78 protein-coding genes are annotated in these 50,537 nt (G+C 30.6%); 11 read left to right on the top strand and 67 right to left on the bottom strand.

Features of this window, described 5'->3' with window-relative positions; genetic code table 11:
* Nucleotides 1-86: 86 nt before the first annotated feature.
* From V7Q02_RS09740 to V7Q02_RS09480, 53 genes are all read right to left on the bottom strand, one after another.
* Complete coding sequence (locus V7Q02_RS09740) at nucleotides 87-350, bottom strand: hypothetical protein (protein WP_333860820.1); 264 nt, start codon at nucleotides 348-350, stop codon at nucleotides 87-89.
* A 105-nt stretch (nucleotides 351-455) separates the two neighbouring features.
* Nucleotides 456-1,355 carry an N-acetylmuramoyl-L-alanine amidase gene (locus tag V7Q02_RS09735; protein WP_333860819.1) on the bottom strand — a complete coding sequence of 300 codons (900 nt, stop codon included), beginning with the start codon at nucleotides 1,353-1,355 and terminating at the stop codon, nucleotides 456-458.
* Between the two features lie 57 nt (nucleotides 1,356-1,412).
* Entirely contained in the window at nucleotides 1,413-1,790 is a 378-nt protein-coding gene (locus V7Q02_RS09730) for a phage holin family protein (RefSeq protein WP_333860823.1), read from the bottom strand.
* 101 nt (nucleotides 1,791-1,891) lie between these two features.
* A complete protein-coding gene (locus tag V7Q02_RS09725) occupies nucleotides 1,892-2,047 on the bottom strand; it encodes a hypothetical protein (RefSeq protein WP_333860818.1) in 156 nt (51 codons plus the stop codon).
* Between the two features lie 245 nt (nucleotides 2,048-2,292).
* Nucleotides 2,293-2,499, bottom strand: a complete 207-nt coding sequence (locus tag V7Q02_RS09720) for a hypothetical protein (protein WP_333860817.1) — start codon at nucleotides 2,497-2,499, stop codon at nucleotides 2,293-2,295.
* A gap of 93 nt (nucleotides 2,500-2,592) precedes the next feature.
* A complete protein-coding gene (locus V7Q02_RS09715) occupies nucleotides 2,593-2,769 on the bottom strand; it encodes a hypothetical protein (protein ID WP_333860816.1) in 177 nt (58 codons plus the stop codon).
* A 162-nt stretch (nucleotides 2,770-2,931) separates the two neighbouring features.
* Nucleotides 2,932-3,240: a hypothetical protein gene (locus V7Q02_RS09710; RefSeq protein ID WP_333860815.1), complete on the bottom strand. Its 309-nt coding sequence runs from the start codon at nucleotides 3,238-3,240 to the stop codon at nucleotides 2,932-2,934.
* Nucleotides 3,241-3,334: 94 nt separating this feature from the next.
* Nucleotides 3,335-3,802, bottom strand: a complete 468-nt coding sequence (locus V7Q02_RS09705) for a putative ABC transporter permease (protein ID WP_333860814.1) — start codon at nucleotides 3,800-3,802, stop codon at nucleotides 3,335-3,337.
* Nucleotides 3,769-4,389, bottom strand: a complete 621-nt coding sequence (locus tag V7Q02_RS09700; protein WP_333860813.1) for a DUF4376 domain-containing protein — start codon at nucleotides 4,387-4,389, stop codon at nucleotides 3,769-3,771. Before V7Q02_RS09700 ends, V7Q02_RS09705 begins: the two co-directional genes overlap by 34 nt.
* Nucleotides 4,390-4,399: 10 nt before the next feature.
* Complete coding sequence (locus tag V7Q02_RS09695) at nucleotides 4,400-5,005, bottom strand: hypothetical protein (protein WP_333860812.1); 606 nt, start codon at nucleotides 5,003-5,005, stop codon at nucleotides 4,400-4,402.
* A complete protein-coding gene (locus tag V7Q02_RS09690) occupies nucleotides 5,005-5,322 on the bottom strand; it encodes a hypothetical protein (protein ID WP_333860811.1) in 318 nt (105 codons plus the stop codon). The genes V7Q02_RS09695 and V7Q02_RS09690 overlap by 1 nt, the downstream gene beginning before the upstream one ends.
* Nucleotides 5,315-5,995, bottom strand: coding sequence for a phage tail protein (locus V7Q02_RS09685; RefSeq protein ID WP_333860810.1), 681 nt, complete (start codon nucleotides 5,993-5,995; stop codon nucleotides 5,315-5,317). Before V7Q02_RS09685 ends, V7Q02_RS09690 begins: the two co-directional genes overlap by 8 nt.
* Nucleotides 5,996-6,000: 5 nt before the next feature.
* Nucleotides 6,001-6,624 carry a putative phage tail protein gene (locus V7Q02_RS09680; RefSeq protein ID WP_333860809.1) on the bottom strand — a complete coding sequence of 208 codons (624 nt, stop codon included), beginning with the start codon at nucleotides 6,622-6,624 and terminating at the stop codon, nucleotides 6,001-6,003.
* Nucleotides 6,621-7,745 carry a baseplate J/gp47 family protein gene (locus V7Q02_RS09675; protein ID WP_333860808.1) on the bottom strand — a complete coding sequence of 375 codons (1,125 nt, stop codon included), beginning with the start codon at nucleotides 7,743-7,745 and terminating at the stop codon, nucleotides 6,621-6,623. The genes V7Q02_RS09680 and V7Q02_RS09675 overlap by 4 nt, the downstream gene beginning before the upstream one ends.
* Nucleotides 7,738-8,187: a DUF2634 domain-containing protein gene (locus V7Q02_RS09670; RefSeq protein WP_333860807.1), complete on the bottom strand. Its 450-nt coding sequence runs from the start codon at nucleotides 8,185-8,187 to the stop codon at nucleotides 7,738-7,740. Before V7Q02_RS09670 ends, V7Q02_RS09675 begins: the two co-directional genes overlap by 8 nt.
* 1 nt (nucleotide 8,188) lies before the next feature.
* Complete coding sequence (locus V7Q02_RS09665) at nucleotides 8,189-8,509, bottom strand: DUF2577 family protein (protein WP_333860806.1); 321 nt, start codon at nucleotides 8,507-8,509, stop codon at nucleotides 8,189-8,191.
* Nucleotides 8,510-8,519: 10 nt separating this feature from the next.
* The gene (locus tag V7Q02_RS09660; RefSeq protein ID WP_442882163.1) at nucleotides 8,520-9,839 is read right to left on the bottom strand and encodes a C40 family peptidase; all 1,320 of its coding nucleotides are present in this window, start codon (nucleotides 9,837-9,839) and stop codon (nucleotides 8,520-8,522) included.
* 77 nt (nucleotides 9,840-9,916) lie between these two features.
* Entirely contained in the window at nucleotides 9,917-10,435 is a 519-nt protein-coding gene (locus V7Q02_RS09655) for a hypothetical protein (protein WP_333860804.1), read from the bottom strand.
* Between the two features lie 11 nt (nucleotides 10,436-10,446).
* Nucleotides 10,447-13,200 (bottom strand): transglycosylase SLT domain-containing protein, encoded by a 2,754-nt coding sequence (locus tag V7Q02_RS09650; RefSeq protein WP_333860803.1) that lies wholly within the window; start codon nucleotides 13,198-13,200, stop codon nucleotides 10,447-10,449.
* Nucleotides 13,201-13,416: 216 nt separating this feature from the next.
* Complete coding sequence (locus V7Q02_RS09645) at nucleotides 13,417-13,812, bottom strand: hypothetical protein (RefSeq protein WP_333860802.1); 396 nt, start codon at nucleotides 13,810-13,812, stop codon at nucleotides 13,417-13,419.
* A 28-nt stretch (nucleotides 13,813-13,840) separates the two neighbouring features.
* Nucleotides 13,841-14,278 carry a phage tail tube protein gene (locus V7Q02_RS09640; RefSeq protein ID WP_333860801.1) on the bottom strand — a complete coding sequence of 146 codons (438 nt, stop codon included), beginning with the start codon at nucleotides 14,276-14,278 and terminating at the stop codon, nucleotides 13,841-13,843.
* A 29-nt stretch (nucleotides 14,279-14,307) separates the two neighbouring features.
* A complete protein-coding gene (locus tag V7Q02_RS09635) occupies nucleotides 14,308-15,402 on the bottom strand; it encodes a phage tail sheath C-terminal domain-containing protein (protein WP_333860800.1) in 1,095 nt (364 codons plus the stop codon).
* Between the two features lie 18 nt (nucleotides 15,403-15,420).
* The gene (locus V7Q02_RS09630; RefSeq protein ID WP_333860799.1) at nucleotides 15,421-15,864 is read right to left on the bottom strand and encodes a phage tail terminator family protein; all 444 of its coding nucleotides are present in this window, start codon (nucleotides 15,862-15,864) and stop codon (nucleotides 15,421-15,423) included.
* Nucleotides 15,865-15,868: 4 nt separating this feature from the next.
* Nucleotides 15,869-16,300, bottom strand: coding sequence for an HK97 gp10 family phage protein (locus V7Q02_RS09625; protein ID WP_333860798.1), 432 nt, complete (start codon nucleotides 16,298-16,300; stop codon nucleotides 15,869-15,871).
* A gap of 20 nt (nucleotides 16,301-16,320) precedes the next feature.
* Nucleotides 16,321-16,677: a head-tail adaptor protein gene (locus tag V7Q02_RS09620; RefSeq protein ID WP_333860797.1), complete on the bottom strand. Its 357-nt coding sequence runs from the start codon at nucleotides 16,675-16,677 to the stop codon at nucleotides 16,321-16,323.
* A gap of 2 nt (nucleotides 16,678-16,679) precedes the next feature.
* Nucleotides 16,680-16,970, bottom strand: coding sequence for a head-tail connector protein (locus V7Q02_RS09615; RefSeq protein ID WP_333860796.1), 291 nt, complete (start codon nucleotides 16,968-16,970; stop codon nucleotides 16,680-16,682).
* 45 nt (nucleotides 16,971-17,015) lie between these two features.
* On the bottom strand, nucleotides 17,016-18,257 hold the full coding sequence (locus V7Q02_RS09610; protein WP_333860795.1) for a phage major capsid protein: 1,242 nt from the start codon (nucleotides 18,255-18,257) through the stop codon (nucleotides 17,016-17,018).
* Nucleotides 18,250-18,450 (bottom strand): hypothetical protein, encoded by a 201-nt coding sequence (locus tag V7Q02_RS09605; RefSeq protein ID WP_333860794.1) that lies wholly within the window; start codon nucleotides 18,448-18,450, stop codon nucleotides 18,250-18,252. The genes V7Q02_RS09610 and V7Q02_RS09605 overlap by 8 nt, the downstream gene beginning before the upstream one ends.
* A 29-nt stretch (nucleotides 18,451-18,479) precedes the next feature.
* On the bottom strand, nucleotides 18,480-19,385 hold the full coding sequence (locus V7Q02_RS09600; RefSeq protein WP_333860793.1) for a head maturation protease, ClpP-related: 906 nt from the start codon (nucleotides 19,383-19,385) through the stop codon (nucleotides 18,480-18,482).
* Nucleotides 19,378-20,655 (bottom strand): phage portal protein, encoded by a 1,278-nt coding sequence (locus tag V7Q02_RS09595; RefSeq protein ID WP_333860792.1) that lies wholly within the window; start codon nucleotides 20,653-20,655, stop codon nucleotides 19,378-19,380. Before V7Q02_RS09595 ends, V7Q02_RS09600 begins: the two co-directional genes overlap by 8 nt.
* A complete protein-coding gene (locus V7Q02_RS09590; protein WP_333860791.1) occupies nucleotides 20,652-20,831 on the bottom strand; it encodes a hypothetical protein in 180 nt (59 codons plus the stop codon). Before V7Q02_RS09590 ends, V7Q02_RS09595 begins: the two co-directional genes overlap by 4 nt.
* Nucleotides 20,832-20,835: 4 nt before the next feature.
* A complete protein-coding gene (locus V7Q02_RS09585) occupies nucleotides 20,836-22,596 on the bottom strand; it encodes a terminase large subunit (protein ID WP_333860790.1) in 1,761 nt (586 codons plus the stop codon).
* A complete protein-coding gene (locus V7Q02_RS09580; protein ID WP_333860789.1) occupies nucleotides 22,589-23,095 on the bottom strand; it encodes a phage terminase small subunit P27 family in 507 nt (168 codons plus the stop codon). Before V7Q02_RS09580 ends, V7Q02_RS09585 begins: the two co-directional genes overlap by 8 nt.
* Before the next feature lie 194 nt (nucleotides 23,096-23,289).
* On the bottom strand, nucleotides 23,290-23,571 hold the full coding sequence (locus V7Q02_RS09575; protein WP_333860788.1) for a hypothetical protein: 282 nt from the start codon (nucleotides 23,569-23,571) through the stop codon (nucleotides 23,290-23,292).
* A 334-nt stretch (nucleotides 23,572-23,905) separates the two neighbouring features.
* Nucleotides 23,906-24,481, bottom strand: a complete 576-nt coding sequence (locus tag V7Q02_RS09570) for a tyrosine-type recombinase/integrase (RefSeq protein ID WP_333860787.1) — start codon at nucleotides 24,479-24,481, stop codon at nucleotides 23,906-23,908.
* A gap of 153 nt (nucleotides 24,482-24,634) precedes the next feature.
* On the bottom strand, nucleotides 24,635-25,162 hold the full coding sequence (locus V7Q02_RS09565) for a flavodoxin domain-containing protein (RefSeq protein WP_333860786.1): 528 nt from the start codon (nucleotides 25,160-25,162) through the stop codon (nucleotides 24,635-24,637).
* Between the two features lie 262 nt (nucleotides 25,163-25,424).
* Nucleotides 25,425-25,748: a hypothetical protein gene (locus tag V7Q02_RS09560; RefSeq protein ID WP_333860785.1), complete on the bottom strand. Its 324-nt coding sequence runs from the start codon at nucleotides 25,746-25,748 to the stop codon at nucleotides 25,425-25,427.
* 39 nt (nucleotides 25,749-25,787) lie between these two features.
* Nucleotides 25,788-26,231, bottom strand: a complete 444-nt coding sequence (locus V7Q02_RS09555; RefSeq protein ID WP_333860822.1) for a helix-turn-helix transcriptional regulator — start codon at nucleotides 26,229-26,231, stop codon at nucleotides 25,788-25,790.
* A 103-nt stretch (nucleotides 26,232-26,334) separates the two neighbouring features.
* Nucleotides 26,335-26,709 carry a hypothetical protein gene (locus V7Q02_RS09550; RefSeq protein WP_333860784.1) on the bottom strand — a complete coding sequence of 125 codons (375 nt, stop codon included), beginning with the start codon at nucleotides 26,707-26,709 and terminating at the stop codon, nucleotides 26,335-26,337.
* 71 nt (nucleotides 26,710-26,780) lie between these two features.
* Nucleotides 26,781-26,948, bottom strand: a complete 168-nt coding sequence (locus V7Q02_RS09545; RefSeq protein ID WP_333860783.1) for a hypothetical protein — start codon at nucleotides 26,946-26,948, stop codon at nucleotides 26,781-26,783.
* The gene (locus V7Q02_RS09540; RefSeq protein ID WP_333860782.1) at nucleotides 26,935-27,183 is read right to left on the bottom strand and encodes a helix-turn-helix domain-containing protein; all 249 of its coding nucleotides are present in this window, start codon (nucleotides 27,181-27,183) and stop codon (nucleotides 26,935-26,937) included. The genes V7Q02_RS09545 and V7Q02_RS09540 overlap by 14 nt, the downstream gene beginning before the upstream one ends.
* A 544-nt stretch (nucleotides 27,184-27,727) precedes the next feature.
* On the bottom strand, nucleotides 27,728-28,417 hold the full coding sequence (locus V7Q02_RS09535) for an MBL fold metallo-hydrolase (protein ID WP_333860781.1): 690 nt from the start codon (nucleotides 28,415-28,417) through the stop codon (nucleotides 27,728-27,730).
* Nucleotides 28,395-28,607, bottom strand: a complete 213-nt coding sequence (locus V7Q02_RS09530; RefSeq protein ID WP_333860780.1) for a hypothetical protein — start codon at nucleotides 28,605-28,607, stop codon at nucleotides 28,395-28,397. The genes V7Q02_RS09535 and V7Q02_RS09530 overlap by 23 nt, the downstream gene beginning before the upstream one ends.
* A gap of 2 nt (nucleotides 28,608-28,609) precedes the next feature.
* On the bottom strand, nucleotides 28,610-29,020 hold the full coding sequence (locus V7Q02_RS09525) for a YopX family protein (protein ID WP_333860779.1): 411 nt from the start codon (nucleotides 29,018-29,020) through the stop codon (nucleotides 28,610-28,612).
* A gap of 364 nt (nucleotides 29,021-29,384) precedes the next feature.
* Nucleotides 29,385-30,278 (bottom strand): alpha/beta fold hydrolase, encoded by an 894-nt coding sequence (locus V7Q02_RS09520; RefSeq protein ID WP_333860778.1) that lies wholly within the window; start codon nucleotides 30,276-30,278, stop codon nucleotides 29,385-29,387.
* A gap of 145 nt (nucleotides 30,279-30,423) precedes the next feature.
* Entirely contained in the window at nucleotides 30,424-31,005 is a 582-nt protein-coding gene (locus V7Q02_RS09515; protein WP_333860777.1) for an L-2-amino-thiazoline-4-carboxylic acid hydrolase, read from the bottom strand.
* Nucleotides 31,006-31,381: 376 nt separating this feature from the next.
* Complete coding sequence (locus V7Q02_RS09510; RefSeq protein WP_333860776.1) at nucleotides 31,382-32,095, bottom strand: flavodoxin family protein; 714 nt, start codon at nucleotides 32,093-32,095, stop codon at nucleotides 31,382-31,384.
* Nucleotides 32,096-32,307: 212 nt separating this feature from the next.
* A complete protein-coding gene (locus V7Q02_RS09505; protein ID WP_333860775.1) occupies nucleotides 32,308-32,871 on the bottom strand; it encodes a hypothetical protein in 564 nt (187 codons plus the stop codon).
* A gap of 14 nt (nucleotides 32,872-32,885) precedes the next feature.
* A complete protein-coding gene (locus V7Q02_RS09500; protein WP_333860774.1) occupies nucleotides 32,886-33,086 on the bottom strand; it encodes a hypothetical protein in 201 nt (66 codons plus the stop codon).
* 18 nt (nucleotides 33,087-33,104) lie between these two features.
* On the bottom strand, nucleotides 33,105-33,506 hold the full coding sequence (locus V7Q02_RS09495) for a single-stranded DNA-binding protein (RefSeq protein WP_333860773.1): 402 nt from the start codon (nucleotides 33,504-33,506) through the stop codon (nucleotides 33,105-33,107).
* A 15-nt stretch (nucleotides 33,507-33,521) separates the two neighbouring features.
* The gene (locus tag V7Q02_RS09490) at nucleotides 33,522-33,722 is read right to left on the bottom strand and encodes a hypothetical protein (protein WP_333860772.1); all 201 of its coding nucleotides are present in this window, start codon (nucleotides 33,720-33,722) and stop codon (nucleotides 33,522-33,524) included.
* On the bottom strand, nucleotides 33,715-35,094 hold the full coding sequence (gene dnaB, locus V7Q02_RS09485) for a replicative DNA helicase (RefSeq protein WP_333860771.1): 1,380 nt from the start codon (nucleotides 35,092-35,094) through the stop codon (nucleotides 33,715-33,717). The genes V7Q02_RS09490 and dnaB overlap by 8 nt, the downstream gene beginning before the upstream one ends.
* A gap of 12 nt (nucleotides 35,095-35,106) precedes the next feature.
* Nucleotides 35,107-35,355, bottom strand: a complete 249-nt coding sequence (locus V7Q02_RS09480; protein ID WP_333860770.1) for a hypothetical protein — start codon at nucleotides 35,353-35,355, stop codon at nucleotides 35,107-35,109.
* 73 nt (nucleotides 35,356-35,428) lie between these two features.
* On the opposite strand from V7Q02_RS09480, the gene V7Q02_RS09475 reads away from it, so the two are divergent.
* Nucleotides 35,429-35,626, top strand: coding sequence for a hypothetical protein (locus V7Q02_RS09475; RefSeq protein ID WP_333860769.1), 198 nt, complete (start codon nucleotides 35,429-35,431; stop codon nucleotides 35,624-35,626).
* 5 nt (nucleotides 35,627-35,631) lie between these two features.
* On the opposite strand, the gene V7Q02_RS09470 is transcribed toward V7Q02_RS09475, so the two are convergent.
* The 6 genes from V7Q02_RS09470 to V7Q02_RS09445 all read right to left on the bottom strand — a co-directional run bounded on the left by V7Q02_RS09470 (nucleotide 35,632) and on the right by V7Q02_RS09445 (nucleotide 37,944).
* Nucleotides 35,632-35,823: a hypothetical protein gene (locus tag V7Q02_RS09470; protein ID WP_333860768.1), complete on the bottom strand. Its 192-nt coding sequence runs from the start codon at nucleotides 35,821-35,823 to the stop codon at nucleotides 35,632-35,634.
* Nucleotides 35,824-35,836: 13 nt separating this feature from the next.
* Entirely contained in the window at nucleotides 35,837-36,586 is a 750-nt protein-coding gene (locus V7Q02_RS09465; RefSeq protein WP_333860767.1) for a helix-turn-helix domain-containing protein, read from the bottom strand.
* Between the two features lie 130 nt (nucleotides 36,587-36,716).
* Nucleotides 36,717-36,887: a hypothetical protein gene (locus tag V7Q02_RS09460; protein ID WP_333860766.1), complete on the bottom strand. Its 171-nt coding sequence runs from the start codon at nucleotides 36,885-36,887 to the stop codon at nucleotides 36,717-36,719.
* A gap of 63 nt (nucleotides 36,888-36,950) precedes the next feature.
* Nucleotides 36,951-37,109: a hypothetical protein gene (locus tag V7Q02_RS09455; RefSeq protein ID WP_333860765.1), complete on the bottom strand. Its 159-nt coding sequence runs from the start codon at nucleotides 37,107-37,109 to the stop codon at nucleotides 36,951-36,953.
* A gap of 144 nt (nucleotides 37,110-37,253) precedes the next feature.
* The gene (locus V7Q02_RS09450; protein ID WP_333860764.1) at nucleotides 37,254-37,412 is read right to left on the bottom strand and encodes a hypothetical protein; all 159 of its coding nucleotides are present in this window, start codon (nucleotides 37,410-37,412) and stop codon (nucleotides 37,254-37,256) included.
* A gap of 85 nt (nucleotides 37,413-37,497) precedes the next feature.
* On the bottom strand, nucleotides 37,498-37,944 hold the full coding sequence (locus tag V7Q02_RS09445; protein WP_333860763.1) for a helix-turn-helix domain-containing protein: 447 nt from the start codon (nucleotides 37,942-37,944) through the stop codon (nucleotides 37,498-37,500).
* A gap of 114 nt (nucleotides 37,945-38,058) precedes the next feature.
* Here V7Q02_RS09445 and V7Q02_RS09440 point away from each other — a divergent pair, with 114 nt between their 5' ends.
* Nucleotides 38,059-38,433, top strand: a complete 375-nt coding sequence (locus V7Q02_RS09440) for a DUF2513 domain-containing protein (RefSeq protein ID WP_333860762.1) — start codon at nucleotides 38,059-38,061, stop codon at nucleotides 38,431-38,433.
* Here V7Q02_RS09440 and V7Q02_RS09435 read toward each other — a convergent pair.
* A complete protein-coding gene (locus tag V7Q02_RS09435) occupies nucleotides 38,413-38,646 on the bottom strand; it encodes a hypothetical protein (protein WP_333860761.1) in 234 nt (77 codons plus the stop codon). The genes V7Q02_RS09440 and V7Q02_RS09435 overlap by 21 nt on opposite strands.
* Complete coding sequence (locus V7Q02_RS09430; protein ID WP_333860760.1) at nucleotides 38,646-38,864, bottom strand: helix-turn-helix transcriptional regulator; 219 nt, start codon at nucleotides 38,862-38,864, stop codon at nucleotides 38,646-38,648. Before V7Q02_RS09430 ends, V7Q02_RS09435 begins: the two co-directional genes overlap by 1 nt.
* 165 nt (nucleotides 38,865-39,029) lie before the next feature.
* Between V7Q02_RS09430 and V7Q02_RS09425 the strand changes: the two genes are divergently transcribed.
* Genes V7Q02_RS09425 through V7Q02_RS09415 form a run of 3 tightly spaced genes read left to right on the top strand, consistent with a single transcriptional unit; the run spans nucleotide 39,030 to nucleotide 39,987 of the window.
* Entirely contained in the window at nucleotides 39,030-39,335 is a 306-nt protein-coding gene (locus tag V7Q02_RS09425; RefSeq protein WP_333860759.1) for a helix-turn-helix domain-containing protein, read from the top strand.
* Nucleotides 39,336-39,353: 18 nt separating this feature from the next.
* Nucleotides 39,354-39,632 (top strand): hypothetical protein, encoded by a 279-nt coding sequence (locus V7Q02_RS09420; RefSeq protein ID WP_333860758.1) that lies wholly within the window; start codon nucleotides 39,354-39,356, stop codon nucleotides 39,630-39,632.
* Between the two features lie 31 nt (nucleotides 39,633-39,663).
* Complete coding sequence (locus tag V7Q02_RS09415) at nucleotides 39,664-39,987, top strand: hypothetical protein (RefSeq protein ID WP_333860757.1); 324 nt, start codon at nucleotides 39,664-39,666, stop codon at nucleotides 39,985-39,987.
* 48 nt (nucleotides 39,988-40,035) lie between these two features.
* Here the strand turns inward: V7Q02_RS09415 and V7Q02_RS09410 are convergent, their stop codons facing one another.
* Nucleotides 40,036-40,251 carry a helix-turn-helix transcriptional regulator gene (locus V7Q02_RS09410; protein WP_333860756.1) on the bottom strand — a complete coding sequence of 72 codons (216 nt, stop codon included), beginning with the start codon at nucleotides 40,249-40,251 and terminating at the stop codon, nucleotides 40,036-40,038.
* Between the two features lie 172 nt (nucleotides 40,252-40,423).
* Here V7Q02_RS09410 and V7Q02_RS09405 point away from each other — a divergent pair, with 172 nt between their 5' ends.
* The 4 genes from V7Q02_RS09405 to V7Q02_RS09390 all read left to right on the top strand — a co-directional run bounded on the left by V7Q02_RS09405 (nucleotide 40,424) and on the right by V7Q02_RS09390 (nucleotide 42,621).
* On the top strand, nucleotides 40,424-40,804 hold the full coding sequence (locus V7Q02_RS09405) for a helix-turn-helix domain-containing protein (protein ID WP_333860755.1): 381 nt from the start codon (nucleotides 40,424-40,426) through the stop codon (nucleotides 40,802-40,804).
* Nucleotides 40,805-40,829: 25 nt separating this feature from the next.
* Nucleotides 40,830-41,288, top strand: a complete 459-nt coding sequence (locus V7Q02_RS09400) for an ImmA/IrrE family metallo-endopeptidase (protein WP_333860754.1) — start codon at nucleotides 40,830-40,832, stop codon at nucleotides 41,286-41,288.
* Nucleotides 41,289-41,332: 44 nt separating this feature from the next.
* Entirely contained in the window at nucleotides 41,333-42,253 is a 921-nt protein-coding gene (locus V7Q02_RS09395; protein WP_333860753.1) for a BRCT domain-containing protein, read from the top strand.
* A 110-nt stretch (nucleotides 42,254-42,363) separates the two neighbouring features.
* Nucleotides 42,364-42,621, top strand: coding sequence for a hypothetical protein (locus V7Q02_RS09390; protein ID WP_333860821.1), 258 nt, complete (start codon nucleotides 42,364-42,366; stop codon nucleotides 42,619-42,621).
* 169 nt (nucleotides 42,622-42,790) lie between these two features.
* On the opposite strand, the gene V7Q02_RS09385 is transcribed toward V7Q02_RS09390, so the two are convergent.
* From V7Q02_RS09385 to V7Q02_RS09365, 5 genes are read right to left on the bottom strand one after another with little or no spacing between them, the layout of a single operon-like run.
* Nucleotides 42,791-44,356, bottom strand: coding sequence for a KAP family P-loop NTPase fold protein (locus V7Q02_RS09385; protein WP_333860752.1), 1,566 nt, complete (start codon nucleotides 44,354-44,356; stop codon nucleotides 42,791-42,793).
* Nucleotides 44,357-44,380: 24 nt separating this feature from the next.
* A complete protein-coding gene (locus tag V7Q02_RS09380) occupies nucleotides 44,381-46,402 on the bottom strand; it encodes a hypothetical protein (protein WP_333860751.1) in 2,022 nt (673 codons plus the stop codon).
* On the bottom strand, nucleotides 46,395-46,877 hold the full coding sequence (locus V7Q02_RS09375) for a hypothetical protein (RefSeq protein WP_333860750.1): 483 nt from the start codon (nucleotides 46,875-46,877) through the stop codon (nucleotides 46,395-46,397). Before V7Q02_RS09375 ends, V7Q02_RS09380 begins: the two co-directional genes overlap by 8 nt.
* Nucleotides 46,878-46,881: 4 nt before the next feature.
* The gene (locus V7Q02_RS09370) at nucleotides 46,882-47,808 is read right to left on the bottom strand and encodes a hypothetical protein (protein WP_333860749.1); all 927 of its coding nucleotides are present in this window, start codon (nucleotides 47,806-47,808) and stop codon (nucleotides 46,882-46,884) included.
* Nucleotides 47,809-47,824: 16 nt separating this feature from the next.
* Nucleotides 47,825-48,049 carry a hypothetical protein gene (locus tag V7Q02_RS09365; protein WP_333860748.1) on the bottom strand — a complete coding sequence of 75 codons (225 nt, stop codon included), beginning with the start codon at nucleotides 48,047-48,049 and terminating at the stop codon, nucleotides 47,825-47,827.
* Nucleotides 48,050-48,580: 531 nt separating this feature from the next.
* Between V7Q02_RS09365 and V7Q02_RS09360 the strand changes: the two genes are divergently transcribed.
* Together V7Q02_RS09360 and V7Q02_RS09355 are read left to right on the top strand one after the other, a co-directional pair.
* Entirely contained in the window at nucleotides 48,581-48,760 is a 180-nt protein-coding gene (locus tag V7Q02_RS09360) for a hypothetical protein (protein WP_333860747.1), read from the top strand.
* 163 nt (nucleotides 48,761-48,923) lie between these two features.
* Nucleotides 48,924-50,462 carry a recombinase family protein gene (locus V7Q02_RS09355; protein ID WP_333860746.1) on the top strand — a complete coding sequence of 513 codons (1,539 nt, stop codon included), beginning with the start codon at nucleotides 48,924-48,926 and terminating at the stop codon, nucleotides 50,460-50,462.
* The last annotated feature ends 75 nt before the right edge of the window (nucleotides 50,463-50,537 follow it).

Below are 50,537 nucleotides of genomic sequence, written 5' to 3'. Positions count from 1 at the left end.
ACTCCCATGCTTAATATTTGTTCTTTCATTTTCTCATTCCTCCATAATTTTTATAATTTAAAAAGAGAGCCTTTCAGCTCTCTTTTCTATTCCCCTACTTTTTCATAGGTCTTTTTAAATATATCAGGTTTACATGGATAAAATTCTCCATCTACCCCTTTTATTATATAATCGCCCACACTGGCGGCCATTACACCTTCTAGTGTAGCAATCATTATTACCGGTTTATCTGGATTTTCATAACTTACTTCAATCTCTCCCATAAAATTACTTAATTTATCTAATTGCTCTGGTGTATCAAGAAACTGTATTGCCTCTATTGTTACAGGTTTCTTTCTATACTTAGCCATTGTTTATCATTCCTCCATTAGTTTCTTATATAGTAAATATGCAAGTTTTTCATTTATAAACAATAAAATTTAAAAATTATTTTAAAAAGAGAGCTTTTCAGTTCCCTAGTTATTCAAAAATATACTCCATGTCTCCGGCTTTAGTATTCCATCCGTTGGCCTTTCCCACTTCTTTTGGAGTTCAGTTACAGCTTGAAAAGTTGCTTCGTCATATAGCATATCCGTGTAGGAACCTTTCTTTAAATAGCCCCACATTTCTAGTTTCTGCTGTAACCATAGTACTATATGGGACTTGTGGCCCTTCTTAATTATATTTCCAATACTCTTCAGGTTGTCCAAGGTTTCCTGATAGATATTACCGTCAGCATACTTCAGTTTTGCGTTGTAATCCAAATTCATATAATATTGAAGTGATGCTATTTGTGCTTTTAATTTTGTATTCTTTACGTCAGTAATTAAATCAGAGCTTGTACTATTTACAATTTTACCTGTTAGCCCTTGAACTATGGCAGATGCTATTTTCTCACTTCCTAATGAATTATATAAATCCGAATCACTTTTAGTATCTACAAAACAAACTTCTATCAGTATGGCTGGAGGTTTGCTGTGTTTTATTACATACAAATTGCTTCCATCCTTTACCCCTCTATTGGTAAATCCTAACCCTATAAGAGCATTTAATACTTTGGCTGCCAGTGCCTTTCCTACTGTACTCATAGCAAACACTTCCGAACCTTTGCCCCCACCTGCATTAAGATGAATACTTATCAAGTAGTCAGCACCAGAAGCCGCATCACATCTTTTCTGTAAACTATTTAAGACACTAGATGCACTAGAAGGCCTTACATTATAAGCTGTATGACCTAGAGATTGGAGTTTCGATATAACTTTAGTTGCTATATCCAATGCACAATCCTGCTCAACTAAATATCCTACAGCTCCTCCATCTCCTCCCAAGCTTCTATTTACATTTCCATGCCCTGGATCTATTGCGAACTTACTCATAAAATCAATTCCTTTCTTTAATTTAATATATTTAGCATCTTAATTTTTGACACTATTTTATTTATTTTTTAATTGTTCCAGTGCGTTTTTTAACTTCTTAGGTACCGGAACGCCTAATTTAACTGCATTTTCTAATATGCTTATACCTTCCATTGCCACATAAAAATATATGGCCATAGTTCTAAAAATCCACTGCTGCCCTAGAAGCCTGTCTAAAAGTACTGCCAATATTAAAATTAAAAGTATGGTAAATTTCTTTTTAAGCCCCTTGAATCCTCTGGAACTATTTAAACGGTCTTCTTTATATCCACACATAAGCCCTGTAATATAATCCAAAACCATACAGGACACCAATACTTTTATCCCCATTTCCCACCCACCAAAACACCATGTAAACAATGCTCCCAGTGTAGAACTTGTAAACCCTATGGCCACTGATTTCCCTGTAAATTCTTTGAAATAATTTATTATATAGTCCACATCACACCTCCTTGTAAGTATTTTTAAGCATTGAAAAAGAGCCTTCTACAGCTCTTTTATATTGTTATATTACCTATCGCTAAGTCTAATTTTTGTAAAAACATTTCTTCTGTTTTAGTTAGATTGTCTTTATCTAATAATTCTTTTCCCAGTTGAAGGCAACTTTCTAAGAAGTCATCCATTATTTTCTTATTCTCCATTGTCAAATTCATATATTTTTCACCTCTTCGTTGCTTTAATATTTGTCTAGCTAAGATTTTCGAGATACAAAAAAGACTTAAATTAATAAGCCTTTACGTCGCAAAATTTTTCGTTTAACATATATATCCATCAATACCTACAAGTATTGATTTATCTGGGTTTATAGATACTAATAGATATGGGTATTCCTATTGCGACATAATTCAGGGCATAGAAAAAGACACTCTTGAGTGCCTTAAAGTTTATATTCCTTTTTTTAAATTGAAGGATCATTCCAAAAAATTTGATGTTCATCAAAATCATTACATACATCAGCAGAAGCCTTACATTTAGGATTACTGCATATGTAGGTATCATATTCAACGTCATCCTCTGTACTATTTGATCCTATATGCTTCATAAATTGCCCACAATATTTACATTTTAATTTATGATTGTCCATTGCATCAAACTCATTATACATACATCAACCCACCTCCCAAATATCTTACATAATTATTAATTGCCTACTATATATCATTATTTTATACCAGGAAGGTGTTTTGTTCAAATTGCATTAAAACTTCTTTTCACTTTTTAATTTTTCAATAGCCTTTTCCTCTTCAATGAATTCCTTCATTTTCGCAGCAACAAATGGAGAAATCATAACACCTTTACGTTCTCCATACTTTTTAAATTCTTCTAATACATCCGGTGGAAGTGTAATATTAATCCTTACCGCCTTCTTTCCCAATATAATCACCTCTTAGAAATGATTATATATTTTAAATTTAGCTTTGTCACTTTTATACTTATTTATACACATATATACATACTAATAAGTATAAATAAGTACGCATTATTTTTCTATTGTGTAATAAAAAAGAACCTACCTAAGTAAATCCTTTTTTACATTTTATTTCACATAAACATATGTTTTACTTTGTATTTCTTTACCATTCTTACTAACAGTTATTTTATTTCTATAAGGTTCTTCATCATTTCCAAATGAACGATAATTATCTTCTGTTTCAATTTCTAAAGTTATTATATATCCATCATTCTCTTTTTGTGCCTTATAACAAATATATGGTTCGTTTATTTCTTCGTTTTTATGATTTAAATTAACATTTTTAAATCCGTACTTATGGCCAAAATCTGATATAGGTATTTTTTTAGATTCACATTCATGTATCTTAGATACTATCTCATTATAAATATCCATTATACCATCCCCCTAAATTATATACTTATTAAATAATTATACATCTTTAACAAATACTTTCAACACTCTTTTACTATTTTTAAATTTCAATAATTTAATTTTCTGTTACTAAATCTTTATAATTTTTTAATAATCCTTCTGGTTTCTTTTCTCCAAATAATTTATATCTAAGAAAATCATCTACATAAATACATGCTGGAACTAGCAAAAACCATAGAAAAGCATAAGGTAAACAAACCTGCCCAAATAAATTAAAAGGTTCTGTGGAATAATCCCATATATCTAAACCTAACCATACATTAAGTATCATTCCACTTGTAAACTCTAATATAAGAATTATTAAAGTGCCTATAACACACTCTTGCCACATTTTACGATCATAAAATTTTGGATGCTCATTCAACCTACCTATAAAGAAAGCAGCTAATCCACCAACTACCAACATGCTTATATGTGTCCACCCACGCCAAAATCCTTCTAATACCATGTATAAAGCACCCATTATAAAAATTAAAAGCAAGTCCTTTTTTAAGTAGTTGTTGTTGGAATTACTGTATCCCATGTTATTTTTTGTACCTCCTCTATAGAATTTAAACTATTAATATATATTTTTAAATCTTCATATTTATTTGTATTTTTTTCTATATGTCTTTTTAAATCTAATCCTAAATCCAACATATTTTTAGGTTGCCATTCTGTGCATTTATCAGCTTCTTTATTCTTATAATAGTTTATAGGTTCTGTAGTTAAATTTGATAACCTCAATTGTGCTATTGTTACAAGTCCATTTATTCTACTTTGGTCTGTTAATTCGCAAGAATAATCCTCTATAGTTGTTCTATCAAATGCTGTTGATTGAAAAGTATTTATTATAGCATTTTGACATGCTGTATTCATTTCATTTATTTTATTTTGTTTTATTTCATCTAATGTTAATACTGGTTTTGATGGTGTTTTCTCATTATTATAATCTACCTCAGTAATTATAATAACACCCATTGGCAGAGTTGAAATATCTTCATTTGTTGCAAATACCCCGTAAGTATCTTTATATATTTGACTTCCTGCTACAAATTGACTTATGTCTAACCCTTTATAATCAGGTTGACCAAATTGATTTAATAGATTGTTTATTTTTATATATACCATATTTTACCTCCTATATTGATAATACATTTGTAAGTAAATTATTATTACTATTTGTGAATGTGTAAAAACTTGTGTTATCGCAAAATATTGATTGTCCAACTGCTAACCCTACTACACCATTTTTACATGGAATAAATGCTAATAATGAACTATAGTAAGTATTTATATATTGTTTTATTATAGTCCCAGTAAAATTTCTTATATTAGTAACTGGCCCATTTATATATGAATATATTTGTTGCATTGCTTCATTAATAGTTATATTATTTATTGTATTTCCTTCTGAATAAGAATTTAATATAATTGTTCCATTATGGTCTGTAATAACAGCATAATTACTATTAACCCAACATATATATGATGGTGTCACTGTCGTTGGAATATAAGCACTTGATACAGGGTAGCTTACTGTTTTAATTACTGTTCCACTTGGATTTATTACTTCTGCAACACCAGTTACCGTATCATAAACCCATAATCCTTCGGAGGTAAAACCAATCGGTCTATAAATAGTATTAATATTTTTTAGATAATTACTAAAATCTTGCTTCCCAGATGTATTACTACCAAACAACTTAGAGTTACTCAATAATTCATTACTTAATAATCCTTGCATTATGAAGTCACCTCATTTACACCCCAAATATAATAATCCATATCAGAAGTAACTGCACCAGTAAGTTTAATAGTTTTCCCTGTTGTTATTGCTATATTTAAATCACTTCTAATAAGTGTATCTTTAGTTGGTATAGCCTTTGTAGGGATTAATCTCTTATCATCTATTTTCATTGTAACGTTTTGGTCTGTAGCGTTAGCATTGCTTATCCAAAACCCTTTCATAATAAAAGTAGTATTTGCTGCTACTGTAACTATAGTAGTTTCAGTAGTTGCCAAAGTCCCACTATACACCTGGTCACTATATGTTTTAGCCATTATATCTGCACCCCCTAACATTTAAAAATTGCATATCTGACATTGCTGTATTTATATTACTGAATTGTGTCGCATTTTCTGCCTTATGCGACTCAAAATCATCAGCTAAAGTAGTTAAATTATCCTGCTTTGCTACCCCTCCAGTTACCCCTATTTGTGAATTTGCTATTGCCCCTATATCACTTGCATTTTTAGGTATACTATCCTTTACGGTTTCTAAATCCTCTTTGGTTGCAAGTGTCACAGTAGGGTCTATCTTTAGCGTTACAGCAGCAGTATTAACTACTTCCAATATAGTCCTTATTCTTAAATCCTTAGAACTTCCCTCTGAAACAACGGGTTTATATGTTTCTGGATATTTACCAACTGCCAAAAGATTACCTTCATCATCAGCTATACCACATTCTCTTATCATGAATCCTCCCACATTTGCAGGTATAACTGTCTCTAGCACTATCCAGTTGGAATTATCGGTGTCCACTATTATATTACCTATGTTTCCACTCCACACTTCATGTACCAATGCTGTCTGCGTTTCTGTAGGATTATAATAATTGCCCCCACTATCTCCCAATTTCAATGTAGTAAATTTAACCTTTGTCCCTAAAGCACTTGCATTTGCTATTTGTGCTTTACCTATATTAGTTAAAATTGTATAAAAACTTTCTGCCATGTTTATCATCCTTCCTTTGGATATACTGTAATATTTTCAATTCCTGTATTACTTCCCATAGCAATATTAATTTCCCCAGTACTTTCAATCACCTTTGGACTCCATGGATAAACCGTTATTGTCTCCCCAGTTACTAAATAACTGGCAATATTAGCTAACCCTTGTTTTGAATCAACCGATATATCGTAATCTAAATGTGCTGGTTTAATTTCTTCTAAAGCTTTTTCTAGGCCGCTTAAATCTCTGGGAATTATTAAATTACCTGTAAATATTATTTGAATTCTACCATTTTTAAATTTTACATCTGTATATCCATCATTTCTCCAACTATTTACAATAGATTTTAATAAATTAAGATCACATTTATTATTACTTTTCCATCTAGCTTCAAGTTGTGACCTTCTATCCTCTATGGCCGTATTAGGGTTAGTCTTAAAATCTAATAACTTCTCTAATATCGCTATTGTATCTAAATCCATAGTGTCGAACCAATAATTATTATACATTTGCAGAAGCATACTTATTATTCCATCTAAACTCAATCCTGCACTATTAAATATTTCAATGATCCATTCATCATTTCTATAAATTTGGTGCAAGTTGTTTATTAAATCGTCTTTCATACTCATAACAGTGTCACCGTCCCTACCACTGGGACTTCAGTCAGCAGAGCTGTCAAATTTAATATTATGTTCTCTTGCCCATTATTTACTTCTAAAGTATTACTTTCATAATCGGATATACCTGGGGTTTGCAAAAGTATATTGCCCTCTCTTGCAAAAGAAATATAATTATTATCAGTATTTAGTGCTACACTAGAAAAATAAGTACATAAGCCCTCTTTTATACTTTCTATAATTTCTTCATCTGTGTAATTACTACTTGTTTTTATTACTTTAACTTTCATATCTATTGTTTTTGCTACTGCACTTTCTACTGTACAATATACCCCAATCTGTGCTTCCCCTGTTCCTATTCCCCATGTACTCCATACACCTGTATTAGAATCATAAGTGCCTTTAGGGTCTATATACTCTTGCACATCTTGTACTATATCTTCCGATGCAGGTTGGTTATTACTATCAACTATTATAACTTTTACTGTATTATCCCCATTCCAAAGAGGATAACAAATAGCATTACCAACACCTGGCCTACTTTTTGCCCACGCAATATAACTATTTTTATTACTACCTGTCACTGGTTTTCGTAATGCATCATAATATCGTGTTCTTAAAGAATCATCACTTTCAGAATCATAACCATCATATCCCTTTTCATTATTCGTTACACCAGATATGCCTGCTAACGTTATAGGCATTTGAGTAATTGCACCTGCTGGGACATTACCTGTAACTCCTGCCAAAACTGCTTGTGCCAATATTGTATCTGCACCATTTATAGTCTTGTTTTCCAAAGACTTAAATTGTATACCTGCAGAAGTGGCAAATAAATCTCCAGTATTTATAAACCCAATTCCAGTAACTGTAAGTATTGCTTTGGCATATGTTGCTGATTTTCTCACTATACCTTTCCTCTGCAGCACATATTTTGTTAACTCATCACCTGTAAGGTTATTTACATCCAATTTATTAAATAGTTTTTCTAAAACCAAGTAAATGTCTGATTCAGCAATAGCAAAACTCCTAGTTAACTCATAAATCAGATAGCCTGCCTTTTTTTCATAGACATCTGAAATAGTAGCAAGTAAATCAGCTTGAACATTATTAACTGTTTTATTTTCAAACACTTGTACTCACCTCTAATTCACTATCATCTATTAATTTAACCGTTAATTTTACTATCACCTTATTTTTTATTTGTTCTATATTAAAATCTTCTACGCTTTTTACATATCTATGCTTTTCAATTCCTTCTGTAATTTCTCTTTCCAACTCCGCTTTTTTATAAGCGTTTAACTTTCCTCCTATTAAATCATCTATATTTACGTAGAAATCAGTATTTTTATAAACATTATATTTATCTTTACGTGTAGCTAAGAGCAACAATATCCACTGTTCTACTTTCTCAGTATCATCTGTAATTTCAACTAACTTCCCATCCACTGTAACAAATTTATTTTTCTTAAAATCAAATTTAAAGCATCTGCCCAGTTTAGTAACATTGGTAGATGCTTTATTATCAATATTATTTACTTGTTCTAATAGATCTTCTGTTAACGTTGGAAACATATTATATCACCTTATCTATTACAAAAAATTTTTGATTGGATTCTGTGGCTACAATTGCAACTCTTTCTCCATTTTTAAGTCCCTCATGAGTAATGGTTCCACTAACCATGCCATCAGGGGATGATAGTATAAATGGTAATTGATATTCTGTAACATTTTCACATATATACAAATCTTTATCAGTTATAAAAGCTTTTCCTCCATATATAGAAATCTTTAGAGGATTGGTTTCTATTACAGTCCCCTCTAATATCCCTATATACTCTATATTTTCATTATTTTTAAACATTTTTGCCAGTTCTACATGCCAATTATTACTCACTATTTATCACCTAACTTTCACCCGTTACCCTAACAACTGCATTACAATTATCTTTATAATAGCCTGAAAATTGAGATATTTTTACAACATCTCCCGTTGTTGGACTGTGTATAAACTGATCATTTCCAATATATATTCCGACATGCTCAGAACCATAGAAAAAGACTAAATCACAGGGCTGGATATCTTCCATATCTACTTTGGTTCCCTCATTAACCATGTCATATGTATAAGCTGTCAGATTATATCTAAAATTCTTAAATACATATGCTACAAATCCACTGCAGTCAAAGCCATCTGGGGTTTTGCCTCCCCAGACATATGGAACTCCTAAAAACTTTTTAGCATATTCTATAATTTCATCCCTTTTACTACTTTCACTGCTGGAACTATCCCCAATGTTTTGTGCCTCTGAATATTCCACAGGATCTTTAAATGAAGCACTTGAAAAATCTATGGTTACATTAATTTTGTGTGCATTATTAGCCAACGTATGCTGTGCTGATTTAACCTTATAATATCCATCCACCCCATATTTAGAAATAGTAATGGGTATCATCCTTTTTGCCCTTATATCTTCACAATTTTCTATGTCTAGCAATGTAACAGTCAATTCTCTTTTTGTAGCATTATAACTATCTAAATATTTATCTGCAACATTTTGTGCCTGGCTTATATTCCCCTTGTCTATACTTAGAACTTTACTAAGCACTCCAAATACACCTATACTATTTTTATCCTGTGCATTGGCATAAGAATTTTTATCGCTTTCCTCACTGGTTATTACATATACGTTGTTAACCATATCTTCCATACTTCTGGTAATAGAAAAATCATTGCTGACTTTATACTCACAAGTTACTTTTAAATTGCTCACTCTGTCTATCCAAAGTACATTTCCACGCATCTCTTTAACGATTTCTTCTCCCAGTTCTTTTGTACATTGATCTAAAATATCGTCTATAATTTCAGAAACTTTTTTACCTTTATATAATTTACTAATACTTGTATTTAAAGTTGTACATGCCCCTCCTATTCCATATTTGCCAAGTAAACTATATATAGCTTGCTTGGCACTACTACCATTAAATTGTATTATATCTTCCTCATTTTTATTTAAATAAAATGCATAATCCTGTGCTGTATAACTGCTTGTTTTATCTTTGTTAATCTTTTGTGTTACCAATCCAGCAAAAACTACTTTATCAGATTTTTTCAACACTAAATGACTGCGTCCTTCGGCCAAATCTAAAATACTATCAAAGGTCAGCGTTACAGCTAATGTATCACTATCATTTGTCCAACTAAGGTTATTGCATTTAGGTAATATATCTACTGGTGTAGTGTTAGTTGCACCAGTATCTCCTATTATATAAGTGCTGTATAAATACCAGATAGCATATCACCTTACTTCTTTAAAATATCTTTCAATTTTTCAAGCATTGAAGCCGACTCTATAACTGTTTTCTTTACATTATTAATAACAGATTGTGGAGTCATATCTCTATATTCCTTTAATTCTATTTTGTACTTTAAGTCTCCAAATTCATCATTTGGAATTTGAGAATAATTTTCTACACTTACCGCCCAATCTAAAATTATGGGACTTATATTGTTTCCATTATCACCCCGTATAAGTACACACCTTAAAGGAACTTTTTTAGTCATTGCATTTTCCCACAGATTTATTATCTTATATGGATTCAACTGACTCTTAGCCCAGTTGTATTTTTTAGGATACTCTGGAAGCCAACAATCTATAGAAAAGGTTGTTAAACCTTTATTACCTATAATATTGTATATACCATCTGAATAAGTTTCAAATTCTTCATTTTTTGCACTCTTTGAAAGTTCAGGCATTGTAGATGGTAGACACGACAGCTGATAAATTTCCTCTCTGGCTAAATCACTAAAATAAATATCCAAATTATCACCTTCTACATATTTTCATATGCTAATTTAACTTTATTCGCAACTATATCACCTATTTCATTTGCATATTCTTCATTCCCTAATACATTTCCCTGTATTAGTACATATACCTTCAAGTCTCCTTTACCCCCAAACAGCTTCTTTGTATCAGTGGCATTTATAACCTTTTCTCCACCCTGGTAGTTCCTATAGTGTCTGCCAAATACAATTTCTGCTCCATATTCACTTGTTTCCCTTACTCCTTTACCAGCAAAACTTGTACCTGTTGCATACCCCATATAGCTCCCGCCACTTGTAAATAAAGGTGTATTGTAAACACTGCCATATCTTTTTTTTATATACATTATAGCTGCCGCAATATTGTGTATTGGATTTTTTATATCATTCAAATTTTTAAATTGATATTCTCTGAATGTAGAAGGCAGCATTTGCATTAATCCTGTTGCGTACTCATTCCCCACGGGAATATTATTAACCAAATTAGGATCACCTGTGCCTAATTTCCCAGGATCTCCAGACTCATAACTTGCTAATTTTAGCATCCCATTTAACCAGCTGCCATCAGTCCCAGTTATATTTAATGCTTGCCTTATCCAATCCGTTATATTGCCAGTAACCTCACTTCCAGTGCCGCTTATATTATTTACCCATTTATTTACAAATCCAGTAATTCCACCAGTCCAGCTACTTATCCAATTCTTTATATCTGTACCCTTCATGCCTTTTATTAGCCCTTTAACTAAATAACTACCTATATTCATAAACACTACACTCGGAGATTTTATTCCAAAAAACTCTTTTACTTTCTTTACAATGGACTCCGCTAGTTGTTTTGCTCCTTCTACTGCGTCATTTATGGTATTTACAATACCATTTTTTAGATTATGAACCATTTCTATGCCCCAGTTTAGAGCCTTATTAGGTAAATTTACAAAGAAACTGATAAAACTATTGAATTTTTCTGCAATCCACTCTCCTATACCAGAGATAATACTCCATGCACCATTTTTAAACCATTCAAAAGTATTCACTGCACTATTCCAAAATCGTCCTGGTAATCCTTCAAACCATAAAACAGTTTGATTGAAACTAAAAGCAATATCAGCACCTATTTTCTTAAACCAGGCAGATATTTGCCCCCAGTGCTGATAAATCAACAAAGGAATTCCAATAACCGGAGCTATAAATGTCAAAATAACAGGTCCCCATTTGAAAAAGAAAGATTTAAGCCAATTAAACAGTCCAGCAAAAAATGTTTTTATGGGAGCCCAATTTTTTACTATTAAATAAGCTCCCCCGGCAATTAAAGCAACTACTCCTATAAATATTAAAGCCTGTGGCGGTAGTTTAAATATTGTTTTAAATATTGCCCCAACCTTGGTAAGTCCAGTTAACCCTTGGGTTGCATTTTTTACTTTCTGTATGGTGCTAAGAAGTTTAATTATTTCTGTTGTTCCCTTTAATGCAGCCAAACCTCCTATTATTCCAGAAAACACTGCTTTTGTTGCATCTGGATGTGCAGAAGCTATATTAATTACACTAGTAATACTATCTATAACAACCTTTAAAGCATAGCTGGTATCATTTATAAGTTTTGTATTTTTACCACCAAACATATTTTTAAAAAAATCTGTAATTCCCATGTTTTTAGAAAATTTTGTTATACTATTCCACAAACCTTCTAAATTGGGTTTTATATTATTTATTATTTTTCCTATGCTTGTAAATCCATTTACTATTATATCTCCAAAACGACCTATACCACCATTTGTAAAACTGCCCATCATTGTTGTTAAAAATGGTAAAACTTTTACGCCTATTGTTTTTCCCAATTCTTGTAATTGTCCTTGTGCAACTCTCATCTGGTTAGCAAAACTATCTTTAGTCTTGTAGAAATCCCCATCCACATCTTTTAAAAGTTGTCTTAATAGACCTAACCGTGCCTGTACTTTTTCCGCCTGTGTTAAATCTACACTGCTCCCATCACTTTCAGATTCCGTTGGTTGAGTCCCTTTTATTACTTTTTGTAATGCCTCAGCTTTTTGTCTGGCTTCCAAAGATGTTTGACCATACTTTTTAATGGCCTGGTTATATTTTGCCTGTGCCACTTCTACATCTAAAGCAGTTTTACTAGCTTCTTTCATTTTACTAGTTCCTGTACCAATTCCATTAGCCATAGCATAGGCTTGTACTGCTGTGTCCGATATATCATATCCTAAAGCCTTCATAGGTTCGCTTTCGCCAGATATTGCAGCCCTTATCTTTTCAAAAGATTCGTCCAGAGATAAATTTCTAAATGATGCCAGATCTCCAACATATCCAGATAAAGTTTCAGACCATTTAACCAAATCCTGCCCAGATTGCCCTGCACTTTTTAACATAGCTCCAAATGTAGATGCAAAATTCTTGGCCTGCAGCTCATTTTCTCCGTATTTCTCCAATGCAGTTTTAGACCATTGGTTTATTTGTTTGTTCATATCACCAAATGTCGTGTCAACTACATTTTGAACTTCTGTCAAATCGCTAGCAAGTTCAATGCTTTTTTTGCCCATTTCTACAAGTCCAATTCCACCAGCTAACATAGATGCCTTACCTAATATTCCCTCAAAACTGCTTACAGCTTTTTCTCTAAACTTAACTACACTATTTTGTGCATGTAGAACTTCGTTTTGAAAACTTCTGGTATTTCTATTTACATTTAATATAGTGTTGCTAAAATTATCTTTAAGTGTAAGAATGCTGGCTATTATTCTTCCCAAATTCTCACCAACTTTCTTTTTAAAAAAAGAGAGAATAAACTTATTTTTTATCCTCTCCAAACATTGCTTTCAATTTTTCATTTTCATCTTTATAAAAACGCTCCATTGATTTAAAATACATTATCTTATCCATTTCTGTGGCATTTACTAGATCCTCTAACCTTTGTCCTTTAGTAATTAAAAAAGCTATACATTGCAGCCATGGATCTTTATCAATTACTTTTTTACGGTTTCAGTTACCTTCTTAGGGCTTCTAGCTTCAGATATGGCTTCTCCTACATTCATAATATCTATGTCATAAAACAGAAAATCTATTATATCATAAGGCTCTACTATCCCATATGCTTTATGCAATTCTTTATCATGCAGCATTTTACAAGTGTCATAACATAATTTCTTATACATCTGTTTGACACCTTTACTATTCCTTGTTTCCATCTCATCACTATATTCCAAAAGTTCATCAAAGGTTGGAATTTCAAAAACTAATTCCCCTTCTATCTTTTCCACATATATACTTTTATTAAATCTCTTATTGTCATTTTTTTGTAACTTTTTATTTATCAAGTCCTGCAAAGTCACTTTTACTTGCTTTTTATTTGTATCTACCATAATAATTTTCTCCCTCAATTAATATTTTTTATTGTATTTCTACTTTAGGTATTCTATCTAGATATTCAAAATCAGTAGCTGTATATGGGAATTCCTGTTCTACAGTACCAGAAGCCTCTAAATTAAATAAGTTCAATTCGCTTATATCCACCCCATAAAGGGCTATTCTTTCTACTCCGCCCCCTGGTGCAGCTTGTTTAACTATAATTTTACTGTCAAGTTCCTCATTTGCCTTTATTGCATCTGCCACTTTTCCGGCTAAATAAGTATCTACTTTCTTTACCGTTATGCTCCCCTCAATCTTATAGCCTTTCGACCTTCTATATGTCTTAGAGTCACCTACAAATTTTTCTTCCTCTGTTTCCTTAGTCAACTTCCCTGAAGCTTTTGTGCAAGTTGCCAAAGGATCAGTATCTATCCAAATAGTCGCATCATTTGAACTTATCACCAAATTACCTTTATTCAATATAACATCACCTCACTTCACAATTTAATCTAAGCCATTTTTATGTTAAAGGATAAATCCGTCATGCTCTGTAATATTTTTATATTTCCTGCTAAGAACAATTGTCTCTTATACGCCATGGATTTTACCTTCGCCTCATTCCAGTCTTTAGCATCAGGGTTTATCGCTATCCATGCATCTTTTTGTGCTACAGTATCTATATAACTTGTATTATCATAATTACTGTCTAAAATTTCAGAATCAGAATTTGCTAAATTTTTAAAGTATACATTAACTGAACTAATGAATAACATTTGATTATCGGTTTTATTCCTGTATTTACCTATAAATTCATTTTTATAGGTTTTTCGTATGTCATCCAGAATCAAATCTTGGGTTTCTATTATTTCTATATATTTAAAATCTTCTGTTTTATCTGTTTCCAGTGTAGTTAAACTATTTATTCCTGCTCCAATTCTTACTTTACCTTCATCGTTTTTCAACATAAATTTTCCTGCTTGCAAGGCTGTATTTATATCAGCATCTGACATGGCGGTTACACTTGTTAAATTAGTCATTTCAAGCCACGTACTGCCTTTTACTACATTACAGCCAGCCAGAAATCCTAAAAGGCTGCTTATAAATTTATCTCCTGTCTGCTGACCCCTGCCATCACTAAATATAACCTTATCTGTACCCAAATTAACCACAGCCTCACTATCTGGTGCCTCACTGGGATTATAAACTACGCCTTTTATAGTTTTCTTTAATATCCTTTGCTGCTTAATCCATGTTGACAATTCTCCTTGTTCCTCTGGAGTTCCCTCTGCAATACCTATCCAGCCTGTACTATATCCAGAAGCCACAGCTAAAGCATCTGCTAATGTAGCAGTTGTGTCTATTCTTATTACAGTGACTTTATTAGGCAACCCCACCATTGTATCTTTTATATATTGCAAGTTACTCGGCATATATTTTTCAACATCTGCAGTAACATCTGTAATAATGGAATAATCTCTTGTATTAAATGTTTTATCTGTATCATCTTTTAAAATTAATAAAACATTACCCCTTTCACTTCTTTCCACAAAGCTAGAAGCTAATTGTTTGAATGTTATATCAATATTTGGCAACTGTACGCTCATATTGAATTTCCTCACTTTTTAATTTGTTTTAATATTTACACATAACTCTTCCATCATTTCATATTCCGATGTGTCTTCTATTTCTTGTAAATAATAAAGCTCTAATTTAAGTTGTAATACCCCATCAACCACAACAAACTCTAAAGGATTGTCTGTTACCAAATAGATATAAAAATCTTCAGTAACAGACAATCCTTTTAAAAATAAGTTATTAAGTTTTTCTTGAACATCCAATAATTCAATTCGATTATTATTAGGGTCTGTAGGGAAATAATAAATCCTTACAGTTAAGTTGTTCTGTTTGCATATACTATTAAGCTGTATACTGTCATTCTGTTCCAAATCCACATAAAAACTAGGTCTTATAATCTTCTCCCTGATATTTTTATTGGCAATTTTAACAGTAAAATTTGTTTCGAGGAGTTTATTAATGGCATTTATTACATCTTTTATTGTTACCATTCACTCATAGCCCCTTCTCTCTTATCATTTCATCTATAAATGTTTCGCAATTGTCATAGTATTTACTCTTAAATCCCTCTTGTGCTTTTCCAAATGGATGAAAGCCGGGCACAAAACCTTTTCCGACTTCATTACCATTTTTATCTATTTGCAAATGTCCATATTCTAACAAATGTGCATGTGGACTAGAATTTATTGCCCTACACGCCATACTCCCATTATATTTATAAACTTTTCCACTCTTAAAACCGCTATAGTAGTTACCCGTTTCCTCTAATATGCCCAATTCTTTTGCCTTATTCTTTGTAGCTGTTTTAAGCTGATTGGCATTTTTTTTTAAAAACTTTTTACTTTCTTTAGGCAACGTTTCCTGCGCTAAATCTAACATATCTCTGATAAACTCATCCAAACCAGTTAAATTAAATCCATCTGACACAAATATCCCTCCATTTTTCTTTACTCATATTTCACTTTGCATAAGATTTCCCAAAATTCATTATTCTTATAATCCTTTTGGAAATATTCAATATCATATCTTAAACCGTCATTATCCATAAAATACATATCTATAGATAGGTTTTTTATGCTAAGTTTTCTACATCTAATTTTATGTGTTACTTCTGCATACTCTGTATCATTTTGACCTTTACTTATACTTCCTGTAACACTTGTGGGAATTACCTGACAAAATACAGATTTAATTTTATTGTACGTATATTCTATTTCTCTAAGTTCATTTTCACTTTCTGTTTTTCCATAGAGGTCTAATTTATTTCTTAAATCACCTGCATTCAATTCATCACCAACTTCCAATATTAATACGAAGTATCTAAATCACAATATTTAAGTTGTGCAATAAGTGCCTGTAATCCATATTCAAGTTTCTTTGAAATACTACCTATCAAAACTGGCCCTCTATTTTCATACCACTCGTTTATTAGCATTTTTATCGCCAACTTGGCTATCTCATCATTTTCATTTAAAATACATCCAGCATTAATAAGGTATTTTTCGGCCGCATCTAGCAAAGATTGTATATCTTCATCTTCATCCTCATAATCAACTCTAAGATACTTTTTAGCTTCACCTAAATTTAATATACTCATATTAATTATCCCTCCTTAAAAGCAAAAGAGAGAATAATCCCTCTATTACCCTGCACTAACTTCACCTTTCTTAACTAAGACAAACCCATTAGGGTCAAGTATTTTACCATCTGCTACAAGAATACCTTTGTCCACTATCTCGTTTTTATCATGGTCTGTATATCTAACCATTGTAAGTTGCATGTTTGAGTTTATAGCATAGTTATTCATATTGCCATATATTGCAACAACGTCTCCTACTGCTGCATCATCATAATTTGCTATTATGTCATCCTCAACCTCAACAACTGGCTTTCCTCCAAACCTTTCCTGTGGTCCTTCTGTTATACCGTAATTAACCCTACCTATAGGCTGCCCATTCTTGTCTACCATTCCATCAACATATCCTTCAAATGTACCTGAAGCCATATAGAATGAAGCACCACCCTTATAAGATAGTGGCATTTTGGCAAATACTTTCTTTTTCCATGCACTCCAATCTATAAATTCATCAGGTGTAAGAGTGACAATCTGTTCTGCAGGAATTCTATCATCTACTGTAATTCCTTTTGGCTGTCCTGACCCTGTTCCTTTTATAATTGCTATATCAAGAGCTTTTACAAATGCTTCAGCAAGTAAACTTACAAGAGTGCTTTCAAACATCTGCAAAGTTACTGTTTCAGCTAATAATGATGTTGATATTTTACATTCCAATCCATAATAATTAAAAGTAACATTAGCGTTAATCTGAATCTTCTGTCTATCTGAAGGAGTAGTCTCTCCAATCCATGATGCCGTTGGCTTGAGGGTAAGTATAGGTACTTGTACCCCGCCCTTGATTGCTAGTTTCCTTACGGCTGCATATATCTGGCCATAACTTTGTACCTTCTGGATTACCTCCTGAAGAATCGTAGTTGGTATAACCGCGGATGCATCTCCTGTTGTAGTTACGGCATCTGCATTTTTTATAATAGGTTTTGTGAATTCATTCTGTAGTATAGATGCCACTTCTCCATTTACGCAAAAATTCTTAAATGCCTCCCTATACTCCAAACTTGATAGAGTATCTTCAAATCCTGTCTTTTTCTTGGGTATATTCAAAGGTTCAGTCACCTGTTTTCCTTCATCATTAAATTGTTTTCCTACATCTAAAGCTTTCTGTGTTTCAATTTTAGCCTTTATATTGTCAATTTCCTTAGTGGAATTATTAAGTTCTTCTGCGGTCACGTCATCTTTGTTTATCAAAGCTTGTGCCTTATCCTGTGCTGCTCTCAATTTATCATAGAGTTCTCTTAGTTCCTTACTCATTTACTATCATCCCTTTCATTTTCATGGTTTTATCTAAAATCAAAATTGACTCTATCGGTATTTTCCCTTTTACTTGGCTAGATATTTTTTCTTTCAAATCAGAAATTTGTTCTTTCTCTAGTTCAAAGTTAACTTCAATTACCAGAATATCTTTATTTTTATTAAACTTAATCATATTATATTGGCTACACATTATAACTCCTTTCTACAAAATAAAAAGCCCTAAAGTTTACACTTTAAAGCTAACTTTGCTTTTAACTGCTTAATTTTTTCATCATATTCTGGTTCTACTTTAGGTTCTGATTGTTTTACTAATGAATTTTCCAGCTTATCAAGTCTATCAGTGATTTTATCAAATTTTCCATTAATCTTTTCTAATATATTCTTTATACCTTCAGGAACTTCATTACCACTTTCAGGATTTTGTTTATTTTTCATTTTCTCAATTTCCATAAGCTTTTTCATGGAACTATTGGCACAATTTTGAATGGATAGCCTATTGAAGCAAAAGTTCATAGCCTTATTTTGAGGTTCACCATCATCTTTTTTATCTGCATATAACATTTCATCTGCAAAACCATTCTTTATGGCGGTATTTACATCCATCCAAGTTTCATCATCCATCATTTCACTTATTTTATTTCTAGATCTACCAGACTTTAATTGGTATGCGTTAACAATAGATTCTTTCACAGAATCAAGTACATCTGCCTGTTTTCTCATATCACTTGCGTATCCATATATTGAACTTAACGGGTTGTGTATCATAAGGATTGCAACTGGTGACATCATTACCTTGTCTCCTGCCATTGCTATAACACTTGCTGCTGACATTGCTTTACCATCAATTTTAGTAGTTATTTTACCGTTATGATTTTTCAGAGCATTATAAATACCTGCTGCAGCAAATACCTCTCCACCATAACTGTCAATCCAAACCGTTATATCTTTACCATCATATTGTTTCAGTTCATCTCTAAAAACATTGGGGCTTGCACAATCAAATCCTAGCCACTCATATATCCAGACATCATCATCACTTACTATGTCACCCTGTATTCTAAGCTCGACTTCTTCATTTTGGCTATCATCTGTTTTGTTAGTTATAAACTTCCAAAACTTACTCATTGTTATCACCACCTTTATTGTATTGTTTGCCTACCATAGTAAGAGGAATATAATTTCCGTTTACTATCAGTTGGTCTCCACCTTCCTTTGGAGAATCTTCTTCTAATTTTCTGCACTCATTAGGAGTCTTAATCCCATTTTGTATAGCAGTTGCATAGGTTTCTATTCTACTTTTTGTATCCCCTCTAAGCATTACATCAGCACTAAACTTCGAATAAAACCCTTGTTTTATCTCTGACGTTGTAAAAATCTTATAAGTAGATTCCTGCTCATACATTGTGAGTATAGCCATCATAGTATCACTATAGAATTCTCTATTTGCTTCACTTGTACTGGAGTAAGAACTTTTTACAAGTTCATTTAACTGGTGCAGTTTAATTCCAAAGGCTGCACTGATTTGTTGTGCACTGTATTTTGTATTTTCTAAAAACTGTGCATCAGTTAACTTTAATGCAAGGGGTTGGAATGTATATCCAATAGGCAACAAACTTACCCTATTGACATTTTTAAGTCCATTAGACATTTGCTCAAATTTATTTCTAAATGTATTTTCAGCTTCTTGACTTAAATCCCCTATATAATTTATAATTCCTGCAGTTTGCATACCATTTTGTATACTATTTTTAAGAAATTCAACAGCCGAACCACTGGTATTTATAGCACCTTGCAATATTTGTATAGGACTAATACCCACTATTCCATCAGTTGTAAGGCTCTTAAAATGCATCAGATCATAACTTTGCAGCTTATGTCTCACCCCTGCATTATCTGTATAAACATACCAAATGGTATTTTTAGAACTTAAAAGCCCTGCATTATCCACCCATATTTCCATTTTAGTAGGATCTAATGGATAAAAACCTTGTATTTTACCTATATCTCTTCCATGTTCTATAAAATCAATCCATACATAGGAATTCCCATATATATTTCTAAGGGTTTCAACACACTTCCAAAAATCAGATGCACTCATATAAGGATTAGGTCTTAATTTCAAAAGAGGATATAAATAATGTTCGGTAGCTTTATTTATACCATTACTGTCCTGATATATCTTACATGGAAGCTTTCCCATTGTTTCAGAGAGTATTTTAATACAGGTATAAGTTATTACCTCATTTAAAGCATTCTTTCCACTTAAATTTAAATCTCCTGGAGCAATCCCTAAATACTGTATAAACTGTTTCATGTCAATAGGTATCTGCATACCATCACCACTTAACACTGTCTGGTTTCTTATCCTGTTTCTATATGCATTTCTAAAAATCATTTATTCACTTCCTTCGGATATTTTGCAAAATATATCCCAAGACTCAATAACACAATTCCCAGGGCATAAATCCCAATAATTTTAGACACTAAAAAAGTGGCTCCAATTATTGTTAATAAACCACTTATTATTAAAATATCTTCTATATAATTTTTAATTAGCTTTATTATTTTCATTGCATCAACCCCATAACTTATTTAGCGTATCCTCTGTAGTATATTTTGTAACATTCAACTTATATTCTCTTAATTCAGCCAGATACATTTCATGGGCAAATATTGCACTTGCTGGAGGGTCTATTCTTTTAAACTTACCCTTTTTCTTAAGTTTTATTTCTCCAAAGCTATTTGTATCCACCTCACAATTATCCAAAGACCATGTAAAGAGTTTATTTCCATCATGTACAATTTGCTGTACCTTGATTAAATCTCTAAAACTCACAGTAGCATTATCAAGCTTTGCACAACTCTGTGGTACTTTGACACACTCCCAACCACGCTTTTCCATTTCTGCTACAAAGAAATTGGCATAATGCTGGTCATATCCAAGCTTTCCACGTTTCAAATCATATTTTTGAACCATATCCTCAATGTGGTTGACCATTTCCATATAATCTATAATCAGGCCATCATTTGCGGTAGTTTTAGTAAGCCATCCTTTTTCAATCCATGAGTTATATGGTACATTATCGGTTTTAGATTTTTCTTTGACCACCATTTCCGGTATATAAGAGTGACTAAATACTGCATACTTTAGTACATCTTTATTATTTTTTTCATCAAACTCACTGAATTGAAATTCAAATGAATCGGATGTTAAATCACCAGTTTTAGATAAATCTGCTCCAATATTCACTCTGCAACCTCTAAAGTCTTCAAAGGATATTTCTCTTTGACATTTTTTCCAGTATTCAATATCAATGTATTTATCTTCACCAGCTGAAACATAGATATTACAATTTTTAGTAAGAAAATCAACCTTCTTACTTTCATCACTTGAATTTTTAGCAAGCACCATAAGCTCCCTTATACTTTCAATACCTTCTTTATATGTTGCCGCCACCGGATTAGCTTTAATCCAGTTAGTTTCATCATATGGCTCATCTTCTTTTTCAAGTTCACATATCATGACATAATATCTATCATTATCTATGGTTCCATCAAGTATACTACAGCAATCTTTATATTCATAGTAACAAGGTGTTTCCTCATAATCCACCCCTGCAGTAGTTATAATAACAAGTAATGGCTCCTGCCTTGAAATCATACCTGATTTCATAACATCATACATCTTGCTATCCGGGTGTGCATGGTATTCATCTATTATTGCCATCTGTGGGTTTTTACCATCTCCAGTTTTTCCAGCCTTTTGAGAAAGATGTTTTATAAAACTACTACTTTTTTTATGTCTAATTTCTCTCTGGACTATTTTAAATCTTTTCTTAAGTGCTTTAGAGAGCATTAAATCAACTTCATCAAATACAATTTTAGCCTGTTCTCTTTCCACCCCTAAAGTATAGATTTCTGCAGCATTATGTCCTTTAGCCCCACATTCATATGCAGCCATGCCAGCTTCAAGCTGACTCTTACTATTTTTTCTGCCCACCTGAATAAAAGCAAATCTAAATCTTCTATAGCCAGTATCTTTACATTTCCACGCTTCAATATTACATACGTTGAATTTTTGCCAGCTGTTCAAAACAATAGGTTTACCTTCAAGTACTCCCTTACTATGTTTACAATGTGAATACCACTTTATAATCCTTTGTGCCTCCCATTCATCCCAATAATAGCTCCAGGTATCAGTTTCCATTTTCTTGAGGTCATTTAAAAATCTTTGACAAGCTTGTTTATGCCTTTTACAGGCCAGTATTTTTCCAGTCAATATATCATTAGAATAGTCAATAAGTTCCTCAAGAACTGTATTGTATTTTTTAGACATCAGGAAAATCCTCATTTAGATTTTCTTCATCATCATCCAGTTCAGGAGTATTGGCCTGAATAATTTTAAGCCTTGCCGCCGGAGACAATCCAAAGTCACTTGAATACTTTTTAAAAATCTCAGCATATCTGATTTGTGTTTTTACAAGTGGATTTTCTTTTTGAGTAATTCCTGAATTATTGATCTCATCAACCCTGAGCATTTCTGTATGAAGTGCAATAGTACATCTAATATATTTATCCATGGAATCTGCAGTTATTGCCAGTCCATAAATATCTACATTTACAAGTATGTCAATTGCTTTAAGCTCCTTAACAATATCTTTAAAAATTTTCTTTCCTACTTTCCCAAGCCATGTTGGAGGGCGAATTTTATTACTCTGCAATTTCTCAAGTATCTTTTCCTGTTCCTGTCTTTTTTCAATTTCATCCTTAGTTAAATGACTTCTATTTCCATTTTCTAAGATAGCCTTTACAGACATATTTTTTCTTCCAGGCATTTTAAATTACCTCCAAAATTTTATTTCTGCATAGATTCTAATAGTGCTTGCACTTTCATGTGAATCTAAAATTCCAAGCCTTAAAAACTTCAAAAAACGAGAATTATTTATATGGAGGGGGGCATGCGGTCTTACAACAATGGTTTAAAATTTTTTTCATCCCCCTACCACAAATAAATATGCAATTTCAATTATTAAAACTTGCATTTATTAATTATCTCCTTCAATAATTCTTGAGTCCCTTTCTTGTTTTTATTATACATAGCACCTATCTTGTTATGACTTGCATCACTTACTGGAAATATATTGCTAACAGTAAGTCTTAAGCTCCAATCTTCTTTTAACTCTATTATGTGATGTCCTGTTGAAGCAGGAACAATTTTATTTTCTATAAAGTAAGCAAACAGATCTAATCCTTTATAATGTTTTATCACATAATCTCTAAGGGCTATCCATTCCTTTGAATGATAAAACAAAGTATATTGTTTATCTCTTTTATGTCTTATCTTAATATCATATCTTCTATTATTATCAGTCCTAAGTTGTTCATGTAGTTTCCTATGTTCCTCACAATACTTTTCATTACCTGGAATAATCTTATGACAATCACTAAAATTACATATCTTTTTAGGCGTTATATCACCCCCGAGTTTTACTCACAGTTTTACTTAATATATAGTGTGTTAAACTTATTTAACCTTTGTATTTAGTGCCTCTATGCCTTATATTTAGAGGGCTTATAAAGCATCCATATCATACAGCAATTTTATGAGTTTAACCTATACTCACTATGTCAAATACAAGCTGTATTTAAACACCAAAGTTCATATCATCTAAAGCTTTATCCAATGCCTGTTGTTCTACTCCTATGTATCTAAGAGTAATAAATTGGCTGCTATGATTAAATAATCTTTGAAGTAGAGCTATATCCTTTGTCTTCTTATAATACAAATAACCAAAGGTCTTCCTTAGGCTATGGCACCCTAAATCCTCTATACCAAGCATACCACCTATCTCTATTATTATTTGATAAGCTCTTTGCCTTGTTATGGGTTTGTTACCATGTTCCCCATGTTGTCTTGACTTAATTAAATACTCATAGGCTTCTTTACCTTTGCAATAATTCTTCAAACAATCTCTAACTTCTGGATTCAATTTGATACGTTTGAACTTATTTGTCTTACCTTCACGCAATACTAAATACTTTTTAATATTACCTTTCTTATCCTGTATATCTCCAATTTTAAGTTTAAGTATATCTGATATTCTTAAACCTGTATGAAATCCAAGCTCAAGCATAACATAATCTCTTTCGTTATTTTGTTTCGCATATCTTAATATTTGCTGCACCTTATTTATATTTTTTATAGGTTCAACTACATTCATACCACCACCTCATATTCTTAAAATAAAAAAGCCTTAATCCTTTTTTAATTCATCCAGGATAAGACTTTTTATTTTGCCATAACTTTAATACTTATGAAACTTTTCCTTTATTTTTTCTAGTGAAAAATATCTGTTTTATTTACCTAATATATTTTACGAATTAATATAAGTTATTATTTTATATATATTCTTCTTATCTGTAAAATCTATTGGCTTATCATATATAGCAAGCATACCTATTTCATCAGCTGACAACTCTTTTTGCTTTTTACTTTTTATTTTCCATTTCAATAGTGTCATAAGAAATTTATCAAAAGGATTTAGTTTTTTATAATTAAAGCCTCCTCTTAAATAAAAGAATTTGATATATTTTTGCTCATCTACTGTAAAGTTTTTATTTATAATTTGATTTATATCATTATCTCTTGAAGGTGATGCTCCTGTTGCAAAAACCACTAACCTTTTATCTTTAAGTTTGTTAATGTTCTTTTTAATTAGTTTTACTCCAATAATACCTACAGCATATAAACTTCCACCATAAACTACAGTATCATATTTATTCAACATATTAATATTAACCTTTGATGCATCAAAAATGTCTGCTGATAACTCTTCTGCAATCCACTCAGCATATTTCTTTGTAAAACCTGTTTTAGACTTATATATTACTATTGTTTTCATTGTTCACCTCTTTATATACAATGCACACTAAATTACTGTTCTGTCACAACTTCTTATAATTTCACAACAATTTATAAATAAATGATACCATTATATATCATAGACTACTATCTCTTAGCGTAGATTAATTATAAAATATTTATTCATTTTATGTATTATAACGGGTTTCATGGTAAATATTATCAAAAATTCACTCTCCTCTCATAATTGAAGCAATGCTTTTTACTAATTGTTTTGTGAATATAGGGTAATAGATATTAGTTTACTTTACCTGCCTTATAGCTCCCTTATGCCTTTTATAAAAAGAAGTTTCCATAAGTTCTTTATAATCAATAAAATTACCTGATTTAAATTCTTTTAATTTATCTGTATAGTTCTTATCCATAGATATCCTAACCAAATTTTCAACAAAATAAGGATTCTTAGGAAGTCTTTTTTCTAAAGCCAAATCTATAAGCATCCTTGCAACTCCTATATTTTTCACATGCGTATGGCCTTCTTTAAATATCTTTTCAGTATTTATAATTATGAAATCTCTACATACTGGAATTACTATAAAATTTTCTTTCTTATAAATCTCATTCAATTTAATCACTTCCTTTGCAACAAAATGAGCACCAGTAACTTAAAACCAGTGCTCTAAAAGGGGATGTTCTATTTTATTAATTTCTTTTTCATTTGCCAATCTCCTTGGAGTATCCCATGTTGTTACAGGGGCAACGTCTTTATTTATTACTATATCTCCATTAGGATTCGTCTTATATATAGATCTATTCTTTTTTATAAATGCACTATCGCCTATATATTTATTTGCCTCATAGTTAATAGCTTTTAAGGCTTCTCGCCTATATGCCAAAGCAGTTCTATGTTCACATCTTAAATGATTAAAATTTCTCTGAATACATTTTTTAACAGTGTCTTTTTTAACATTTAGCTTTCTAGCAATCTCAGCGTCTGTTAGACCCTCTAAATATAAGCTTTTAACCTTTTCTTTATTTAATGCCATTAAATTACCATCCTCTAAAAAAATGTATAGTTCACCCAAACCATAAAAGGGGACATCCTTCATTTCTATCAAATTCCATATATTCTTCTATATTAAATATTATAATCCATATATTCTAATATGGAGTGCCATTAAAGGGACATTAAAGGGACAAAAAAGTGCCATTTTATAATCCTAATCCTATACTCATTTTTTTTAATGCTATCTTTTTAATCCTTTTACACTGTCTTTCTGATTTATAAACTTTATAAGTAAATTCATAATAGTATAATCCATCTATACATTTATACGTTACAATCTCTCTTTCAACTTTATTTAATGCAGCTAAAGCTCTATCTATCTGCTCTATTTTTCTTTGCATATTTTTTATTCTGCTATTTAACAAATCTAATGTAATTTTTTTCGAATCATCCATTTCAGAGATATCATTATTCAAAACTTTTTGTTCCTCTTTTAAGCTCTCAATACCTGCTTTCGTGCTTTTATAATTAAATAGCCATCTTTCAGCTTCCATTGCCTTATCAAATTCGCTATTATCCATATCCATACCTCCAAACAAAAATGAAAAGGGCACCATTCCATCTGGAATAGTACCTCCTTAGTAGGTCAGTCCTATACTTTCTCTTTATATTTATTCATTAAATTAATGCTTAAATCTCCATTTGTATGTTTTATGTTTATTTCAAAAAAATTCAAATCTCCAGCTTTTTCAGCCGAATCTATTAAATTATCTACCACAACATTTATTTTGTCTTTTAATTTTTTCTTACTTATTCCCATTCTTACTACTCAACTCCTCTATGACTTTATATAAAGTAGGTTTGCTAATGTCAAACATTTTACATAATTCTTTTATAGAAGTTTTTCTTTGCTGATATAAGCTATAAATGGCACCTTTTTTAGTTGCATCTAACTTAGGCCTCCTACCGCCCTTTCTACCTCTAGCCCTAGCAGCAACCAATCCCTCTTTTGTTCTTTGTGAAATTAAATCTCCGTTTCTTAATTTATCCAACAATTTATTTAATTCAGGTCTATCTGCTTTTGTACCTGTAATTTTTTCTTGTACTATTTCCTCTACACCTGCTGCAATTATTTTTTATAATTATAGTGTAAACTAAATGCTCCATTCTGTATATTTATTTACTTAGTTTTATTTACCATATTAATTTACCTCACAAATGACTTAAACATACAAGTATTTATTTTTTTTAATTTAAGTAAATTAAATAGTCGTTTTATTTACCTTTTTGAGATGGTAGATTTACCACTCCCTCTTTCTCGAACTAAATATACTATTTTATCCAATTCTTTCACCCTTTTCCCTATCAATAACCTAATCTTATTAACTGTTCCATCCACTCACCTTCTTTAAATTCCCAGCATATTAATTAAAATTCTGCACATCATATTTTTATAAGGTTATATCAATATATTAGATTAATAATATCTAACCTTATGTGTAAACTAGATACTATGCTTATATATTGTATATTTCTCTTTATACCGGGGATGGATAATCCCCGGTGTTTAGGTTTGCCTGAAAATTTTGAAATTACACCTCAATTTATCTCAACAACATTAAACCCCTCATCTTTTGCTTTTTTAATTAAATCCTTACAATCAAGATGCATACAATATATTTTATTTCTTTTATGCTTTGGAATAGTTTCACATAATACCCTTAATGACGTATGAACATTCCCTTCGTAATCTGCCAAACAGGTATCTTGATAAAATTCATCAATTTTATATTCGTTAATAACATTTGAAACATTTTTACAATCGCCACTATACCAAATCAATTTATCTTTTATATATAGTAAATAACCAAAACAATTCAATGTTTCTATATGTTCTACTTTTATTGGTATAATATTACCAAATTCACTAAAGGTATTTGTATCAACATCTACATAATTGGATTTATAGTCCTGACCTTGCATATGTCCTTGTATTTTCAACAAATCATACAAATCACTATTAGGAAAATACACATTGCATACTATTTGCCTCATATAGTATGCATAATAAATCAGACTACTTAAACTACCTACATGGTCTGAATCAAGATGAGTGATTAACACATGTACCTCTTTAATATCATCTAATAGGTTTTTACTAACTATTCTTTCAAAAATGTTTTCCCCACAATCCAGTAATATTAATTTGGTATCTTCTCTTATATAAGCCGAATTATTCCCTTCTTTTATATTAAATACCGAACCTCTACCTAAAAAATTTAATATCATAATCTTTACACCCCTCATGCTTATTTTGCCTTTTTTTTAACTCCTCATACCCTTTTCTATATTCCTCATAACTTTTGTTACGTTTCTTCTTAAAATTATTTGCAATTATGAAGAAAACCACTATCCCAACTATGCTCAACAAAACCCATGCTCCCAAAAACACATAACCTAATCTTATTAAATCAGTCATCTTTATTCCTCCAATAACTCTGGATTTTCGTATATGTTTCCTATAACCTCTAGGCCTTTTACTGTCCCGATATTAAAACAAGGATATGATGTTAAACTTTTGTCTAAAGGTTCAAAAATGTAACTTCCTATATCATTATTCCATTTAACAGCAAAATACTTGTCTTTAAATCTCTTTCTTTGCTCTTTTACGATATCACCCTCGTACACCTCTTTACCGTTCTTATCTTTGAGTCCGGTAAATTGTCCAATGCTTTCTGAATATACTTCGTATTTCTCAATGGAGGAATCCTTAACATCGATTTTGCCTGTACGTATATAGTGTAAATTAACTCCTGGAACAATCCATATATAGCCATACATCCATTTTTTGCATAATATCGAAAATCCTCTAAACTTAATCTCTCTTTTCATCTACTCACCTTCTTTAAATTTCCAGTATAATAAATCTAACTTTGGACATACTGTTTACTAGGGCAATTTCAATTATTATATTTTATTCTCCATGTTAGTTTTTACTTTCCGATAATTACTTCTTATGTTATACCAGGGATTTAAATATCCCTGGTACTTGGTTTTATTACAAAGTCTTTGAATTACGACGTAAAAAACACTGTAAAATTCAAATTTGAATAATACAGTGTTTTAATAAATCGTTCATCTTTTCAGTTGTTACGTTAAAAAAGAAGAATGTGAAATAACTTAACTACAAATTGAAATTCGCAATAATATCAATCTATTTTCTGTGCACATAATAAACATAGTTGCATCTATCCCATCAACATGAACGAGACATGTTGTTTACTTGACTAGCAATAGCTTCGACTATGCATTTCCATGTTCCCTTAGGCATATCATGTCCCATTCCTTCAATCAAAAGTAATTTAGCATTAGGTATTGTGCGTGCTGTATCTTCTCCTGCTTCAACAGGAAACAATGTGTCTTCGGTTCCATGAATTACCAGTGTTGGAATTGTCAATAATGAAAGGTGTTGCCTCCTATCCCCATTAGCAACCAACGCTGCATTTTGGCGTACAGCTCCTTGTGGATAATAAGAACGATCATAGCTTTCTTCACAATACCGCCTTGCACGTTCTTCTTCAAAAGGGAATCCCTTACTCCAAACATTATTCCACATACGTAAAGTATAATCGATATATGCATCCCGTTCAGTTGGAGGTGTTGCTGTAACAATCGCCAATGTTTCTGGTGATATTTGTGGATTATTTGGATTACCTGTAGATGACATAATAGAAATTAAACTACATATACGCGAAGGGTGCCTATAGGCAAAAACCTGAGCAATCATGCCTCCCATAGAAGCACCACAGATGTGAGCCTTCTTTATATCCAACGCATCTAACAAGCCAGCCACATCATCAGCCATATCTTCCAATGTATATGGTGTCTTAATTGGTTTTCCCTCTTGTGCTGCCTGGTATATTCTTTCCATATCAGGAATACCAGCCGCATCGAATTTTGTAGACAATCCCACATCGCGGTTGTCAAAGCGTATAACTTGTAAATTTTCCTTTGCAAGCATTTCACAAAAATCTAGTTCCCAAAAATTTAGCTGAGCACCATTTCCTGCAATAAGTACTATTGTAGGATTTGTCTTCTTTCCAAAAATTTCATATTCGATTTGTATTTCATTTGCCTTTACCTGTGCCATAACATATATCCCCCCTTAATACTTCTATATTGATACCGTCTAAATAAGCAATTATTAATTCACAATATCTTACCATTATTCAAATATCTTAGATTTACGATTGATAAACTATATAAGAAAAATACGTATTAATTAGTCTACAGACTTATACTTCGTTTCTTTTCTTTTTATTTAAAAAGCAAAAATCACAACATTTATTCCCTGTACCCAACGTTCCTGTTCGAATAAACTTTACTTTTTTCATTGAACCATAAATTACATGGTCTACATCACAAAAAATTTTGCAAAGTTCAGGAGAATCATTCTCTACACACGCATCATACCAGAGACATTTTGTTATGTTATATTCTACTGATGTGCTGTCATTTTTCATCACTTCCGTTACCCAATTATCACTCTTATTAACTGTACTAGCCATTATCTTTCTAAACATATAAAAGTATCCAGGTATGAATTCAAGCATTGAATACTGTTTATTCAATTTCGGTCCTACAATAGTAAGCATGTACTTTTCAAGCGTATCATACGCTTTTTTCTGTTCACCTAATTCCTCTTGTAATACCTTATATAATGAAATCTTTGGAAGAATTGTTTTGGTCAATGTTATCATCTGATTATTACTTTTTCCTGTCGTCAACTCAAGTATTGTCTGTAATTTTCTCTGTTGTAAATCATAAATTTTATTGCCTAAACTCTGACCAAATTCTTTTATCAAAAATTGTTGCATAATAATTCCTTCTCCTCTTTAACAATTATTAAATAATCACTATTTCGCCTTAATTTACTACTTTGACTTTAATAGTAGTAATTATATCATAATTTGCATGATAAAAGATGATTATTCTTCCAATAAATGTGAAGAAATTCTACTTTTTAACACCGTATTATTCGATTCTCAAAGAACATTATTCGTATTTTTATTTTCAATAGTTTCGTCGCATTATTTTTGTTTTACCACATAAAAATACCGTAAAATTCTAGTTTTTGAATAATACGGTACCCTTATGAATTCTCATTTTAATTCCTGTATAACCGGTACAAGTTGATATAAATCATGAAGCAAATCTGGCAATCCAAGTTAACATTTCCCAACTATTTTAAACCTATTTTTTCAACATATTATTAACATATTTCTTTGCTTCTTCAATGTAAATTTCATCAGGAATAAACTTCCGTTCCAATAATTTCTTTGTCTCCTCCGATAATCTCATATCAGTAATAATTTCTTTTCCGGCCCTTTCCAGAGCTTGCAAATAGTTAGAAACTACAAGACGTACTTCTTCTATTTGGGTATTCAAGAGAGCACCTTGCGAAGCATATATTTCAGCAATCACTTCAGTGTTCATATTGCGTGCAACCCTTTTAATCCAGTGGGATATTACTTGAAAATGAGATCTTTCTGGATAACCACAGTTGGATATCATAATTAATTTAGGTGATAAGCTTGTTGTTAAATGCCGGCACTCCCCATTTTTATCTTTCTCCCAATAAGGACTAATTGTCACCATTAATCGGTCCATAAAGGCTTTTAACCTACTGGATATATTATCAACATAAATTGGAGTAGCCAATATACAAATATCTAATCCTTCCATAAGAGATAGTATTTCAGTCATATCATCTTTAATTACGCATTCTCCTAAACCATTGAACCAACATACCTTGCAAGCCTTACAATACTTAATCTCCTTTTCAGCTAAAAAAATGTTTAAGGTTTCTGCACCTGCTGCTTGAGCTCCTTTAAAAAATGCACTTACCATTTTGTCAGTATTACCAAATTTACCTTTATGACTTCCATTGATAGCTACAATTTTCATTTTAAATACCTCCCCTACCTTATAGTCCACAAGCAATTATATCAAAAATTTCTATTATTTTGCAGTCTTATAATTCAGGAAGATATATGGTATAATATTTATACAAAATAATTAGTATCATTTCAAAATACCGTATTATTCAATTTTCAAAGAGCTCTCTTGTTTTTTATTTAAGTCACATTAATTTCACTTCACGTGCTTCATATTTAAGTTCACCTAATTAGGTTGGCACTTAAGTATTTTTTCTTTTCCTCATGCCATAGTAAATCAATTGGGCTTTTACAATCCTTGCAATAAACTTCCTTCAAATCCCCCATTACATAGAAGTACGCTGAAGTTCCGCAATTAGGACATGAATACTGTGCAGGTTTTAAATCCGTTATAGGTAATAAAGACTGACAGTTTTTACAACTCAAATTTCTATTAACATATAAAAGTTTTCCATCCCTAACATGCATTAAAGGTGTTGCTATGTTCCCACATTCAGGACACTTTACCATAACTAATGTACGTGGAATGTTTTCATTGCTAGTATTCTGGATGGATTCTTTCTTATGTGTTTCAGTGTTTTCTGTTATATGCTCTAAAGCTACTCTTTCTATAGCTTTCTGAATATCACTATGGGGTATTGTTTTATCTATTTTTTTACCTTTACTCTCACCTACAGCTTTATCCATAAGTATAGTTGTTAATTGTCTAAATACTTCTACAGCATTTATCCCCTGTAAATCTACGCTGGTACGTGCTTGCTTTTCTAAAATTACTGACACTCTCATTTTTAACCCTCCAATTATTTCCTACTCGCATTAAAATTCACCTCTGCACAAACCTCACAGCCCCTATCAACCTCTTTTCCTTTCTCCGCATATACAAAACCACCGTCTAGAATCTCAACTCTATAACCTTTTCTAAGATACTTTTTAGTCAGTCCTATCTTTTGTTTAAAATTGCCATATCTAATACATACAATCATTGATAATGAATACCCCATATTTGCACCCCCTAAAGCCTAAAACGGAATATCCCCCTCATCCACTGGAGTAACATCATCAGGTAAATCATAATTATCTTCTTTCTGCTGCCCCGATTTTTTACCCCAATCCAAAAACTGCACTTCATCAGCAACAACTTCTGTTACATACTTCCTAGTACCATCCTTAGCTTCATAATTCCTGGTTTGTATCCTGCCACTTACACCTATAAGTCTTCCTTTGCCCATATAATTAGCCGTAGATTCTGCCTGTTTACCCCATATAACTATTGGAATAAAGTCTGCCTCCCTGCTGCCATCTTCTTTTCTCATTCTCCTATCAACTGCCACTGTAATTCTTGTAACTGCTTTTCCTTTACCTGGGGTAAACCTCAAATCAGGGTCTTTAGTTAGTCGGCCTATTAAAACTACTTTATTCATGCCATACCTCCCCCTTTAGATCAACATTGCTTGTTGATATCTCCATCCCCTGCTTTCCAGTACAGAAGCTTTTTTAGCTTTTTCTTCCCATGCCTGAGATATATTTTTAAGTACATCTTCCTTGTGTTCCTGTTTGGTAATTTTTGAAATCTCCTCAATATTGCCATCTCTAAAATAAAGACTTATTATATTCTCAATCCAAACTTCATTATCCAATCTTCATTACCTCCTGCTTTGCTTCTACCTTTTTCTTATCTTCGAATATCTTAGGATTGAAACCACCATCAGGAGTATAATCTAGTTGTCCAAACTTTTGGTATTGCCCTAACCAAGCAAGCTTAACAGTACCCACCTTGCCATTTCTACTTTTTCCAAATATACACTCAGCAATATTTTTTTCTTCTGTTTCCTTGTTGTAATATTCGTCCCGGTATAAAAACATAACTATATCTGCATCCTGCTCTATACTTCCTGATTCCCTTAAATCGGAAAGCATTGGCCTATGGTTTGTCCTTGTTTCTGGTGCCCTGCTTAGCTGAGACAGAGCAATAACAGGTACATCCAAATCCTTTGCTATTTGCTTTAATCCCCGACTTATTTTGCTTATTTCCTGTGTTCTATTCTCTCCCCTGCTGGTTATAAGCTGTAAATAATCTACAATTATCAAATCCAACCCGTGCTGTAACTTGATTCTTTTGGATTTTGCTTTTATCTCTGAAACACCTAAAGCTCCTGTATCATCTATAAATAATTTATTATTAGATAACGGTCCTGTAGTTTTTCCAATGCTTTCCCAATCCCCAGAATCTAAATTTCCTGTATTAATTTTAAGTAAATCTATATGTGTTTGACTTGCTAATACCTTTCTTGCTATTTGTTCTTTAGACATTTCCAGGCTAAATATAGCAACTGTCTTTGTTTTAGATACATTTGTAGCAATATTAACCGCCAATGTGGTTTTACCCATACTTGGCCTGGCTGCCACTATAATTAAATCTTGTTTTTGCAATCCTCCAGTCATACGGTTTAAATCTCTAAAACCTGTATCTATTCCAGTAACACCTTTTTTCAAATCCTTATTTTTACATGTATCCTCTATGTGAGTTACGGTAGATTCCAATATTTTATTAAAACTTTCAATTCTATTTTCTTTATTAAGATTAATTTTAAATAGTTGTTCTTCTATTTCATCAATTAAGCTCTGTGAAGTTTCAACATCTTGGAATGATTTTTCTTTAAGCGTTTCACATAATTTTATAATTTTACGTTTATTAGATTTTTCTTTGATGATTGTTGAATATTCTTTAACATTAAAATTCACTATACTTCCAGCTAGTTCAGAGATGTAAGTTATTCCACCAGCTTTAGGCAAAATATCTCCAAGTTCTTCTGCCAAGGTAACTAAGTCTATTCTAATGTTACTTTTAAACATTTTTTCCATAGTACTAAAAATATATTTATGTGATTCTTTATAAAAGTCATTAGCCTTTACAACCCCTACAGCATCCAATATACTTTCTGGATTATTGAGTATTGCTCCCAATAACTCCGTTTCAGCTTTTATATTACTAGGTAAAGTCTGCATCATTATTCACCATCCCTATACATACTCATAAGCTCCTGCATTAGCAGGTTGAAATTCATCTTTTTCTTTTATATCTAATAAATCAGCGATATAAGGTTTATGTCTGCAAAACTTTATGCAGTTAACAATCTTCTTTTCAAATTCATTGTCAGTAAATTTTTTACAATATTTATACCAAACCTTTATTTGTTCTGGTTTTAGGTCCATATTAAAAGCAAACATCAATTCTTTCATTCCTTCTTTAAAAACATCTGACGACAACATTTTTTTATCACCACCTATACTTGTTTACATTCTCCTTAGATGTTAAAATCTTACCTAAAAGGAGGTGTTATCTATGGACGATTTTTCAATTTCTTCACTTAATATAAGAGATATAACTGAAACCACAGACTATAAAGAATCTAAAAAACTTCTTAGTGATGGTTGGCATCTTTTAAACTGTTATATTCAGGATGATCTAAACGTTTATGTGCTGGGATTACCTCAATCAACTATCGAAATTAAAAATTCCCAAGCTTACAAGTACGTTTAAAGTCATCACAAATCTATTATTTTTCCAAGTGAATAAATTAGCTTACCTGAATTGGATACTATGTTAAGCAGTATCCAATTCTCATGGATCATTTTATTGACATCTTCATAATTATCTGTTTCGGCTATATCTTTAACTTCAAAAAACAGCTTATCTTTAACAGTAGTAAACAATTTTGTTATCTTCGTATCTTCCATTTCCTATCACCACCTATAACTCCAATTTTTCAAGAGCTTCTATTGCTGCACCAACCTTATCATCACCTTTTACATTTTCCTGTAAATCCATCTCCAAATACCCAAGGTACTCTTTTTTCTGCCCTATAAAGTTTGTACTACGTGTAATGTACTGCTTATCTGAATTTCCTCTCCGTTGTAGAACAGCTATATAGTTTTTAGTAGCTACCATCAGATTTTCAAAAGTATCTTTTTTAAGCATATGTTTAAAATTTTTAAAACTTTGTTCTTTATTCCACGGATTAGGATATAAGGAGTACCACTCTAAAAACTGTGTGCTATATTTATTACTGGTACTTTTATTATTGGTATTTTTAATATTGGTACTTTTAGTGTCCAGATTTTCCGGATACGGCTTTTCCGTGTCCGGCTCTTCCGTATCCGGTTTTTTAGGACACGGTATTGTTTCTATGCTATAAACATTGTGAGCAAACTTCTTACTCTTATCTTCTTTTTTTTGGGTAACAATCAAATATCCTTTTGCTTCAAGTTCTTTTCTATACTTGCCAAAAGTATCTTTACTAATTTTTAAGTCAAAACATATTTTATTCCTACCTGGAAATGAATTAGTATTTCCGGCTTTGGTATCTATAAAAGTACATAAATATGCATATAAACATTTAGCACCTATTGAAATTTCATTATCTCGCATTACTCTTTTAGCAACTATTCCATATCCATCTTCATATACAGTTCCCTTAAATTGGACTAATTTGTCTGCCATAGATACTACATCCTTTCAGAGAAGCCATTAAATTGACTTCCCTATATTATAAGTCTTGATTTTTCCCCAATTCTGCGATAGAATTGGAATATGAATTGTTTAATTTTGTGCCCTTTGGCGAGGGCTTTTTTTATGCGTATTTAAAAAGTTCTTCTAACTTCCTATCCTTTTTAGCTTCATCTTTTGAATTGCAATTTACTATCTTATAATCCCATAAACAACTTTTTACATATATTGCTATATGAGCACACCTATATTCAATATGACTGTAAATTAATTTAGATAATTTTCTTATGTTCATATTTTCCTTCTCCTTTCATCCTTTTTATTGTTTATTACATAAATATCCTAAATATATCTATTTTTATTCATTATCCTTTTTTCTCTCTTTAACCAACTTGTCATATGCTGCCCTATGGATACGCCTATCTTTTTCACTGGTATCATGCTTTATTTGCCATTCAAGAGCTTGAATCTGCCTATCCAATTTTGCAGTATCCTCTGGAACTATTATTTCCAACATCCTTTTTCCTCCTCCCATTGATATTTAAAATAATTATTTTTTAAAATTGTCACATTCCAAAGATATGTTTCATAACATATTCTGGGGTATGTCCATGTTTTTCTACAAAATAGTTTTTTATAAAAGGCTAAAAAGCCCTGTCAATTATTTTACATCTTTAAGTTTATCTTCACTTTTTTGTTGCTGCTCCCTTTGAAACTTTTCATAGAAAAAATCAAACATTCTTTCCTGAGCTAGAGGTATATATTCAGGATTCATGACAACTACTTTTATGTCATCATCATTTTCTTTTTTCTTTCTCATAAGATCCTCCTTTAAGAATGTTACTACCATATTATTCAAATAAATTCATATGGTTACTACTGATAACACACTAAATAATTCATTATTATTCCTCCTTTTGCTTTGAAAACTTAAAAGTGTAAACTGCTTCGACTATATCATTAAGTTCCTTAGATATTTTTTCAAAATCACACTGCTCATCCTCACTTATTTTTCCGTCAGATGCGATTTTTACAAGTAAATCCTCACATCCAATATAATCTTTCACTTGCGTCTGTAAATTAAGAATAGCAGTGGATAAATCCGTAATTTTAATATCAGGTAAATATTTTCGTCCAATTTCTTCACTCATTCTCATATGTTGATATGCCAAAAATTGCATATTATAAATTTCTATCATTTTAATGACTACTTTATTTGGAGGTATTCTTTTTCCTCCTTCATACGCCCTTAAACTATCAACCGATATATCCATTAGTTCTGATGATTTTTCTTGAGTCAAACCTGCACTTTCTCTCGCTATTTGGTAGATATTTCTGTACTCTTGTACCATTTATTTCACCTCCTTTTGGTAGTAAAATTAAACATAGAAAGTATGTAGTATATTCTTCCAGAGGTTTTTACATATTCTTGTAGAATTATCATCATTGAAAGACGGTGATATTCTATGAAACTAAATCCTGATTGTATTAGAGATATTTTACTTACTGTAGAAGAAACTCCTGGTGTTCAGCCTCAAACTCCCTATCCAATTGATGGAGAATATGAACGATTGGGGAAATATTCAAAAGATGAAGTCTTGTATCATATTAACCAATGTGAACTATCAGATTTTTTTACTGAAGTTTCCTGGTTTTGTGGCGGAAGTTGTGTAATACACGATTTATCTCCATATGGTCATGAATTTCTAGCAAATATACGTTCTGATACAAATTGGTCTAAAACCAAGGAAATTGCATTAAAGGTTGGTTCGTTTTCATTAGACGCCTTATCTAAAATTGCAACTTCTGTAGTAAGTTCTTTAATTAATAATCATTTTTGAATTAACTAATAGTTTTACAGTAAATTCTGCTACCCCACTAGCAGAACCTTTAAGTTCAAAGTTCTTTACACATTTTATTTCAAAATTGTCTAAATATATTCTTCCATCTTGAATTTTTAAATTTTGAAATATATTGGTGCGTTTTAGACTTGTAGATTGCTCCTGAACTTGCTTTTTAGGAGCAGCTGCATTAACTTTTGCATTAGTATCCATTACACGACCTCCTCTACTTCATCTAGCTCTAACAGCTTACTTATCGGTACTTCTAGGGCTTGGGATAGTTTTAGCAATATATTTGTGGATGGATTCTCCCTATCCCCAGTTTCCAATAATGCTATATAGGCAGGGGTTACTTCGACTTTTTCTGCCAGCTCTCTTTGCGATAAATTTTTTTGTGCTCTATATTTTTTAATATTATTTTTTAGGTTCATTTTTAAATGCACCTCCTAACTTTAATTACATTATACTTACTTTAAGTTAGCATGTCAATATAAATATTTACTAAAAGTTAGCATTTATATTAATTACGTTGTTTAAAAGGCTAAAAATTAATAAAATAAACTTAAGTATGCTAACTATTAGAAAGCAGGTATATTATGAATGATGTAACTTTTGTCGCTAAAAGAATAACTGAATTAAGATTAAGTAAAAATATCTCTAGTAGAAAATTAAGTCTTGATTTAGGTTTATCAAACTCATATATAACTCAAATTGAAAACGGAAATAAGCTTCCATCTTTGGATAATTTATTTAAAATATGTGACTATTTCAGAATAAGTATTAGCGATTTTTTTAATTCATCTTCTATTACTCCTGAAATTAGAAATCTACTTGACACCATTCGTGACCTTACTCCAGGACAATTGGAGTTGTTATCTAAATTCATACAATCCCTAAAATAATGTAAAAGGATGATTAAAGTGACTAATACCGAAAAACTATTGCAACAAATACTTGATTCCCAAAATAAGACTAATGAATGCCTTGATAAACTTGAAGCCCAAACAACTGAAAATACCCAAATACTCAAAGCTCTTGAACATAATTCACAGGTACATAAAGCTGAAATAGATAACTTAACCCATGCTGTTGCTGAATTATCCGGTGATGTAAAATCAATTAAGGCTGCTGTAACTAAAGGTGAAAAAGCTTATGATTTCCTTGAAAACTTTAATAAGTTTTCTGCATCCGAGAATTAGCCGCATTTACTTTTCCTATTTAAAATAAAATTTGAAAGGATATGATTTCATGGATAAAGAAACTTTATCTGCTATTAAACAATTATTAAAAGAAGAACTGTCTCCAATAAAATCTCAACTTGATGGACTTCAATCTCAAACATCTGAAAACACCCAAATACTCAAAGCTCTTGAACATAAGGTAGATATTATAAAAGCCGAGCAAGAAAACATGAAGCCCGATTTAGCCAATATTTCTGGTGACGTACAATCAATAAAGAAGGATGTCAGTACCATATCAAAAGATTTAACTATGGTACAAGCTGTTGCTGGTAAAAATATGACCGATATAGCTTTTCTCAAGGGTGTTAGGTAGGTTGAGATTTGTATTTATCACACTATATTTTTACTTCTAAGTGCCACTTCAATTACCCATTGTGGGATATCTAAAGTCAAAAAAAATTTTTTCTATAGATAAACTAAAATACTTTGATATTTTCCTTGCTTCATTTAAGGTAAATTTTCTTTCTCCCTTTTCTTTTCTGGAATAAGCATTTGGGGAATTATACCCTAACAACTTAGACATTTGCAATAGAGTAACCCCTCTATCAATCCTTAGTTTTTTCAAATTATCGTACATGAGATTTTAACCTCCCCTCATTCCCCATTCTGTCTATTTGTTAAATACATTATATATCCCCATATAGGGAATGTCAATATAAAATTATCCATTTAGGGAAATTTAATATTTAAACATTGATTTCCCGAATTGGGCATATGTATAATATATATTAAAGGAAGGAGTATTATTTATGTTTGCTGTAAGATTAAAAGAGTTAAGATTAAAAAAAGGATTAACTCAAAAAGAATTGGCACAAAAACTTAATATGCAAAATACAGCCATTTCAAAATACGAATTAAATCAAAGGAAGCCAGATACAGAAACATTATTAGAAATAGCTAACTTTTTTAATGTATCAGTAGACTATCTGCTTGGTAATTCAGATGATAGAACTACTCTTAATCCCAAAGAAGACACGCCATATGAAAAAATATCAAAACTAGTAAAAGAAAATGAAATAAAAACATTGGCAGCACATTTTGACGGTGAAGATATAACGGATGATGATGTTGAAGATATAAAAAACTTCATAGAATTTGTTGTTCAAAAAAGAAAGAAAAAGAATAAATAGTTTATTTTTGATATGGGGGGATCCTATGACATATGATGAACTTCTTGAAGAAATAGAATCACAAGGTATAGATGTTGTTGAGATGGACATTGGAAAACATAAAGGATTATATGCAGATAATGTTATAGCAGTATCCAAAAATATAAAAACTTCTAAAGAAAAAAAATGTATTCTTGCTGAAGAATTAGGCCACCATCTCAAAACTTACGGAGAAATAATGGGTACTAAAAATATAAGTAAAGTAAAACAAGAAAAACTAGCTAGAAATTGGGGATATGAAAAACTGGTTGGAATAGTAGATTTAATAAATGCTTTTAATGCTGGTGTTCAAGGCAAGTATGAGATAGCACAATATTTAAATGTAACAGAAGAATTTTTACAAGCAGCCATTGAATATTATAAACAAAAATATGGTACATACTTTGAAATAGATACATATTTAATTTACTTCGAACCCCATCTAGGAATTATGAAAAAATTTTAAGAGTTAAACAATATATAAAGAGAAATATATAAGGGGAGATTATATTGGAACAAAGTATAAAAAATTACGATAACAATTCTTATAGAAAATATATGAAAAAGGCTGAAATAGACAAAGCCTTTCACACATTAGAAGGTATTTTAACTGGTATAGGTATAGATGATAAGATAAATGATAAAGAAGTACAATCATTGATATCTTGGTGTAATTCTTATGAACTTTATTCTGCCATAAAACCAATTCAGGAAATAATAGAAGTAATAAATGACTTTTTAAGTGACGGCATTTTAGATAAAGATGAGAAAGAAGATATATTGTGGCTGTGCAATAACTTTACTACTAATAATGTGTATTTTGATGTAATAACTTCAGATATTCAAAAACTCCAGGGAATATTAACTGGAATATTAGCAGATGGAATTATTAATGATAGAGAGATACGAAGTTTAAGTGAATGGATTGGTGATAATGAACAACTATCGGGGACTTATCCCTATGATGAAATAAACAGCTTGTTAACATCAATCTTAATGGATAACAAAATTGATGATAAAGAAAGGGCTATACTGGAGGTGTTTTTTAGTGAATTTATCGACACGGAAAACATAATAAATTTAGACAGAAATAAATTGAGTAAACTAAAAAAAGAAATTACTATTGATGGTCTTTGTGCAGTATGTCCTGATATTTCCATACCAAATAATACATTTTGCTTCACAGGCATTTCTTCAAAAACAACTCGCAATGAAATAAAAGATTTAATTTTTTCTCTAGGTGGCACTTATAAAAATACTATATCTTTAAAAACTGATTATCTTATAATCGGTAATAATAATAACAAATGTTGGACATTTTCATGTTATGGAAGAAAAGTTGAACAAGCAGTAAATATGCGTAAAAAGGGTCGCAAAATTATTGTAACCCATGAAAATGATTTTTGGGATGCTGTAGAGGATATGAGATAGAGCTACTAATATTCATATCTACATCAATTGCTAAATACTACTTCAAAATATTTGTATAAAAACAGATGCTACTTCTCAAATTATAAATTTAAGTTTTATTTTTACCTAAACTGGAAACAGAACTACATAAAAAATTTGTAACAAATCAATTAAATAAAGTGAATCCTAGAAAGGAATTTTTCAAAGTTCCACTAAAAGAATTAAAATCTGAAATAGAACGCCTTGGAATTAATGCAAAATGGACATTATTAGCTGAAGCTACAGAATACAGAGAAAGTTTGTCTATTGAAAAATCTCTATTTGACGATTCATTGGATAAAGAATCCTGGGCTGATTATCAATTGAAGAATAAGGCTTCAGGTGAATAATAAAATTTACATAAATACTACCTAATGTGATTACATATACCGCATATTTATCTTAAAAACTATATTTTAAAATAAATATATACTTAATTTATTTTAGGACAGAAAAATTTCCACAATCAATCATTGAATATTATAAACAAAAATATACTACATACTTTGAAACTGTACATTATAAATATAGCTTGATATAGTAGATTAAACTTTTTATTGATGTACTTTCTTCTTCATTTAAACCATATTCCTTAATGTGTCTATTTATGTATAATAAAAATCTCAAAAATCCAATTTGCAAAACATTATCCTTATTTGAAAACTGATTTATAAATTCATCCAAATTATCAAAGCCTACATTACCTATGTTATCTATATCATTAAATGCAACATGTGGATTTATATTGAAATTTTTTTCTATATGTGGTAAAAAAGTTATAATTAAACCGAATAAATTATATGGACATTTATGACTACTAATTTTTTTTATGGCTTCTAAAGAAATACATATCTCTTCATTATATAATTCATCTACAATATCTTTAATTTTTGCTTGGTTCTTGTTAGTGATTTGGAAAACTTCAGTTTTTTTATCATTAAATTCATATATACTATAAAATTTTTCATATGATAATAAATCATCAAAAACTTCTTTAGAAAACTCATGTAAAATTATTAAATATAATGTAACTATTATTAAAAGAACATTTTCATCATTGTCAATTGTAGGAAAATTATCATCTGAACTTATATGTTTAAATCTTCTTAGTAATTCAAACTTATTAAATACTTTTTTTATGTGTCTTGGATTATTAAAACCAATAAACTTAAAGAAATAATTTATAATATTCTTGTACTTATACTCTAGACCATCCTTATTTTTTACAATAGATTCCTTAAAATACAGATTAATAATTTTATTAAGATCTAACGATTCAGGCATAGTAAAAGTAATATCAAATATTTTTTCTAAATATTCATTAGATTTTATTATACTCCTATACTTTACATCTATTGAATTTTTTACAGCCTCCTTATCTACACCACAAAAATATATAAAATTTTCATTATGCGTAAAAAATAATTTTATAGATGCTAATAAATCCAGTACATTTTCTGGTTCACATCTATCTAAATCATCAATAAAAATCACTAGATAACTATACTTTTGTTTCACAAGTTTTTCTAAATCCTTAAGCTTATTCTTGAACTCTTCATGTTGATAATATAATGACTTTTTCTGATTTTTGTCACTTCTTTCTTTTTCGGTATCTTTAGCTGCTTGTCCCAAATTAAATCCAATTCCAGTTCCTAAAATATCAATCTTAGAATTAAAAAGAATGTTTTTGCCGAACGTAAGTATAGTCATTCCTGCTTCTTCTATTAATTCTTTCGATTCCTTAAATTTTATATCTCTATCTAATTCTTCAATTACCAACTCCAATAAAGATAATGCCAAATTTTGATCACCCTCGTACTTCCATGCTTCAAAGAATATTGGCTTGAATGCTTTATTATCCTCTATATTTAAATTTATGTTTTTTATTATATAATCCATTAATGATGTTTTGCCAGTTCCCCATCCGCCATACAATGCCAACATATTATTGCCTCTTAACTCATCGGCACCCTGTAGAACTTTAATAATAGCATCACCTTTATCTGTAATTCCAAATAAGTCATTATCTCTATTTAAATTTTTCTTTGCTCTATTTATAAATAATTCATTATTTTTAAAAGTCAATTATTTCACCTTCCATATCAGTAGTTAATTAACAAGTTTATCTATTGCCCTATTTTCTATATAATTTAACTTAAAATCTATTTCCTTATTATATTGTTTCAACTTTTTAGTATCATATGATGTACCTATAATACATTTTAAACCTTCTATTGACACAACCTTCTCCAAAAGTTTCTTAACGCTTTCATCTTTCATTTGCTGTTGTCCTGGTTCATCAAAAATTATGATTCCTGGATGATTAGCATTAAACTCAGAAGAAACTTGAAAAAGTGCTATAGTATAGGCCCAAATTGCCCTAATATAATCACTCGATGAATTATCCATTCTTATGTTTATACCCCGAATAGTTGGTATATAGCCTTTTTCTTCAGTTATCACAAATTTATTAACATCTTCACTTATATATCCAAAATCGACAATATTACTCTTGAAGTACTCAAGCAGTTTTTTTATCTTTTTTTTATCTTTTAACGAGAATAATTCATGCGGCAATTCATTTAACTGTTTTTTCGTATCACTAAACTTATTCCATAATTGATTCAATACATTTACTTTTTCATTATATTTTTCAAGTATGTTACTATATAATTCAATTTTATTTTTTATTTGTACTTTTTTAGTGATAAACCCCTCTGATGGCACTTCATCACATTCTAAAAATTCATTTTTCAGAGTTCTTAACATTTCAATATTTTTTAATAAATCCTGTTCTGCATTTTGTATCTCTTTTTTTCTTTGCTCAAATGCCTTTATTGAATTATTAATTACTAATTGCAACATTTTAAGTTCATTATCTATATAATTAATATTTTCTTCTACTGTCATTACATTTTCTTCATTTCCATATTCAGATAACGTATCACTTATTTTTTGATGACATGTAGGACATATATTATGATTAGTATATGTATCTATAGCAGCTCCTATTTTTAAAATTTTTCCAATTTCTTTATAGCTTTTAAGCTCTTTAATAAGTTTATTTTTTCTTTCTTTAAAATTATTTATCTTAAATAATTCCAGATTATATTCTCTTTTATATTCACTTAATTCATGTTCTATGATATTTACTTTATCCTCCAAAGATATAAATATTTTATAGTTATCTTTATAAGAATCCTTAACAGTGGGGGTCATTTTATCTTCCATACTCGACAATTTTCTTTTTAATAATTTTATATGCCTATTTAAATTTATATTTTCACCTTGATCTAAACTAACATATATATGGCACTGTGATTGATCAATACTTTCTGGAGTATCTTCTATATTAACTACTGAAAAATCATAATCTTTAATTTCATCAACTAATTTATCATATATCTTTTCCCATTGTTTTTCTATCTCTCGTTGAGACGCCTCTAACTTTTGCTTTTTTATTTCATTTTTTATGACATCCATATCAAGTATAAATTCAATAATTCTCTTTTTTAAATCCTTAATACCATAATATGTTGGAGCTGTTGCCATAAAATCACTCCATCCTTTAACCTGTTCAATAAAAATTGCTGAAAAAACAGTTTGGATATACAGTTTCACATCTTTATCACCAAAAGAATTTACATGTGGTAAATTCCACCCCATATATTTTTCAATATACCTATGGAATCCATTTTCTTCAAATGCAGCACCGCTTCTATGTACATACATATATTCGACTTCAACCTTTTTTTTAACATCTCCAGTTAAAAGATTACCTTTATATACACTAATCAGCTCAGGGTGAACATTGCTAGACTTAATGCATCTTTTTATGGTAATTACTTCTATCCCATTATCAACTTCAAGATACACATATGATTCATCTACTTTATGTATATTCTCATTTACATTAAATTCTTTTCTTAATACACTTTTTAATGCTTTTTGATTTCTATCACCCAACAATTCTTCTAATCCTAATCCATATATTATACAATTTATACATGTACTTTTCCCTTTAGAATTATCGGCATTTATCAATTCGACATCACTTCTAAATATAAATTTTTTTCCATATAAATCATATCCACTTTTAATAATAATTTTTAGACCTCTGATGCTAATCATCCTGAGAACCCCTCATTTCTAAAAATTTCTCCACCTTATCTTCCCCAATTTTTGTTTTTACTTCTTTCATAAACTTTTTTTCTAAAACAAAAATATCTTTATTACCAAAAATCTCTTCTCCAAATTTTATGCCTTTATCAGTCAGTCTATATTTTGATTTGTATATTTCAACAAATCCCTCTGCTTTTGCAAGTAATAATGATCTTTTAAATGATGGTTCTAAATTTATTTTTATAGCATCTCGTAAAATTCCTGTATATAATATCATTCTAACTGCATTCATATTCCGCTCAGATTTTAAAATCCAATTAAAAAATGATAATTTCATTAAAGATGCAGTTTTATTTCTACTACACTTATATAGAATCATCACAATAATAGCAATTCTATAAATAGGTCTAAATTTTGCAAGTATAGGTCTTGGAACATCATTAAATATTATTTCTTTATCCTTAACATAAATTTTATTTTTCATAATATCACCTAAAATTTAGTGGACATCGCATTAACCAATCACTAATAACATAATTATTTATTTCATAAATATCATTTTTATGAAACACACCATTATATTCTTCAATTAACTTTTTCTCTAATTCATTAGTAACATCCCCTAAATACATAATCTTATCATTTTGTTTTTTCATAGATTTTATTTTTATACTTTTTTCGTTATTATGTATCAGATTCATTAATTCATCATACAAATATTCCTCATTTTCCGCTAAATCATCAATTAAATACTTACCTTGTAAATACTCTAAGATATAACTACTTTCCATGCTATTCAATTCATCACATTGATCATTTTCTAATAATAAGATTTCTAATTTTTTATGAAGGTTGTCTATATACTCAATATTTTCCTTTGAAAATTTATTGACATCATTTTCAGTTACTCTCCCCTTTATAAAATCATAAAAAATATCTCTTGATTTTAAAACAATAGGGATTTGTTGAGAGAAATGTTGTATATCCCAAAATAAAATTTTAAATTTTTCTCCTAGACTATAAAGTTTATCATTATTAAAACTTTGTTCCAGCTCTTTTAAGTACTTTTTTATACATAATTCTAAATTTTGTGGTGTAATAATAGTAATGCAATTAATAATAAAATCTTTAGGAAATAACCCATTCCCACCTATATTAATTATTCTATTTATTCTATCCTTTAGTTTTATCTTAATATTCTTATTATTTTCTTTAGTTATTTTTCCTCTGCAAATAATAATAAAAACATTACCATTTTCATTGAAACCGCTATATCCAATTTCTAGACTTTCTTCATAACTTAAGCATTGATACTCTATATCCGCAAATTTGTTTTTAAGACATTCCTGGGAAAATTCAAACCATTTTTTATCATTCCAATAGTTTTCATCGTAAATTAATTCTGTATAATTCATAATATCTCCTTATTCATTAGTATAATTTCGATAATTGATCTACCCTAATAAAATTTGTTGATTTATAATCTATATCTGTCGTTTCTAAACACGCTCTCTTAACACTCCTTAATTCTTGTTTATCATCTTTAAAACTTATAATAACAGTATCTATTAATCGTAAATATTTTATTATTATAACTTCTCTTCCATTATAATAACAATTTAATTTATTAGATTGTTTCTCAATGTATTTATTCATATCACCTCCTCCAGATAAGAAGTTACTATACTAATTAGTATAGTATTATAAGTTTATGCTTTTTTAAAACTCAAATAACACTTTATCCCAAATACCTCATAACTTTAGTACTATTTTAGTAATGTCTTTCTCGCTGATACTAATTACAAATACTATAAAACATATATCTTTCCGCCTTAGCCTCACTTAATGACCTGTATATCTAACTTTCATCTAGATATCTATAAGCTTATAGCATAATACTTATTCGCTTATTCCAATTTAATAGACTCCTACAGCTAGATATTTCTACACATATTTCTAAAATCCTTCTAAAAGTGATAAAAAACCCAATTATTTAGGTCATAATACAATTTTTAACTCATAATATCTTATTTAATTTATACATAAAATACATTATTAAATTATGGGAAAAATATGGTATAATATTTACCAAGAGAATAAAAATGTTTTTAGTTAGCCACCTCCCGGAATTTATCTCTTACAAAAGAGGTCGTTGCGGTTAATCTGACAGCAGAGGAGGTGGCAAATTTGAGTGAAACTATCATTGCATTAGGATTTATATGTGTTACATCACTTGGCTTAACAGCTATGGTGATTATAGGAACATATTTAAAAGATAGACTTGAAATTAAAGGTAAGTCTTCGGTTGGTAAGTTGACTGAAAATGAAATTTCTATAACTGCTGAAGATAAAAACTCAAAAAACTAAAAATGCACCCATTCCGATAAGTGCATTCTTAGTTAATTAAAAACACATCACATAAAAAACCGTAACGGCTTCTTTTAAATATATTATACCACGATTTGATTAAATTTAAACTAATTAAATTAAATTTAACTCTATATATTATAAAAAGGGGAATTTAATATAAATGAATATTGCCATATACAGCCGTAAATCAGTAGAGACAGATACTGGAGAAAGTATAAAAAATCAAATAGCAATTTGTAAAAGATACTTTGAAAGAGAAAATGAAGAATGTAAATTTGAAATATTTGAGGATGAAGGTTTTTCTGGAGGCAATATAAACAGACCTGATTTTAAAAGAATGATGCACCTGGTTAAGCTAAAACAGTTTGACGTAGTAGCAGTGTACAAAATAGATCGTATAGCCAGAAATATAGTGGACTTCGTAAATGTATTTGACGAACTAGATAAATTAAATGTGAAGCTTGTATCCGTTACAGAGGGTTTTGACCCTTCTACTCCTATAGGAAAAATGATGATGATGCTTCTGGCTTCATTTGCTGAAATGGAAAGAATGAATATTGCCCAAAGAGTGAAGGATAATATGAAAGAACTTGCAAAAATGGGTCGTTGGAGTGGCGGAACTGCCCCGACTGGATATTCTATAGAAAGGGTTAAAGAATCTGGAAAAGAAGTATCTTATTTAAAAAAGGAAAAAGAAGCAGATAATATAAAAGAAATATTTAAGAAATATGCCAGTGGTTATACCGCTTTTGAAATACACAAATATTTTAAGCTTAAGGGGTTAAGATATAATCCTAAAACTATCTATGGTATTCTTACCAATCCAACCTATTTAAGGGCCACAGAACAGTCTATAGCCTATTTGAAAAACAGAGGCTATACTGTCTATGGAGAACCGAACGGACGTGGATTTTTGCCTTATAATCGAAGGCCAAGATATAAAGGTATTAAAGCATGGAAAGATAAGAATATGTTAGTTGGTGTATCCAGACATGAGGCTGTTGTAGATTTGAATTTATGGATTGCCGCCCAAAACCAGCTTGAAGAAAAAACCGTTGCCCCTCATCCACATGAAAGCAGTTTTACCTTTCTTACCGGTGGAATTATGAAATGCAAATGTGGCTCCGGTATGGGAGTTTCTCCTGGCAGACAAAGAAGTGATGGAACTAGAAGATATTATTTTACATGCAGTGGAAAAAGATATAGACAAAATGGCTGTGATAATCTTTCCCTCAGAGTTGATATGGCTGAAAATAAAATCAATGATTTTTTGGAAAGTATGCGTGACAAAGAAAAATTAGTTGAATATCATAATAAAAATAAACAGAAATCCAATGTCTCCAATATAGGCAATGATATAAAAACCATTAATAAAAAACTGGATTCAAATAAAAAGGCAATAGACAGTTTAATAGACAAAATGATATTGTTAAGTAAGGATGCCGCTAAATCTCTTACCGGCAGAATAGAAGCACTTACCCAGGAAAACAATATGCTTAAAGAAGAATTATTGAAACTTGAAAGGGAAAAACTGTTTAATACTACAGACAAAGCAAATATTAATTTACTTTACAATAGCATTAAACAGTTCTTACACACTGAATCTATGGAACAAAAGAAGCGACTTGCTAAAATTATATTTGATAAAATTATATGGGATAGCAGTACAAAGGAACTACAGATCTTTTTACGAAAGTGACGTTAATTAATCCGGTCAGCACCTCCTGACCACCCCCACTCATAAGTCATTATTATAACAAAATCCACTATCTCT

Source organism: Clostridium sp. (assembly GCF_036781005.1).
Classification (GTDB): Bacteria; Bacillota; Clostridia; order Clostridiales; family Clostridiaceae; genus Clostridium_B.
The sequence above is the reverse complement of the archived record's forward strand: the minus strand, read 5'-3'. Positions and strand labels throughout refer to the sequence as shown.

Excerpts from the sequence above, each read along its gene's own strand:
- V7Q02_RS09740 (WP_333860820.1), bottom strand. The coding sequence starts at position 350 with ATGGCTAAGTATAGAAAGAAACCTGTAACAATAGAGGCAATACAGTTT.
- V7Q02_RS09735 (WP_333860819.1), bottom strand. The coding sequence starts at position 1,355 with ATGAGTAAGTTCGCAATAGATCCAGGGCATGGAAATGTAAATAGAAGC.
- V7Q02_RS09725 (WP_333860818.1), bottom strand. The coding sequence starts at position 2,047 with ATGAATTTGACAATGGAGAATAAGAAAATAATGGATGACTTCTTAGAA.
- V7Q02_RS09720 (WP_333860817.1), bottom strand. The coding sequence starts at position 2,499 with ATGTATAATGAGTTTGATGCAATGGACAATCATAAATTAAAATGTAAA.
- V7Q02_RS09710 (WP_333860815.1), bottom strand. The coding sequence starts at position 3,240 with ATGGATATTTATAATGAGATAGTATCTAAGATACATGAATGTGAATCT.
- V7Q02_RS09705 (WP_333860814.1), bottom strand. The coding sequence starts at position 3,802 with ATGGGATACAGTAATTCCAACAACAACTACTTAAAAAAGGACTTGCTT.
- V7Q02_RS09700 (WP_333860813.1), bottom strand. The coding sequence starts at position 4,389 with ATGGTATATATAAAAATAAACAATCTATTAAATCAATTTGGTCAACCT.
- V7Q02_RS09695 (WP_333860812.1), bottom strand. The coding sequence starts at position 5,005 with ATGCAAGGATTATTAAGTAATGAATTATTGAGTAACTCTAAGTTGTTT.
- V7Q02_RS09690 (WP_333860811.1), bottom strand. The coding sequence starts at position 5,322 with ATGGCTAAAACATATAGTGACCAGGTGTATAGTGGGACTTTGGCAACT.
- V7Q02_RS09685 (WP_333860810.1), bottom strand. The coding sequence starts at position 5,995 with ATGGCAGAAAGTTTTTATACAATTTTAACTAATATAGGTAAAGCACAA.
- V7Q02_RS09680 (WP_333860809.1), bottom strand. The coding sequence starts at position 6,624 with ATGAGTATGAAAGACGATTTAATAAACAACTTGCACCAAATTTATAGA.
- V7Q02_RS09670 (WP_333860807.1), bottom strand. The coding sequence starts at position 8,187 with ATGTTTCCAACGTTAACAGAAGATCTATTAGAACAAGTAAATAATATT.
- V7Q02_RS09645 (WP_333860802.1), bottom strand. The coding sequence starts at position 13,812 with ATGGTAGATACAAATAAAAAGCAAGTAAAAGTGACTTTGCAGGACTTG.
- V7Q02_RS09635 (WP_333860800.1), bottom strand. The coding sequence starts at position 15,402 with ATGAGCGTACAGTTGCCAAATATTGATATAACATTCAAACAATTAGCT.
- V7Q02_RS09630 (WP_333860799.1), bottom strand. The coding sequence starts at position 15,864 with ATGGTAACAATAAAAGATGTAATAAATGCCATTAATAAACTCCTCGAA.
- V7Q02_RS09615 (WP_333860796.1), bottom strand. The coding sequence starts at position 16,970 with ATGAGTATATTAAATTTAGGTGAAGCTAAAAAGTATCTTAGAGTTGAT.
- V7Q02_RS09610 (WP_333860795.1), bottom strand. The coding sequence starts at position 18,257 with ATGAGTAAGGAACTAAGAGAACTCTATGATAAATTGAGAGCAGCACAG.
- V7Q02_RS09605 (WP_333860794.1), bottom strand. The coding sequence starts at position 18,450 with ATGTGTAGCCAATATAATATGATTAAGTTTAATAAAAATAAAGATATT.
- V7Q02_RS09600 (WP_333860793.1), bottom strand. The coding sequence starts at position 19,385 with ATGAGTAAGTTTTGGAAGTTTATAACTAACAAAACAGATGATAGCCAA.
- V7Q02_RS09595 (WP_333860792.1), bottom strand. The coding sequence starts at position 20,655 with ATGATTTTTAGAAATGCATATAGAAACAGGATAAGAAACCAGACAGTG.
- V7Q02_RS09590 (WP_333860791.1), bottom strand. The coding sequence starts at position 20,831 with ATGAAAATAATAAAGCTAATTAAAAATTATATAGAAGATATTTTAATA.
- V7Q02_RS09585 (WP_333860790.1), bottom strand. The coding sequence starts at position 22,596 with ATGTCTAAAAAATACAATACAGTTCTTGAGGAACTTATTGACTATTCT.
- V7Q02_RS09580 (WP_333860789.1), bottom strand. The coding sequence starts at position 23,095 with ATGCCTGGAAGAAAAAATATGTCTGTAAAGGCTATCTTAGAAAATGGA.
- V7Q02_RS09570 (WP_333860787.1), bottom strand. The coding sequence starts at position 24,481 with ATGAATGTAGTTGAACCTATAAAAAATATAAATAAGGTGCAGCAAATA.
- V7Q02_RS09565 (WP_333860786.1), bottom strand. The coding sequence starts at position 25,162 with ATGAAAACAATAGTAATATATAAGTCTAAAACAGGTTTTACAAAGAAA.
- V7Q02_RS09555 (WP_333860822.1), bottom strand. The coding sequence starts at position 26,231 with ATGAAGGATGTCCCCTTTTATGGTTTGGGTGAACTATACATTTTTTTA.
- V7Q02_RS09550 (WP_333860784.1), bottom strand. The coding sequence starts at position 26,709 with ATGGATAATAGCGAATTTGATAAGGCAATGGAAGCTGAAAGATGGCTA.
- V7Q02_RS09545 (WP_333860783.1), bottom strand. The coding sequence starts at position 26,948 with ATGGGAATAAGTAAGAAAAAATTAAAAGACAAAATAAATGTTGTGGTA.
- V7Q02_RS09535 (WP_333860781.1), bottom strand. The coding sequence starts at position 28,417 with ATGATATTAAATTTTTTAGGTAGAGGTTCGGTATTTAATATAAAAGAA.
- V7Q02_RS09530 (WP_333860780.1), bottom strand. The coding sequence starts at position 28,607 with ATGACTGATTTAATAAGATTAGGTTATGTGTTTTTGGGAGCATGGGTT.
- V7Q02_RS09525 (WP_333860779.1), bottom strand. The coding sequence starts at position 29,020 with ATGAAAAGAGAGATTAAGTTTAGAGGATTTTCGATATTATGCAAAAAA.
- V7Q02_RS09520 (WP_333860778.1), bottom strand. The coding sequence starts at position 30,278 with ATGGCACAGGTAAAGGCAAATGAAATACAAATCGAATATGAAATTTTT.
- V7Q02_RS09515 (WP_333860777.1), bottom strand. The coding sequence starts at position 31,005 with ATGCAACAATTTTTGATAAAAGAATTTGGTCAGAGTTTAGGCAATAAA.
- V7Q02_RS09510 (WP_333860776.1), bottom strand. The coding sequence starts at position 32,095 with ATGAAAATTGTAGCTATCAATGGAAGTCATAAAGGTAAATTTGGTAAT.
- V7Q02_RS09505 (WP_333860775.1), bottom strand. The coding sequence starts at position 32,871 with ATGAGAGTGTCAGTAATTTTAGAAAAGCAAGCACGTACCAGCGTAGAT.
- V7Q02_RS09500 (WP_333860774.1), bottom strand. The coding sequence starts at position 33,086 with ATGGGGTATTCATTATCAATGATTGTATGTATTAGATATGGCAATTTT.
- V7Q02_RS09495 (WP_333860773.1), bottom strand. The coding sequence starts at position 33,506 with ATGAATAAAGTAGTTTTAATAGGCCGACTAACTAAAGACCCTGATTTG.
- dnaB (WP_333860771.1), bottom strand. The coding sequence starts at position 35,094 with ATGATGCAGACTTTACCTAGTAATATAAAAGCTGAAACGGAGTTATTG.
- V7Q02_RS09480 (WP_333860770.1), bottom strand. The coding sequence starts at position 35,355 with ATGTTGTCGTCAGATGTTTTTAAAGAAGGAATGAAAGAATTGATGTTT.
- V7Q02_RS09475 (WP_333860769.1), top strand. The coding sequence starts at position 35,429 with ATGGACGATTTTTCAATTTCTTCACTTAATATAAGAGATATAACTGAA.
- V7Q02_RS09470 (WP_333860768.1), bottom strand. The coding sequence starts at position 35,823 with ATGGAAGATACGAAGATAACAAAATTGTTTACTACTGTTAAAGATAAG.
- V7Q02_RS09465 (WP_333860767.1), bottom strand. The coding sequence starts at position 36,586 with ATGGCAGACAAATTAGTCCAATTTAAGGGAACTGTATATGAAGATGGA.
- V7Q02_RS09460 (WP_333860766.1), bottom strand. The coding sequence starts at position 36,887 with ATGAACATAAGAAAATTATCTAAATTAATTTACAGTCATATTGAATAT.
- V7Q02_RS09455 (WP_333860765.1), bottom strand. The coding sequence starts at position 37,109 with ATGTTGGAAATAATAGTTCCAGAGGATACTGCAAAATTGGATAGGCAG.
- V7Q02_RS09450 (WP_333860764.1), bottom strand. The coding sequence starts at position 37,412 with ATGAGAAAGAAAAAAGAAAATGATGATGACATAAAAGTAGTTGTCATG.
- V7Q02_RS09445 (WP_333860763.1), bottom strand. The coding sequence starts at position 37,944 with ATGGTACAAGAGTACAGAAATATCTACCAAATAGCGAGAGAAAGTGCA.
- V7Q02_RS09440 (WP_333860762.1), top strand. The coding sequence starts at position 38,059 with ATGAAACTAAATCCTGATTGTATTAGAGATATTTTACTTACTGTAGAA.
- V7Q02_RS09435 (WP_333860761.1), bottom strand. The coding sequence starts at position 38,646 with ATGGATACTAATGCAAAAGTTAATGCAGCTGCTCCTAAAAAGCAAGTT.
- V7Q02_RS09430 (WP_333860760.1), bottom strand. The coding sequence starts at position 38,864 with ATGAACCTAAAAAATAATATTAAAAAATATAGAGCACAAAAAAATTTA.
- V7Q02_RS09425 (WP_333860759.1), top strand. The coding sequence starts at position 39,030 with ATGAATGATGTAACTTTTGTCGCTAAAAGAATAACTGAATTAAGATTA.
- V7Q02_RS09410 (WP_333860756.1), bottom strand. The coding sequence starts at position 40,251 with ATGTACGATAATTTGAAAAAACTAAGGATTGATAGAGGGGTTACTCTA.
- V7Q02_RS09405 (WP_333860755.1), top strand. The coding sequence starts at position 40,424 with ATGTTTGCTGTAAGATTAAAAGAGTTAAGATTAAAAAAAGGATTAACT.
- V7Q02_RS09400 (WP_333860754.1), top strand. The coding sequence starts at position 40,830 with ATGACATATGATGAACTTCTTGAAGAAATAGAATCACAAGGTATAGAT.
- V7Q02_RS09380 (WP_333860751.1), bottom strand. The coding sequence starts at position 46,402 with ATGATTAGCATCAGAGGTCTAAAAATTATTATTAAAAGTGGATATGAT.
- V7Q02_RS09375 (WP_333860750.1), bottom strand. The coding sequence starts at position 46,877 with ATGAAAAATAAAATTTATGTTAAGGATAAAGAAATAATATTTAATGAT.
- V7Q02_RS09370 (WP_333860749.1), bottom strand. The coding sequence starts at position 47,808 with ATGAATTATACAGAATTAATTTACGATGAAAACTATTGGAATGATAAA.
- V7Q02_RS09365 (WP_333860748.1), bottom strand. The coding sequence starts at position 48,049 with ATGAATAAATACATTGAGAAACAATCTAATAAATTAAATTGTTATTAT.
- V7Q02_RS09355 (WP_333860746.1), top strand. The coding sequence starts at position 48,924 with ATGAATATTGCCATATACAGCCGTAAATCAGTAGAGACAGATACTGGA.